Here is a 57,671-nt window from a genome sequence, read left to right on the forward strand (position 1 = left end):
ACGTTCCGCCTGCGGTGTTTTTTCGGTTGCTTGCACATCTGCCATGGCGAACGGTCCCATCACCAAAATTAATGTCCCAGGGCGGAGGGACAGGGTAGCCGCAAAGCACTTGGCCGAACGCGTTTTGACTTGGTCGTCCGTCACACTGTCCAGGGGTTTGTCTATCCGAAGATCGGCCGTCTCCTTGCCAGTGGCAGTGCTGGCGCAGATCCGTCCTGCCCGAAGACAGACGTTCCCCCATGAACCGCGTGACGCCGCATCTCCGGCGTCCACCGCATCCCACCCCGCGAACGTGACGATCGCGATCGCCCCTCTCGGTGGGGCAGGACAGAGGGGAATATAAACCTGATGGAGATATTGTCAACGGGATATAGGAATAAATGTTTGGGTGCTGTATATCGCCCCATACTGTCATTCCGGGGCGGGACCGGCGCCGCAGGCGACGGGACTGAACCTCAGCCACTCCAATTGGAGTGGCGGGGAATCCCAACGTTGGAGTCTCCGTAGAGCCAAACACTCCGGGATTCCGGGTTCGCGCTCTGCCGGCTTCGCCGGCGACGCACGCCCTCAGGCAAACCAATTGGTTTGCCGGGGAATGACGAGCTTGGATCAGGATTCCCCGCCACCCCAAGCGGAGCTGCGCGGAGTTAACGTTCGCACCGGCCATCGCCGCTACGGCACATCTTTGGCTGGCAGGACGGGCACGGGCAGCGGGGCGAATGTGATGGACTGGGAGTCGCCGCGCATGAAAGCGGGGTCCAGCAGGCCACCGCCGGACGGATCGCCGCCCGGTTCGCCGCTGGCGAACAGCGCACCGGGCGGCCCACCAGGTGGCAACTCGCCCTCGCCGGATCCGAATTGCGCGGCACGCCCGCCTTGCGGATGACCCGCGGCGATCTCAGTGCGCGCACGCTCGGCCTTGCGCGCGAGCGCGGTGGAGTAAGGCCGCCGATAGGCCCGCGGCGCCCCGCTCGGGAGATTGTCGTCGTCGAGGGCCTCGACCCACATGTGGATGGCACCGGGCTCGCCCTGGGCGATGTTGGGCTCGACGCTGCGCACCCACAACAACTGGAAGTTCGGCGGCAGCGGATCGTCCGCCGACCAGCCGAGCAGGCCCTGGGTGCGGAAGAACACCAGCACGTAAAACGCCGAAGTCACCGCCACCGCGGCGGCCTTCACCGGCCACGGCAGCCGCGTCCGCACCACCGCCAGCAACAGCAACAGGCCGAGCAGCACGTAGCCGAGCGACAGACCGATAATGCTGGCTTGCAGGCTCATCGCTTCATCCGGCCTTGCGCTCCCTGTACCGCTTGTTCAGCATCTGCACGAGCGATGTCTGGTCGTGATTGACCTCGGTAACATTGCCGGCCTTGTCCATGATGAAGCGCACCGCGGTTGTCTCGGCGCCGCCATGATCGACATTGACGGTGTCGTAGTGCACCACCTGTACTTTCGGATTCAGTTTCTCGACCTTGACCGTCACTGGCACTGGCTGTCCGGTCAACGCCGCGAAATGGTAGATGTTGACGATGTACTCGCCGGCCACGATGCCGCGCAGGCTGACGATCTCCTGCCGGATCGGCGAGAGCACCTTCTGGCCGTTGACCATGATGAAATCGTTGAGCCCGCCGCGGTCATCGCGGTCGAGCACCATGAAGCCGGTCTCGCGCCGCCGGTACCATACAATGTTGCCGAGCGGATCCTGCACGAACATGTCGATGTCGTCCGGGTGCTTGTCGGGCCAACTCACCGTGATCATGAATTCCAGCTTGGGATCGACCTTGCCTTCGTCGTCATGGGTCTTGATCGCCAGCAGCGCGATGAAGAACAGGAAGGCAATCACCTGCAGCGCCTTGAACAGCATGACGCCGAGCGGATCGAACGCCGCCGCAGGAGGCTCGAATTCGAACTCGTCGATCACCTCGCATGCTCCGCTTCACGTTCGAGCAGCGACACGGCGTGGACGTCGATGACGCCGACGGCAAAGGCGAACAGTTTGGCGGTTGCGTCCTCCAGCATGTAATACTGGATGCGGATCAGGATCGAACCGATTAGCCCCGCCAGCGTGGTATACATCGCCACCGCCATGCCCTCGCTCATCAGGTTCATGGAGGCCTTGATGGCGCCCTGATTGCCGGTGTCGAGGCCAGCGATCGGCGCCAGCATCATGATGAAGCCCACTATCGTGCCGATCAGGCCGAGTTTCATCAGCGTGTCGCCGGCAAAGCCGCCGAATCCGTTCGAGCCGCGCAAATTTCCGGCGAGACGACGCAGCAGCAGCGTCTGGTCGAGCTGCCGACCACTTTGCAGTGCGGACTTCACGGCGAGGTCGCGGATATGCGACGCCATCAGGCCTTTCGGTAACGCACCGACGCCGTCGATCGCGACACCGTCGCCAGCCACGACGATGCGTTGGCCGCCCTCCGCGAATAGTTGCGCTGCACCCCGCGCCGCGTCGGCTTCGCGCGACACTGCGATCAGGCGCCACAGGCAATGCAGCGACGCACCGAAATAGAGCAGTACGATCACTGACGATATATAGGTGCGATCGACGGCAAGCATCTGCCGCACCAGGCCATAGTGCCAGAGCAGAACCGCGGCGAACAGACAGAGCCCGGTAAAGATCAACCAGTGCAGTAGCGGCGCGCGATCCGCCGGATCGAGATGATGCCGGCTCACCACATGTCCCTCCTGCTGGTTGTTTCACCGATCACGATCGGCGGTTGGCTTCAATCTGCCGCCTGTACGACTGAGCCTCCAAGGGCATCGCACCCGCGACATACCGGGCAAATTGCCCAAACGATGCAGAACCGCTTGCCAGACCACGGCGCGTGCCGCTTTAATATCAACGTCTCACCGCGGGGAATGCGATCATGCGCCTGCTGATACATCTCGTTCTTCGTCTCGTCGCCGTGGTGCTGCTCTGTCTGGCCTGTACGATCGGATGGATTCTGGTCGATGCGCACCGCACCATCGAGGCCGACACCGCCGCCTCCGCCGACCGCGTCGCGACAACCCTGCAGAACCTGTACTGGCGCGAATTGCTGTGGCGCGACGGCACTTACCGCGATGCACTGCTGCCGCTGCCGGACTGGAAATCCATTGCGACCATGAAGGTGATCGCGCCAGGCGTATGCATTGACTTCCGGCTCGGCAGCGCGCCGCCCTTCGACCTGTGCAGCCAGACCGAAGACATCGGCAGCCCGGCGCCATCATGGTTCGTCAGTCTCTACGGCGCGCTATTCGGGCCACATGCCACGCAGACGCGGCCGCTAACCGTGCGGCAGCGCGATGCCGGCACCGTGCAAGCCCGTGTCGACCCCGCCACCGCCGTGCGTCAGGCATGGCGGCAGGTGACCGTGATGGTCAGCATCGCCGCGGCGATGGCGCTGGGCATCAGTCTGCTCGCGATCCTCCTGATCGGCCATGCGCTGATGCCGGCCCGGAGCATCGTACGCGGCCTGCGCCGCCTCGAACATGGTGACCACCGCCATCGCCTGCCCGCTTTCGGCGCCACCGAATTCAGCCATATCGCCCGCGCCGTCAACGATCTCGCCGGCCGTCTCGCGGCCACCACCGCCGAACGCGTGGCGCTGACCAAGCGACTGTTTCAAGTACAGGAAGAAGAACGCCGCGCACTGGCGCGCGATCTGCACGACGAGTTCGGCCAGTGCCTCACCGCCACCGCGGCGCTCGCCGCCGCCATCGAGACCGGCGCCACGCCGTCCCGTCCGGATCTCGCCGACGATGCTCGCGCCATCGCCCGCATTACCGGCCAGATGATGACGACACTGCGCAGCGCGCTGGCGCGGCTGCGCTCGCAGGATCTCGAGGAACTGGGATTGCAGGCCAGCCTTGCGCAACTGGTGGCGCAGTGGAATGCGAGCACAACGCGGCGCGCGGTGTTTCATCTCGACGTAACCGGCGATCTCACCGCCGTCCCCGCAGAAGCCGCCGTCAACATCTACCGCATCGCGCAGGAGTGCCTCACCAACGCCGCACGCCACGGCCGGCCGCAGCACGTTCATCTCCGCGTCAGCCATGGGGAAGAGGTCCGCGACGCCATCGCCGTCAGTGTCGAGGATGACGGCGGCGGCGACGCCGCACAGGCCCACACCGCCTCCGGTCACGGCATTCTCGGCATCCGCGAACGCATCGCAGCGCTTGGCGGCAGCCTGTCGATCGGCCCGGCGGCACACGGTATCCGCGTGGCCGCGGTGATTCCGCTGCTGCCACGACAGGCGGCGGCATGACCGCCGTCAGCATCCTGCTGGTCGACGACCATCCGGTGGTGCGCGAAGGCTATCGCCGGCTACTGGAGCGGCAGGCCGGTTTTCGCGTCAGCGCCGAGGCCGAGGATGCCGCTGCGGCCTATCGTGCCTATCAGGCAGAGCGCCCGGACGTGGTGGTCATGGATCTGTCGCTGCCCGGCCCCGGCGGGCTGGAAGCGATCCGGCATATCCGGCAATGGGATCGCACCGCGCGCCTGCTGGTATTCACCATGCATGCGAGCGCCGCGTTCGCGCTGAAAGCGTTCGAGGCGGGCGCCTGCGGCTACATCACAAAGAGCAGCGCGCCGCACGAACTGGTGCGCGCCATCGCCACCGTCGCCCGCGGCGGACGCGCATTGAGCGAAGACATCGCGCGCGAAATCGCCAGCGAGCGGCTCGGCAACGAACGGTCGCTGGTGGAAGATCTCGGGCCGCGCGAAACGGAAATCCTGCGGCTGGTGGCGTCAGGCTGGACCACGGAGCAGATCGCGACGTCGCTCAATCTGAGCACCAAGACCGTGCAGAATTATCACTACCAGATCAAATCGAAGATCGGCGCGCGCACCGACGCGCACCTGGTTTGGCTTGCCACCGCCGCCGGCCTGGTCGCGCCGGACAACGCGGCCTAGCGTGTGATGTACAGAGCGCGACGACCCACGCAGTGCTTGCGCTGATCTCGCCGCCGGCAAGCGGGGCAAGGTGCCTCCTCAGCCGTTATCGACGAGGTCTTCTTCCAGGATCGCCATCTGGAACTGGAACGAGCGATCATCGTCTTCGTCATCGACGAACAGCACGCCGATAAATTCTTCGCCGATATAGACTTCGGCGGAGTCGTCCTTCTTCGGGCGCGGCACCACGCGGAGCTTCTGGTTGCCGAACACGCGCTTGAGATAGGCGTCGAGCTTTCTGACTTCCTGAACGTCCACAGGTGTCTCCAATGCAGTTGATGTCTGTTGAGCTGATGGAGAGAAGCTTTAATGCGAGATGGCGTCCACGGCTAGGCCGTTTCTCGAAAAATCACGCCATCCCACAAGTGAACGAAAACGCGTGCAATATCAGCGCTTGCAAATCGCAAGCCCAGAAGTCTCAGCCCCTGAAAATCAGAGCCCGATCGCGTTCAGCATCTGGTTCATGGTGCGCGACGGCTCCGAACAGCCGGCTTCGCCAACGATCTTCGCCGGTACGCCCGCCACGGTGACGTTGTGCGGCACAGGCTTGACGACAACGGAGCCCGCGGCAATCCGCGCGCAATGGCCGACCTCGATATTGCCGAGAATCTTGGCGCCGGCGCCGATCAGCACGCCGTGGCGAATCTTCGGATGGCGGTCCTCGTTTTCCTTGCCGGTGCCCCCGAGCGTCACGCCGTGCAGGATCGACACGTCGTCTTCGATCACAGCGGTTTCGCCGACGACAAAGCCGGTCGCGTGATCGAGAAAGATTCCGCGGCCGATCTTGGCGGCAGGATTGATGTCGGTCTGGAAGGCGGCCGACGAGCGGCTCTGCAGATACCACGCAAAGTCCTTGCGGCCCTTTTTGTGGAGCCAATGCGCAAGACGATGCGCCTGGATGGCGTGGAAGCCCTTGAAGTACAGCAGCGGATCGATGAAGCGCGTGGTGGCGGGATCGCGGTCGAACACGGCGACGAGGTCGGCGCGGAACGCATTGCCAAGATCCGGCTCGTCGCGCAGCGCTTCGTCGAAGGTCTGGCGGATCAGGTCGCCGGACAGCGCTGCGTGATCGAGACGTTCGGCAACGCGGTGCACCACCGAATCTTCCAGACGGTTGTGATGCAGCACGGTCGAATAGATGAAGGATGCGAGTTCAGGCTCGCGATGGACGATGTCTTCCGCCTCGGAACGGATGCGATCCCAGATCGGATCCAGCGTTGCGAGTTTTGAATTCTGCGGATTGATGCTCTGCACGGCCATGGCGGACTCGCAATTTCCTGAATAGTGCATCGGTTATAGCACAAGACGCGTCGCTGTCGTGACACGGCTCCTGCCATCGTGAACGGTGGCTTACCCGGCAATCCTCCGCTAACACATTGAAAGCGCAGACATTCCCGGGACGACCCCACCCCGCCCACAAACCGGGCGTGCATCAGAAGTGGGCGCTCGTGTGATCAAAACAAGGTGCGCCCCTCGCCAATTGTCATCACGGGCGGCGGGACAGGAAATCCAGCACGCCTTCCTTGTAGACGCGATCGCCGACCGCCCGCATGTGATCGCGGTTGGGGATATCCAGCACTTCAGAGCCGGCGATGACCTTCTGCAACTCCTGCGCGGAACCGCTGATCTCGTCCGTCGTTCCCACCGCGATCAGCAGTGGCACCTTGATGGCGGCGGCTTCCTCATTCGTCATCAGCCGGCGCGAGCCGCGCAGACAGGCTGCGAGCGCGCGGCGGTCCGAACGGGTCTGATCGGCGAAAGCGCGGAAGGTGCGGCCGACGGGATCGGTGACGTCGTCGAGCGAGTCCGCCTCGAGCGCGAGGGCAACGTTCTCGCCGGGACCGCCGCCCTTGATGAGGCCGATGCCGAGACCGCCGAAGATCGCGCTGCGGATCAATTCGGGATGGCTATAGGCGATATAGGCAGTGATGCGCGCGCCCATCGAATAACCCATCATGTCGGTGCGGGAAATGCCGAGATGCGCGAGCAGCGCGCGCACGTCGGCGGCCATCGCGCCGATGCTGTATTGTTCGGAATCGTAGAGCTTGCTGGAATCGCCATGGCCGCGATTGTCGAGCGCGATGACGCGGCGATTGTGCTTCTTCAATTCCGACACCCAGGTCGGGTAGACCCAGTTGACGTTCTTGCTCGATGCAAAGCCATGCACGAGAACGATCGGATCGCCCTCGCCTTCATCGAGATAAGCAATTTCGACAGCGCCGTTGTGAAAGCTCGGCATCCAGAATTCCGTTACGATTGAGAGATGGGGTGATTGAGAGAATGAATGGTGGTGATGGGAAGCGCTCAGTTTACCCGTGGACGAGCACCGGCGCCAGTGAGTGAGCCGGCGCGGGATGGCGGAGAGCCATGTCCCTGAGTAATGCGTCCTTGCGTGAGATGTCCTGCAGCAGAGCGTCCTGCCGTACCGCAAGCTCGCGGCGCGCACGCCTCGCCTTGGAGCGCTGCAGCCACGACCAGGTGATGCGTTCCGTGGTTGCCTTGATCGACACGACAAATCCGAGCAGCGCGAACAGCGCCCAGAACACCCACATCGAGAGATTGAATGCGCCCGCCGCCAGCAGCAGCGCACCACGGCCGAACATCTTCATGATCGCGCGTGTCTGGCCGCCCTTGGCCGTCGCCAGCCGCGCTGCGCGCGTGACGTCTTTCGGGCTCTGGGCGATACGCAGCGTATCGAGCGCGCCGCGCGTGCCGGCCTTCTCGCCGACACGACCGACATCCCCGGCGAGACGCACGATGCCGCCGGCCTTCTCGGTGCGGAACGCCGCCTTCACCGCAGTGATGGTTTGCCCCGGCCGCAGGATCGACGCATCGGCCACCGCGGCGCGCAGCATCGGACCATCCACCACGCCGCGCGCCGAGCGTGCCGCCCAGGTGGTAAGCCCCTCGCCGATCCGCCCGACCTTGCGCGCATCCTTCACCAGTGTGAGGCCCGCGCGCACCGGCGCGACGCCGCCAACGCTGACATAGGTCGCTGCGGTCACGGCAAGACCGGCCGCGGCAAGGCCGAGGATCAGGTGATCGGTATCCTCACCCAACGCCATGTGCTTGCCCTCGCGCACCACGTCGCGGATATCGCCGAACACAAAGAGATCGCCGGCGACGGTACCCGACAGGCTGCCGACATCATCGGCCGTGCCGGTGACAAAGCCAGTCGCAAAGCGGCTGGCGAAATGGGAGGCGGAATTCTCGTCCGCAACCGCCTCGGTCACGCGCCTGGCGAGATCGTCCGGCAGTTGGATATTCTTCGCAGCGGCGACATCGGCAAAGCTCTTGGCGAGGTCGGCATCCCGGGCCGCGAGTGCCTCCTCGATATTGCGGGCGAGCACCGCGGGATCGTTCCGCAATGCAGAGCTGAGTTGCGCATCGGCCAGAGCGACGGGGTCATCCTGCGCGGCGAGCACGGCGCCGGCGTCGCGCGCATGCGGCAGCAACAGCAGGCCGGCGGTCGCGCAGACCGCTACCCCCGTCAAAGCTGTGTCGAGCCGGAACCACATGGCGGAAAACCCTATCCTTGCACCTCTTTAGAAATGGTGCGTCACATCGTGGACACAACTGCCCCGACGAAAGAAGGGCTATTCGGAGACACCCGAATTGTGTCGAATTTGTACGAATGAATGACCCCTGCACGGTCTAGGAATCATGGTTCCGGACCAGTATGGTGCGCCGCACTGAATGGCGCGCCGGCTCATACGCCCGCGGCTGTTGCGAGCAAAGGTAGAGAAGATGTCCGACCACGTGGTTCCGCACTTTCACAATGACGCCGGCGTTCCGATCATCGAGATCGGCTCGCAGGAATTCATGTGCGTGGGTGCCAATCCGCCGTTCGATCATCCGCATGTCTTCCTCGACCTCGGCAACGATAACGAGATCATCTGCCCGTATTGCTCGACCCTCTATCGCTTTGCCGCCGATCTAGGCGCCGGCCAGTCACGTCCGCCGGAATGCGTGGTGAAAGACAAGGTTGCCTGATTTCCGGCCGTGACGGCGCCGCGCACCATCGTCATCGCTGGTGCGGGCATCGGTGGACTGACGGCCGCGCTGGCGCTGGCCGCCCGGGGCTTTCGCGTCCTCATCTGTGAGAAGACCGGACGGCTTGAAGAAGCCGGCGCCGGACTGCAGCTCTCGCCCAATGCGACCCGCATACTGATCGGCCTTGGCCTGCAACCACGCCTTGCGCCCCATGTCACGACGCCGGCCAGTGTGAGCATCATGACCGCGCGCAGCGGCGGCGAAGTGATCCGCCTGCCACTCGGCAGCGCCCGCGATGACGCACCCTACTGGCTGGTGCATCGCGCCGATCTGCAATCGGCGTTGCTTGGTGCGGTCACCGCGCATTCCGACATCGAACTGCGCCTTGGCTGTCCCGTGGACAACCTCCGCGCCACGCCCGCCGGTATCATCGTCAACGGCGAGTCGGTGCTGGCCTTGATCGGCGCCGATGGCGCGTGGTCTTTCGTGCGACGGCAACTGTTTCCCGAAACGCAGCCGCACTTCTCCGGTCTCATCGCCTGGCGTGGGACGCTGGAAACGAGCCGGCTGAAAAGCGACTTGGTCCCCCATGGCGTCCAGCTCTGGATGGGGCCGAAGGCCCATCTCGTTGTCTATCCGGTGTCATCGGGCGAGCGGATCAACATGGTCGCGATCATGCCCGGCGCCGCGATGCAGCCGGGCGGCAGCGATGCTGGCGACGCCAGCGAGATCCGCCGACATTTTGCAGCGTCGCGCTGGCCCGCCAATGCACGCGCCATGATCGAGAGCGTCGATAACTGGCGGCGCTGGCCGCTGTTCACACTGCCGGACGGCGGCATGTGGCACGAGGGATCCGTGGCGCTGCTCGGCGATGCAGCCCATGCGATGCTGCCTTTCGCCGCGCAGGGCGCAGGCATGGCCATCGAGGATGCGGCGGTCCTGGCGCAATGCCTTGGCCCGGTCGGCGACGATGCCGCAGCGATCGCGCCCGCATTGGCGCGCTACGCCGCGCTACGCCAGCCACGCGTCACCCGCGTCCAGCGCACCGCCCGGCAATCAGGCCAGATCTATCACCTGCGCGGCCCGATGGCGCTGGCGCGTGATCTCACGATGCGCGCGCTCGGCACCGAGCGCCTGCAGGTGCGGCAGGACTGGATCTATAACTGGAAGCTTTGAGCCGGACCGTTCAGGAGCGCGCGCCGGATCGTCTCGCCGCGGCAGGCGCTGGCTTGACAGGAGCGGCCGGCGCACTCGCCACACACTTGCTCTTCTGCCAGTTCTCTTCTGCCAGCTTGGCCTGCGCCCGCGTGGAGATGTAGTCGTTGCGATAGGCGAGTTCGCTGACCACCGCGCCGCCCGTGCCGGTCTGCGCCTTGTCGATCAGCCCCTGCAATTCGGCCGTCCGCGTCGCAAGCGTCTTGCGCTCGATCTCAAGCTGCGGACAGTCATAGAGGTCATATTTCGCAGGATCGACAAAGGCGCCCGACACCATGCCATCGCCCATGCTGGCGCAGCCGCCGAGATAGCCGGCTAGGACAAACAGCGACACTATCGCAACAGCACGCGTCGGCAGGCGGGAACGGGAAGGACAAACGATCATCGGGACTTTCTAGCCGGGCAGGATTGAAGTTGCGTAAAGCAGCCGCCGGTGGCCGGATTGAGGCTAAAGTTCCCCTGAAGGCTGGTGCGGACGGCGGGAATCGAACCCGCACGACGTTGCCATCGAGGGATTTTAAGTCCTCTGAGCCAGTCACATCTAACTGATTTTACTAAGAAAAAATAATCAGAAATTTAGCACGAGCTATTATTGGTGCTAAAAACTGGCGGATTTCTCAGCCTCTTTGACCCTCTTGTGCTAAATGTCGGACAATTGCTGAAACGGCCAGCACAACCCTTGACCGAGCACCCATCTGGGCCGCATTGGCGTTAGCGTCGGATGGACGCAACTGCCGAAGCTATTGCCTGATTCCAGCGACTCTGCCGAGCTCTCCCTAATAGATCGTTTATCCCTGATACGACGAGGCATGCCTGTCCAATCCTGGGGCAAAGCAGCACTCGCCTTCGTATTGGAGGTTATCGACGGACTTCCCAATTTTGGAACTGACCTACGGTTAAGCTTATGCTACCTTTGGGTGTAGAGGGGGATAACGTCGCGAATGGGTATTCTTTCAGATCAAGGAATTACGGAAGTACGTCACTACGCTCCGTTGCACTACCTTCCCTTCATTGCTCGTTCTCAGTCCTTGATGTGCAAGCCCTCTCTTGCTGCCGCAGGGTTTGCGCCGACGCATTACCGATCGATGTCTCACGGCCAGGACGTAACCCGCGGTTTTGGTGGTTACGCTCACCTGACGCTGGATCAGGAGCCTCGCATTCTCAAAGCCAAGCTGGCGGCCGGTTTTCCTCACGTTGCTATCAGTGTGCCTGTGGCTGCCATCGACAAGGTCCAAACCAGCATTTGCCGGTTTAACGTTGCTATGACCCGCAAGCTCAAACGAAATGGGAAGCCCGGTCATACTGAGAATGATCGAAACGGGAAGTACTTTGCTGGTCACGAAATCCCGATTGGCCGATCTCCAGCAGAGAAGTCGGCCATACTGACCCACCCGTTGAACGCACGAACAATGATCGAGGTCCTGGTGCATGGCGATCTACCTCTGCCAGATAACACCAAGATCATTTGCTACTCCAACGAGGATGCCGTCGCGGCTCAAAACATTCTGGCGCAACTAAACTGCCCCTGGCAGGTGGAGGTTCAAAAACCGCCTGCGCATTATCCGCGTAGTCCAGTCCACGGTAAGTCCGTAACGGACTTCGTGACCCAGGCCTTGGCCGACCAAACATGGCGAGGAAATGGACTGGAGTTTGATCGGCTAAAATGAAACGTCTGCTGCTCCTGAGCGGTCCTATCGCTGTCGGCAAATCTGCTGTGGCGAAGCAACTTGTTCAGGAGCACAAGTTCGAGAAAATGGGTTCAGGACAGTATCTGACAGCTCTGGCTAACAAACAGGGTACTGGCACAAGCCGGGCAGACCTTCAGCTGCTAGGTGACAGGCTCGACGAACAAACGGATTATCGCTGGCTGGTTGACGAGATCGCCAAAGTGAGAATAGCAGCAACGCCGGAGCAGGAATCCTGGCTGTTTGATAGTGTTCGGAAGCGCAAGCAAGTTTTTAATTTCAAAGAAATTTATGGGCGCCTGGCACTCCACGTGCATTTCAATGCGCCCGAAGAAGTACTTGAGCAACGCTACCAAGCACGCCTTGCTAACGGCGGAGAGTATGCGGGTAACACCCCGTACAACGTTGCCAAGAGTCATCTCAACGAAATTGAATCCCGCAGCCTGATTGATGTGGCGGATGTCGTTGTAGATCTCGGCCAAAAAAGCCCGGAGAAGGCTGCCGCTGAAATTTTAAAACAATGGGATAATGGGGGGGAAAGATGCGCCAGGTAGTCCTGATTAGCGGGCATATTTGTACCGGTAAAACGGCCTTAGCGGAACAGCTTCAGGCGGAGTTCGGCTATCACGTAGTACGCACGAGCGAGCTTATTAGAGCTGAAGCCAAAGAACGCAAAAAGAAGGCCGACCGTCGCTCCTTGCAAGCGTTAGGAGATCAGCTCGACTCTGAAACCAAGCATAAGTGGTTGTTCAAGACCGTTGCAAAGGAAGCGAAAGGGTTGCCCACGGGGCTCCCCATCGTTGTGGATAATGTGCGTACATGGGACCAGCTCGAATGTTTCCGTCATCAGCATGAGTTCGATGTCGTCCATGTCCACCTCTACGTTCTTGACCGGACGGTCCTGGAAAAACGGTTCAATGTACGGCAAGCGAAGCGAGCGGGTAAAAAGACCGAGACTTACTCAGAGGCAGATCACATCAAAAATGAAAAGGACATCGGCAAGTTCAAGCTGGATGCCGATGTTAGGATCAATACGGTCCGTACAGATGCTAGAGATACTTTGGTTAGGGTGGCTGCCCGCCTGGGGCTCTACGGCCCATCAACGACCCGATGTGTGGATGTCGTCATTGGTGGAGGGTATGGCAGTGAGGGCAAAGGGCACGTCGCAGCATACCTTGCCAGAAACTATGACGTGCTCGTCCGCGTAGGAGGCCCTAATGCTGGTCATACTGTATCAAGTGAATCTGGGGTCTACACGTACCACCAACTGCCGTCAGGCGCTCGCGATACCAACGCCAAGCTCCTGCTCGGACCGGGTATGACGATCAAAGTTGATGATCTCCTCAAGGAAATTAAAGAGTGCAAGGTTACCCCGGATCGACTCTACATCGACCCGCAAGCGATGATTATCGAAGATGAGGACCTCGACACCGAGAAGATACTGAAAGATAAGATCGCGTCTACCGGACGAGGAAGCGGAGCGGCAGCAGCTCGCCGTATCAATGGGCGGAAACCCGGAGCGATCCGCCTTGCTAAAGATATCAAGGAATTAACACGCTATGTTGGCGAACAGGAGCCATATCGGGGCTCTATTGTGGCCAACCTTGAGAAAGCATACCGGGACGGGTCGTCGATCCTTCTTGAAGGCACACAAGGCAGCGGCCTTAGCCTCTATCATGGTCCTCATCCGTATGTGACTTCGCGAGACACAAACGTAGCGGGCTGCTTGGCCGAGGCAGGGATTTCGCCAGCACGGGTACGACGGATTTTAATGGTGGTCCGACCGACACCAATCAGGGTTGGTAACCCTGATAAAAAGGGCGAGACCTCGGGCCCCCTAAAACACGAAGTGACCTTTGCAGATGTAGCCAACGAGGCCGGTCTTGACCCCGTGGAGGTAACGAAACAGGAAATTACCTCGACGACCAAACGGCCACGGCGGGTTGGTTGGTTTGAGTGGGATCAGTATCGGAAGGCCTGCGTACTGAATGCGCCTACCGATATTGTTCTTACCTTTGCGGATTATATTGATGCGAAGAACCAGGATGCGCGCCGGTTTGAGCAACTCTCGCAGAACACCATCAAGTTTATCGAGGAACTCGAGAGGGTATCTCAGGCGCCAGTGTCGCTGATCAACACCCGCTTTACCCGGGATGAAGAGAGAACTGTGGACTTACGAAGCATCATTGATCGGCGGAATTGGGCAACTCAGCGTAAACACTCATAAGTTCGGAAGCGGACCGCGATGGCGCTACTCTTATCGGAGATTCTTCCCCTCACGCCTTCCGCCGCCTTTCAGATGCGTTTGCGATCTTCTTTAAGAGAAGTGTTTTTGCATGAAGTCGGCCGTCCATTGCATCATGCTCTCAACATCAGCGGAACTAAATGTGTCCCACTTCCCATGAGCGGCATCGTTCCTGATGCCAGCTAGAGCAGTGATTTTCTTCTGGGTGAGAACATTGTAAATGCTGGCCTTAGCTAAGGCTGAGTTCATGCCGTCGAGCTTTGGCTTGTCAGAGAGAGCGATTGAATGTTTCGCGCAGAGCTTTCTCAAGCCATCTTCCAGTACGGAACCCACAACCACCGCCGCGGGAGCAAAGTAGCCAGCCGCTAGCAGGGCCTTCCCTTGCTCAAGAAAGTCATCAAACAACTCGGCTGCGACTATGCTCCTGATCTCGAAGAGTGCGCCGGCTTGAACGTCTTCGTGAGCAGCCTTGAGGATCCCATATGCTTGCTGCGCATTGGGCCACTTGGGGTAATCCGCGTACTGTCTTTGCATTGCTTTGTAGTGCTCGCTACTTTCGCTAAGAACTCTAACCAGCAAGTTCAGCGAACTCGCGAACCATTGGTTGGCAAGCTGAACATCTACAAAATCGGAGGTGATATGGCCTGGCGAAGGACTGCGTCGAGTAGCGAGCACTTGGTCGCCCAGTTTCAGCATTTCTTCGAAGCGCTTCAGAATTCGTTCTTCTACCAAAGCTGAAACCCCCAATATGAATAATTTGATGCGGGCGCCCGGACTCGAACCGAGACAGGCATATGCCCTACGGATTTTCGTACTAAAACACGTGCTGGAAATCGAGTCTTTCCAACGTTTTTGTCCGACAAGGTGTGCTGATGGTCGGACAATGTTTGCCGCGTATGCAGCCGGCTTGACCAGGCACCCAGCTGGGCGGCAGGAGCGCTATCGACCAACGGAAGGACGAGCGCCCGCAATGCGAACTGATTATAAAGCGAGTCGCTTAACAGAACCTGTCTTGTTGACGGTGTACGGACTTGGACTCAGACTACCAATGCCGCTGAGGCGTATGGCATTTGGGTGCCCGCCGCCCCCGGCTTATTCTCGATACGATTAAGTTTAACCAAGTTAACAGGAGTATTCAGCGATGGATCTCGACCAACAGTTTCGAGAGTTTCTTGTTGAGGCTGAGCGAATGTTCGGCGCTCCGAATAGGTCATTTGTGCTCGACAGCATCCGCTATGTTGATTACGAATTTACACCCAACAGAATCATGTTTGCCTTGGATGATCATATTGAGATTCAACTCTCGAAATCGGCGAAAAGGGATCATGATAAAACTTTGGCGCAGCTCTCTCACGAAACAGTGCATACCCTCTGGCCCGTTAAAGTCCACGAGACGCACATCATTGAAGAAGGTGCCGCGACCTACTTCAGTATGGTCGTTCCCAAGTATATCGACGCTACTTATCTTGACCGAACCAGAGCTGGCTTAGTTGGTGAATACGCTGCCTACGCAAGGGCAGAAAACGATGTCCGAACTCTCTTGTCCATCAATCCTGACGCGATACGGGCGGCCCGGCGTGGCCGGAGCTTCTGCGAGATTACGGCTGAAGAACTTTTGGCAGTCGCACCGAGTCTCGATCCCGAGACCGCACGACGAATGATTACGGTGTTCTCCCTGTAAAGCGCAGGATCGAGGAGCTTACGCTCTGGCGTACCGAAATTTGTTTTTCACATTCTGGGCATGGTATTGGCCTTTCGAACTCGCCGCCTTCATTGCTTCGAATACTGTCTCTGGAACGTCAAAGTATTCGTAGCGTTCGCCCTTTTTGAATTCAACGGTCAGAACCTGCGTCTCTTTCGTATACGCGAAACGCGCTATGTTTGAAGAATCGGGAGTTTCGATCCAGTTCATTTGTCTGCCTTCCCCTTGTTTGGCTCAGCAATTTTAGCAGCTTTCGCCACATGTTCATAGTGAGCGCTCTGTTTCCGCCACTGCTTCATCACAATCCCATAGTCTTCCACATGTCGAGGAACAGACCAGCCACCTTCTCCCTCATAGCCATCCTCATAATCTCCGCGAACAACAACCCGCGGATCTCCGCTATCGGGGCGACGATTTTGATCTGGCGGATCTATAAGGGTTCTCATCGGCAAACTCACGGCTTCACCAACAATTATAGCTTCTCCCGTTCGGAGCACGGGCAACATATCAAATAGCCCCTTCAGATTATCTGCGGCAGCGCCTGTAACTTGGCCTCGATCAATCTCATTAGCTAAACGCATCGCGAAAATTGTGCCGCACTGTGAGAGAATAGTCGGATCAATTTCCGAAGGACGCTGGCTGACAATCATAACGCCAATGCCGTACTTCCTGCCTTCTTTAGCAATTCTCCTGACCGCACTGGCTGCAGGCCCGGCGTGCTCCTTGCCCAAATAAGTGTGAGCTTCTTCCAAAACAAAAATGAGGGGCCGCTCACGCGCGCCTTCAGGTAAATTTCTCGCCCAAAACATGGCATCGTACAGAATTCGGAGCAGAGCTCCGACCAAGTCATTTAGGACCGTTGGCGGTACACCGGACAGGTCCAAGATTGAGATTGGCTTTGGAGAGCCAACCCAATCAGCGATCATGGCGTCTAAATCCTGACCAACCTTCCCATCGATACCTGGTCGCCACTCCCCCGGATTGAATAGAAACTCGAGCTGCGGATCCCGCAACTTGGAAGCCAGAACCGCAAGCTGCTTGCGCATATTGATAGGATCGTTGCCGAGCTGCACTCTTTCTTCCGCCGGGCCTGTCGTTTTGACGTTCCTGTATTGTGGCGGAATAACAGACATGGCGTTTCCACGCTGAATTGGTTGGCCATCGGCACCAAGCACATAAGCTGGCTCGACTTCTCCAGCTGCGGCACCAGGACTTGGAATGATTGTGCGATGCTGCCTCTGGTGGAGTTCGAACCACAGCTTATGGATGCAGAATGGTACCGGTGTATCGACAGTGACCCGGTCAGACTCAACTCCCTCAGGGTGCTGAGCTGCCAACGCCTCTCGTTTAAGTGCGATCACACTGTCTGCAACGACGGCGTAATTCTCCTCGCCGAGACCTCCGAAGGCCAGTTTGACAAGTTCATCAAAACTCAAGGCCCAGAAAGGGATAAAAAGAGGCTTCTCTTCTTTTGCCTGGTCGGCAGAAATACGGAAGACGGTGGCTCGATCAGACAGTGCTTTGCCATACTCTCCATGGATATCAAGAACAACAATTCTTGCGGAAGGATAAGGCTTTGGATCAGAGAGAGCCGCTAGCAAACCAGCTACCGTAGTTGATTTTCCAGCTCCAGTTGTACCGACAACTGCGGAATGCCTTGTAACGAGCTTGTTGATATTCACTAGTGCGGGGATAGATTCGGCACTGGCTAAATGTCCAACCGATACAAAGTCGATCGGATCGCCGGGGCCATAAATCTCTCTTAGATCGTCTTCGGTTACAATATGAACAGGATCGTTGATCGTGGGATGTTGCGACACCCCGCGTTCAAACTTGCCGTCTCGACCCCTTTCGCCGACCAACTGAACCTTAAGCCACTGATTTCCCCAAGGATGAGCATCGCCATCTGCCTTGGGGGCAGCTCCTGCGCCGACCTGCGATACAATACCGAACAGTGACGTGTAGCCGAGCGGTATCCGGACAAAACTTCCCACTTGCCCGATTCTGTATGATTCACCTTTGTAAAAGCTCAGGCCAGTAGCAGTCTCGCTTGTAAGCGAAACGCTCACTGCTGTCCCCGCGACATCCTGAACCGTCCCAATTCTTGTAGGATCAGGGCGCATCGGGAATATCCTGCTCTATGTCACGAGTGGAAAGCTGGTGCGCCAGGAACTGTCCAAATGCATCAAAATCACCCAACAGCCATTTACACTGGTCTGCATCAGCCTTCGAACGGCCCGCCAGCGCACTGTTGCAAATTGCAATTGGAAAGGCAGGGTTATTCGATTTGATAGTGCTATCCCAACTTCTATTAATCGTTCCGATGACACTGCCGTCTGCGGCTAGCACTGTAAGATTCGCGTGACGCTTAGCCAATTCAATTGCCTTTGGGGCATCCGCACGATCGTTCCAGATCATAGCGATGCATGATGCGTTCGGATTTCCAGACAAGCCTTGCCCAATATAGGCGTTGATATGCTCATCTGCGAAAGAGTATCCGCACGTCAGGAGAACGCATTGATCCGACCTTAGAAATACTCTCAGTCTATCAAGCATGGCGAAGTACGGCATCTGCCGACTTTGATCGTATTTCAGGTGCGAAGGGTAGATCAGCAACTGCTCGCCCTCGATTACATCCCGGCTCCGCCGAATCTTATTCTTTGACGTCATCCACCAATTGATTGAGCCATGAAGCTTCCAAAGCCGCGCCCAACGCGCTGGCAAATCATCCACAGCCATCGATTCAAGATCAAGAAACGCGTTGTCGGAGCCAACAAAGCCATCGAAGTACGCAACGCGCTGTGCTTCCAAAGCTTGCTCAAGGAGGAGATCATAATTGGTCGTGAAGATTTCGACAGGTTTGTCCCGTGCAATCGCCTGAATCCAGCTTGCGAGAATGTGGTAGGGCGTGTCATTCGTCGCAAGACTCTTTCCGACCACGCTCTTAATTTTCAAACAGATGGCAGCGTCCACCTTTTTAAGATCGTCTGTGGAGAAACCATCTATGCCACCTGTGCCAGAGAGCGATATCAGCGTCCTAATGTGGCTTAAGACATCTTCAACAGTGGGGAGAGCTACGCCGCGAGCGACTATCCGGGACCAAATGGTTTCTGCCGCGGATTTTAGCTCTGGGTTGGCCGCCAGATCATCTTTTACAATCTTAGTAAGCCCCGCTATTTCCGGAATAAGTGGTTTCTTGCCAGACTCGTCGGCTACGGCGAGCGGGCACCCCGCACCAATGAAGAATCCAACTCGCATCTTTCCGGGCGCCAATCTCTGAAGGAGATCTGTGACCCGGCGGTGGGGGCTATGAAGCGGACCAATGACGGGCGGCGCTACAGATGGTGCCGAAGCTGCCGGAGCAGGCGCTTCCGTGGGCTTTGCCATCGCTTACTCCTTTTCTTCAGTTGTTGGTGAGTTCAGCAACTGCATGTCCAACCCGTCTATTTCTTGAAAGGTTTGACCCGCTATGCCTTGGAGGTCTCCGTACATGCCAACTGTCGACTCAATCACTCCCCGTATTTGGGCATCACGCTTCGCCCACAAGCGCGTCATTGTCTTCCTTTCACGATCCAGATCAGCCTGCATGTCTGAGAATTTTTCGACAATTGCTTCTACGCGGTGCCGGAAACGAGGCCCTGTCAAATACTCATAAACGAGCTCCATTTTCGTCTGTTGTCCTTCGCGCGACTGGCGGGCAGCTGCTAATGATATAAGTGATTGGCGGAGAGCAATTGCCACCGGGATGGCACTACGAGTTTCTGCCACCCAGACGCCATCGATTAAGTCGAAGCCAATAACGTCCTTCGGGAGGGCTTGTGAAATGAGAAGAGCGATTTCGGCCTTCGCTGTGCGTTGGTCGTCTCTCAGTTTTACAAGCCAGGCATCACTCCAGTTCTTGGTTCTCTTTGTTTCCCAGAGAATAGTTCCACATTCACCAAGAGGGCCTACAATTCGGTGCAAGACATCTCCGCCAAATTCACCTTTGGGTACGGGCTGGATGATGTCTCCCGGAAATTTAGCACGGAGAGTTGCCTCTAGCTCGAGTTCTTGAGCCTCGCCTTGAAGTTGTTGAGATCCCTGTTCGGACCTCCGTTTCAATTCCTCGATTTGGCGCTGCATTGAGGCGATTTGCTCCTCACGCTCCGCGACTTTCAACTTCAGGCCTTCTTCAGCTTCTTGTTTCGCTTTATCTCTAACCTGAATGAGAGACTCCTGAACCCGTTTCTCTACGGTCAGCTCTACCTCGCGTTTGGCATCATCCAGTTCGCGCTGTTTGCGCAACAGATCTGCCTGAGCTTTTTGGGCTTCGGCCAATTTGCTATTTCGCTCCTCTAAGAGTTGCTGGAGCTCAGTAACTTCTTTCGCTTTCTGCTCAAAATCAGTGGCGATAAGCAATTTCGCTTTTTTTGCCTCTTCAGCCGAAATGCGCTCTCGCTCACCTTTAAGCCTCGCCGAAATCTCATCGTTTATTGAGCTTTTTGCTTCCTCAATACTATGCAGTTGCTCTTGAACTGATGACTCACGCTTGGCAACCTCAAGTTCTTTCTGAGAAAGTTTTTTCTCGTAGATTGCCTTGGTCGCGTCAAGAAGCGGCGCTGCCAGCGACTCCGTAAGCTTTATCTCGGTCTTGCAGTTCGGGCATATAATCGTGGGCTCAGTCATTTGGTGGCATCCGATCGCTTCGTTCAAGTCACGGTTCACTAAGTCGTCGTATTTTACTTGCCGTCTTTGAAAAACAATGGTGTGGGAGGCCGGCCTCGAACCGGCATGGGGAATCCCCAACGGATTTTCGTGCCACTTCGGCTTTCGCCGTCGCCATCGGCGTTCGTGGTCTGGACTATCCCTTCACCGTAGCATGGCTGCTTTAGGTGCTGCCCGTCTAGTCTCTACACCTTCTCCTGCACAGGAGCTTGGCTCGGGATTGCCAGCGAAGGTTTCCCCGAATTTGAGCAGTTCTGCATCCGGCGTTTCCACCGGAGCACTCAACTTGGTCTAAGTCCGTTGCGTCTACCAATTTCGCCACACCCGCATGGGACGGCCTGGGTTTGTAAGTCACGGGGCACGTTTTGACCACGGATTTTATTCTGGTTGCAGCCATGCCTAGCGGCACTTCATTTGTACCACGTCACTTCTTCCCGCGAACACAGCGATGAGCGGCCGCCTTTTGTCGGACATCCCCAGTCTTGGGCAAACGGTGCCTAGTCGTCCCGACGAAGAAAGGCGGCCGCCTGGGCGGCCTTCGACGCGGCGGTGAAGATGGCCCGCTTATCGGCCTTGAGGACGTTCAGCCAATGGGTGACATACTGCGCGTGTTCAGCACGCGGCTCGGTCGCGATGCCGAGTTCTGCGCAGAGGTACCCGGCACCCAGCTCGGCGACAAGTTCTTCCATCCCATAGGCCTCGCTAACCGAAGCGGCCGGACATGTCCCGGTCACAGCGATGTGCCAGCGCGGTCCATGGGTCTTATGCCGATATCGGCATAACGGTCATTACGCCGTAAGTCGGATTATGCCGCATGGCTGAGTTTGACGGGTGATAGGCCGATGTCCGGCCATGCGGCAGTTCGGCATGATCAGAGCGCTTCGAGGAAAGCCTAATTTGGTGGAAAGCGGAAGGACGGCTGTTTGAAAGCGACCAGCAAAAGTGGTCACTAAGACGACTGGTGTCGTGACAGGGGCGCGAGAAGACGAAAGTTAAGGCAACGGCTGGACCAGAGCTTCGTCAGTCACTTGAACGCACTCAGATCGCAAGCGCCTCGATGCCGCAACGCAGCCTCTAGCGCATGGTTGGCCAAAGAGTGCGCGGCGTTAGCATTCCATATGAAGCTCGCGTCTATGTTCAACTGCTTTGGATCGGAAGCCGTGATGCAGGCGTCTTCGAGGTAGATGACCCCTGAGAGGTACTTGGTCACGTCGCCAGCCGACATCGCAGATTTGAACTTTTTGTTGAACTTAGTCGCGGGCTCGCCCGAGCTGAGATAATCGTTGAAGAAGTGCTCTCCAAGCTTCTTGAAAAATGTTCGCTTACTGTCGTCGAAGGGAAAGACTTTCTCTCCCGACCAAGGGAAGATCACAAAAGTGATAAGGCTGGGCTCGTTTCGGGAAAACTTCTTCGCGTGCCCAAACAGCAGAGGATGATGGTTCTTCGCGTGTTCGTGTGGAGAGTAAACGCCCTCCCCGAAGTAAACGCCAGCGTTCCACGCAAAGGCGTAGGACAGTCCCGGAATGACCGCGCTCCGGAACGTGTCAGGCCGCGCCGCCGTATCAACGCCGTCGATGAGTTCTTTGAGGAGCGCTTTGCGGTTAGCTGAATACTGCTCGAAGTCGTCATCGAGATCGTAGGAAGGGACAATTAGCAAGCGCTTGATCCCTTTTGCCGCGCGATAGTCGCTAAAGATGCCATTTAAAATCTCGCCCGTCTTGTCCGACAGCAGCTTGGTGTCCATAGAGATTCCCAGATCTAGGAAGCTCATGTCGTGGTTCGCGTATTGCATCCCCATCTCGGACGCGAGCGTACTGGCAGCGCACACGGTTCGATCTAGCAAAATTTTGCCTGGCCCGGTCTCTGGTGCGGCCAGAAAGTAGTCTAGCGCGCACAGTTCTGCGTAAGCGCCGTCCCAGCCAGCGTCCACGATCCGATTCACTGTAGCCAGAACCTCTTTGCCCAGCATCGTATCCGCTTGGATGGCGACACTCAGTCGACGCAGCCTCTCCTCGAAGTTACTCTTGAATTGGAGGAAGTCTGTCGGATGTGCTAGCGCGCCGATCACGCTGTTCGATCGCGCGTCGATCACATCGAATGTTGCCGATCCTGCTCCGAAGATGCGATGAAGCAGCGATGCGTATACAGCCCTAGGCGTCATGAACACTTCCTTGGCAACTCGCGCTCGTGTCGATGGCTTGGACAATTGGACCAAATCACCGGGGTTTAGAACTAGTATCCTTGGGGGGCGGGCGCAACAAGGAGTTGTGACTTGACTATAGCGACATCAGCCATTTTTAGAAGCTGACTTGTGGTGCGAAGCCGCCATGACCTGCTCTGGTTCGAACGTCTGCTTTCGATCACACGCAAGCGCCGCCGCTTAGACCGAGATGGGGTCGGAAGCTGTCGAAATGCGCTCCCACGTTCGGATGTGACCTACAAGAGAAGATGCCCCCGAAAGGGCATCTTCATTATGATTTTTCCGGTTCCTTACGCTCGCGAATCACGAGGGGACCGCTGATAGGCATCGCAGTGAGATCGATATTGTATCCCTTGCCGTCCTGATGCGGCCAGACCGCACCGATCTTGGTCCAGAACGCGCTCTCTCCTTCGCCGGTAACGACGAAGGCTTCGTGGGTGGGCTTCTTAGGCTTAGCAGCCATTGGCATTCTCCGTTGACGGTGCCGCAAGCGACATGACTGGCCGGAGATAAAAACGTTTCCTGTGCCGGTCGATGCCGGCAAGCGGTTAAAGCCACTTTATCAAAGCCGCAAAACGACGCCCATCATGAGCAACGAGAATCTGCGCGAGGTGTTGCGGCTGAACTACCAAATGTAAGACAATGTTTTCATTTGCGAGCTGAATTGGAAGATCAAAGGATGCCCGTCAAGGGCGATTCCAGCACGTGTAACCAAGATGTTCCAGCGCGTCCCTAAGCGATGTCGCGCTCAAGCCATAGCGAAAACCAGCCACACACATTCAAATAAGCCCACGTTTTCGGGCTTTAGAAAAATAAACGAGCTTTATAACGACCCAAATAATTGCTACCTTAACGAGCATTTCAATCGAAATTCCCGAATTCATGAGGACAATCATGCAAACCGGTCAATCAACTGACAGCAATGAACGCGGGCTGATACCTGTAGCAGCGAAGCGCCTCATTATTACGGTTCATGGCATCAGGACATTCGGTAACTGGCAGGAGCGCCTTGAACAAATACTGAGCCCCGAGCCAGAAAACGACGACATATTCTTCGTGCATTACAAGTATGGGTATTTCTCTGTCCTCGCTTTCCTGATTCCACCTTTACGTTGGTTAGTCGTCCGAAATTTTCGGCAAGAACTTGTCCATTGGTCAAAACAGAAAACCTGGGACCGCATCGACGTCGTTGGACATAGTTTTGGAACGCACTTGATCGGTTGGGGCCTTGCCAGTCTTCCGTCTTTCCTGAAGCCGGCGATACATACCATTATTTTGTCGGGCTCAGTTCTTAAGATAAATTTTCCGTGGCGTGACCTCACCGGGCCTAACCTCAGGCGAGTCGTAAACGATTGCGGGTCGAAAGACTCCGTATTGCTAATCAACCAGTTGCTTGTCTTATTTACTGGAATGGCCGGGCGCGTCGGATTCAGCGGTGCTACTCATGGAGGCTTTCGCAATCGCTTTTTTGTATTCGGTCACAGTGGCTATTTCGTCGACGATGGCGGCAAACCGATCGACGATTGGATGCGTCAATACTGGCTGCCAGTACTGACCGGCGATGGCGCTGTTGCGGCCTTAGACTTACGCCCGGCACTCACTCCGCTCGACGGATTCATACATACCATCGCGAACAACTCAGAGCCTATAAAACTGTTCGTCTATGTGACCCCCGTCGCTCTGGCTTTCTTTTGGATATTGGGCCTCTACACAGAGGCTGATATACAAAGAAAAGATGCAATCGAGAAGCGCGACATCGCACTTGGAAATGCAAATCGAAGCCGGGCTAACCTCGCTGTATCCATCGGCAATCAACTGCTCGAATCAGAGCCTTCCGTTGCGATGGCTCTCGGTCTGCATTCGCTTGAGTTGTCGTCAAATAATTCGGCCCGATCCTTAGTCAACCGTGCGATCCGAAATGTTCCTGTTTTCGATACTTGGAATTATTCACCCGCCAGCAGAAACGTTGCGGATTCACAGCGTGGATCTACCAACGTCAATCCGCCCGTCAAGCAAGCAAAATTCATAGGCCGCAGCGAGGTTGCCGCAATACTTGACAAGGATGGCGGCCTCCATTTTTGGAATGTTGGAATCGCTGCTGGGACCGATAACACGGTGTTACTGACGGGCTTGGAGGCGATCGCGGTTGCCTCTGATCGTGACCGGTTGGCCACCCTCGGCCGTGATGGCGCCGTCAAACTTTTCGAACTTACGAACTCAAATGAGCTCCGTGAAGTCGCGGATCTTGGACGAAATTTCACTTCATTTTCCCTGTCCAAGAGCGGCAGCGCGCTACTTGGATTTGGTAGCGAGCCGCACATCGTTGTTTTTCGAGAAGGACAAAAACAAACTCTTGCGGTTGATGGTCGAAAAATTGTTGCAGGTCATGTCAGCCTCGACGGGAGCCGAGTTTTTCTCCTTGAGAAAGGTGGTGATCTCACATCTTGGGAAATGAACTCCGGAACGGAGGTATCGAGGGTTCGCACCGACGCTCTTCGTCCAAGAAGACCCGGCTTTGGATTGCTTGAAGTAATAGAACTTCAATTAAAGGCAACAAAAGAACTCGAAACTGCGCAGCGGGATAGCCAAACGCCTGCGACCAAAATCAAAGAACTTCAAATCGCCCTATCGACCGCCAACCAGAAGCGCAGGGAGTTCGAGACAGATATTCTCGGATTGCCGGTGCCAAGCCTGAGCCTTTCCGGTGAGATGACCAAGCTCATAATGAATTCCGACAAGCTCACCACGAACAAACAACCCCCACTTGCGCGCGTCCTGCCGGGGCCAGATTCCAACGCCGCAATCATTATCACCGACGATGGCTATCTGAATGAGGTCGAAGTTTGGGACTTAGCCTCCAGCCAAGCAGTGTTAAGTCTCAGAGGTCTATTCTCCAAAATCGACGTTCGCAACGACGGTCGTTCACTAGCCATTGTAACACCCACACAGACGGCTCTTTTTGAACTTGCTCGAAGCGACAAATTGCAGGTAACACCCAGTGAAGACTGGTCGCCGGAGCGTGGACCTGAACGATTGGGTGAGCCTGTAGGTGTCTGGCATTCACCTCTAGGAAACTACATCGCTACAGCTCATTCGCCTGCTCTCGAACAACAAGGGGCCAAAGCCTCTTCAGCGTCGTTGTGGTATGCGCGCGAAGTAGATTCTCGGGACGGAGATATCCATCGTGGCCAACGTTTGCTGCCAACGCCCGCCCGAATAGTTGATTTTGATTTTTCTGCTCGGGGAGACCGGGTCCTTAGTGCCGACATGACCGGCCAAGTTAGGACGTGGAAAATTGCGGCGGAGGAAACTTTGTTCGGCAAGAATGGTGGGCAAATGGTCGCCCAGTTCATATTCGGTGGTTTACGGTACACGCCTGAAGAGGGTTCGCGGTACCTAACCTCTCGCTTTAGGACGGACGACGATCTCAAGAACGCCGCGCGAGGCGTTTCCCGGGAATCTCTTACTTCTGAACAGATCGAACGCTGGGAGCTTGCGCCAATCACAAGCGTCGACAATCTGAAAACACCGAGCGTCGAGCCTCCAAGTTATAAATGGAACGTTGCCGTCGGATTCGACGAGGACTCTGGGTCATACGATCCGACATTTATTCCGGAATTGCGGCAGCTAATGAGCGATATCATCCGGAAAAATCCTGACGATGCTGAATTTGGACGCCGCTATGCAACAATTGTATCTACGAACCCGCTCTTACTTTCCGGATTTCAAATCCGGTGGGCAAAAAAAATACTTCAAGACCGCATTGCGGTCCGGTATGAAGACGCTGTCCTAGTTCTTGCGATAAGTGGTGATCGTTTCGCAGCTGACATCCTGACTTCTAGCTCAGAGGCTAAAGCAGTTCGCCCGGAGGTTTGGGCTTGGGCTAACGCGATTTTGACGCGCCAAGGCAGGGATACGCGGTGGGCCAGCGCCTCGGACCCTCGGAGCGTTCAGTTTCAAACTTTTTTCACGTTGCCGCAATCGGCGATCCCATTCGTTAAAATCGAAGAATTGAAACTGGATCGGTCGCCCGAAGCGCTCGTGCGAGCTGCGGCCAAGTATTCTGGGGGGTCGGAAGTATCGTCGACGCTTGCACCGATAGCCTTTGCATTGGCGGTCAGTGGCAAGCCCCGTAGCAGAATTATTGAGACGGTAGGCGAACTGGCTCGCGACAGTGCGGACCTCCATCGTGCCGAGGCTTTCGCATTTGAAGCCGTCAACACAAATCCATCTAGCGTGATAGCTTGGAATCTCTTGGGCAACACGAAGGCGGATAGTGGTAGGTATCCAGACGCTATAGCGGCATTTGAGAAGTGCCTGGAGTTGGGGCGTGTAGATGGATGGCCCGAGTTTAACATGGCCGTTTCATATCAAAAATTGGAAAGACTTGATTTGGCAGAGGCGATGTACCGCCGGGCACTCACTCACCTCGATACATTGAGGCTTAAGGAGGACCAGGGCACGTTCTTAAATGGTCTGGCTTGGTTCCTTTTGACCAAGCGCAGTTCCAACGCTAGCGTATTGAACGAAGCATATCAGCTGAGCAGAAAATCAAACGAACTCTCGAATTTTAATGAGTACAATTTCCTGGATACCCATGCACTGGCCGCTTTTAAGCTTGGCCGGCTTCAAGAAGCCGTCACAACGCAAACTAAGGCTGTTAACCTCCTGAAGGAGGACTCCAAAGAGCGAGGAGAATTGGCACAGCGGCTGCGCGAGTATGAAACGCGCCTTGCTGATGCAAAAACCCAACGTTGATGGGGTTTTGGTAGATCAGGCTGGTCATCCCTTGGATCTAACGAAACTAAAGCCCAAGGCCATGCTCACCGCCATGATTGTGAGCTTCAACGGCGACGAATCGCCGCTTCGAAAGCTAATCGGCGAACTTATCGCTCGTTGATGGCTGGTGCGGGTGGCCGGAATCGAACCGGCACAGGCCTAATCTGGACTATGCGTCGAAGCGGGAGCGACTCCAGACAGTCCTACAAATTCCTTTTGCTAGATTTCTAATTTTCTAGGGGTAAGGGTCAATTATGATCGAGGGCATTACCGTTTCTCTGCAAAAGATCGGGCTACGGACGGCCGCTGTCGTTGCTTTCGTACTCTGCGGCTCCCCCGAGACGTCGGCAGAACTGGCGAAAAGAAGTGGCTACGCAATCGGACCGGAGCAGTGTGGTAGCGGCGCGCTGTCGTTTCCCAGACTGAAGATCGACATGAAGGAAGGATTCTGTGCCGGGATTGTCGCTAGTCAGGACGATGGTCTCGAATTTCCGCGCTCGATCATCCAAATTCCAGGCCATGAGCTGTTCGTGATCTCGGATATGGGCGGGTGGGGCCGCAAGGACGGACGATTGCTGGTGCTGGACCCGCACGCAGCCGAAGGAAAGCGGATCCGGGAGGTTCTCACCGATCAGGAGTATCCCTTTGGTCTGGCGATCGGTCTAGACAAGAAAGTCTATGCGTCGACCGCCGAGACCATCTTTCGCTTTGACCCGCTGTCAGCAAATCCACGAGCCACCGTGGAATTGATTATCAAGGATCTGCCTGGCCGCAACGTCGCACTTCCCGACGGAACTAAGGTGATGGAGAGCAGCCATTCGCTGAAGCAGTTCGTATTTGATAAGACCGGCCGGATATTTATCAACGTCGGTTCGCATAGCGATAATTGCCTCGTGCCGGCGCCTATCACCAAGCCTTGCTCGGCAGGCGAAGGGGCGTCACCGTGGGCATCGATTTGGATGTTCACGCCGCCAGCCAGTGGCATTTTCCCGGCCCTCAAACCTAACAATCCTAACCCACCCCGCGAGATCTATGCGCGCGGGTTTCGCAACTCGATGGCGCTCGCCATTCATCCGCGGTTTCCGGAGCCCCGTTTTGCGTTTCTGCAGGGGGAGAATGCCAGGGACCTGCAGGATGTGTTCAAGCCGAACGAAGAGCTCAACGCAGTTGAAAAAGGCAAGCACTACGGCTGGCCGTACTGTTATGACAACGCCACCGCAAGCCCGGAGTTCAAACTCGTCTTGCAGTCGGGTCCCTATAAGAACCTTTGCAATGACGCGACAACCTACAAACCACCGCACTCGCTTTTACCGCCGCATGGTGCGCCACTCGGCATGCTCTATTATCACGGAAACAAATTCCCGGAGTTGGAGGGCAAGCTGATCGTTGGCCTCCATGGCTATCGCCCGACGGGCAGCCGATTGCTGGTCTACGACGTGGATGACCACGGTTTCCCCAAGGTGAGCCCGCCACCGGTCCGCTATAAGGTGAGTTGTGGGGCCGAGCCGACACGCGCTTTCCAGACCGACAAGGGGGAAGTTGCCGCTGCGCCATTTGAGGAATTGATCTCAGGATGGTTCCGGGTGAACGGGGCCCGGCCGCAAGGCGCGCCCGTCGGCCTAACTGTCGCGGTGGACGGTGCCATTTGGCTGGTGGAAGACAAGAACAAATCCGTTATCCGGATCGATCGAAGCACAGCGAAGCGCCCGGAACCCCAGCCGTGTGACGTGCGCACCCAGGCCCAGATTGATGAATTGGTCCGGTTCGTCGCGAACGACGCGCAAAACAAGACGCGCCTGACGGCTATTCGTACCGGCTTGGTCGAAAAGCATTGCGTCGGCTGCCATTCCGATTTCGGCGTGAAGAAAGGCCAGTCCGACGCCGAGAAAGACGACGCTGTCCTTCGCTTTATGTTGTCTCAGGATGGTTGGATCTATCCCGGAGATCCCGATTCAGGCAGGCTGCGCACCCGGCTGAGGGGCTTTGGGTCCGAGAAGCTGATGCCGCCTGGGGGAGAAAGCCTTCCGAAGACTGAGCCTGGCTATGCGCGAGTGCTTGACCTTGCAGACTACCTTGCCGGAAAAATGGTTCCCGGCATAAGAATGCGGGTGAAGCCTGGCCGGGTAAGCCGGGAGTTTTTCAGCAAGTCCAACACGGTATGCGGCGAGATTCCGACAGTGAAGGTCGTCGTGGTGACACAAAGGCAGGCCGTAGATAAACCCGGTTATAGCCGTTTCTACAAACCGGCCGACCAATTCCTCAACGGGGAGTGCACGGACGCAGATGGCTATTACATCAAGCAGGAGTTTCTGGTGCCTTTGTAGTTTGCTTTTGATCGCTGCCACGACAACCGCTGCGAGGGCTGAGCCAAAGCTGTTCGAAAGCCGTCAGGTGACGCCAGCGGGTGAGTATACGTTCGGCATCGAGGGACCCGCCGCGGACGTTGATGGCAATCTTTTCGTCGTCAACCTGGGAAAGCCCGGTGCAATCGGGAAGCTGGTGGTTGGAAGCGCGCAGTCCGAGAAATTCATCAGCCTTCCTGACGGAAGTGTCGGCAACGCTATCCGATTCGATCGCGATGGAACGATGTTCATCGTCGACTACAAGAAGCACAATGTCTTTGCGATCAGGAAAGGCGGCCTTGAGCCGGAGGTCCACTTTCACTCCGATCTCATGAACCAGCCCAATGATCTAACGATAGCCCGCGATGGCACCATCTATGCGAGCGACCCGAACTGGAAGGGCCGCACTGGTCAGATCTGGCGGATTTCAAAAGGGGCGGATGGGCAGGTGCAGGGCCAGGTGATGACCGCTCCACGCGCCATGGGTACCACGAATGGTATCGATTTAAGCCCTGACGGCAAGACACTTTACGTCGGTGAATCGCTCACCGGCCAACTATGGGCTTACCGTATAAGTGGAAACGAACTGGCCTCAGCCCGGCTCCTCAAGACCTTTGAACCCGACACGATTGACGGTCTGCGCACCGATGTCGATGGAAAACTGCTGATCGCGCGAATCCAAAAGGGAGCGATCACCGTCATGACGCCGGACGGACAACTGCTGCGAGACATCGTCCTACAAGGGAAAGACCCAACCAATCTTGCGTTTGGTGGCACGAACGGCCGGACGGTTTTCGTGAGCCAGCGGCAGGGTGGATACATTGAGTCTTTCCAGACCGATAAGGAAGGCCGTGAATATTGTATGCAGAACGGTAGGTGTTGACGAGCATCGGAAGATGCAAACGAAATTCATTCGTGCTGGTGGCTGGTGCCGGCGGCCGGAATCGAACCGGCACAGGCCTCGCGGCCCAACGGATTTTCGTACCACTTCGGCTTTCGCCGCCGCGTTTTAATGCGTTTGTGGTCTGGACTATCTCTTCACCTAGCGACTCGCTTTAGGTGCCGCCCGTCTAGTCTCTACACCTTCCCCTCGATGCGCAGCATACAGCCCCAACACTAGGCGCCACGCTCTTGCCCTGCGAAGCGCTGGTCCTTGGAGGGCATGATGCCACCTGCGCACTAAGCGCCCTTCCCGCTCAAAAAGACCGAAGCTTCTGCTGCCTTAGACGCGGCTGTAAAGATCGCCCGCTTGTCGGCCTTCAAGACAGTCAGCCAGTGCGCCAGATATTGCGCATGGTCAGGACGCGGCTCAACCGAGACCCCAAGCTCCGCGCAAAGGAACGCCGCACCAAGTTCAGCAACGAGCTCTTCCATTGCATAGGCATCACTGCCAAATCGGCCGGACAGATCCCGGTTACAGCGATGCGCAGGCGCGGTCCAGTGGGTCAACTCGTGCAGTAGGGTTGAGTAGTAAGCTTCAGCGGCTGTCGACGTGGCCGATCCGGTGAAGGACGCCCGCTTAGGCATATGGATTTCGTCCAGCTTCGGGATAAAGCAGGCGCGGCTTCCACCGTGAACGATGGTGGCGCCGGTACGGGCAATGAAGCTGTCCACGCTATCAAGTTCTTCAACGGCAGCTTCAACTGTCGCGTTATCAAAGCCCTCAACCTGATCGGCATTGAAGACCGGGGTCGCCCGGGCGAACAGACGGCGCTTGGAATCATTTTCCGCATCACCGTCGGCCTTGACCTCGATTTCCTTGTAGAAAACAACGTAAGAAGCCTTCTGGCCCTTGCGGACGGTAGCGCCTTTGTCGGCCCATTGCCGGTAAGTGCCCCACAAATGGGAGCTGTAACCATTCACCTGGGCATCAACCCATAGGCCAAGGACGTTGACCCCGCGATACTTGTTGCCAGACGCGATGTTGACAGGATGGCGACCACCACTGCCGCGATGCCAAGGCATTTGCCACTCGCCTGCCCCGGCCTCAATGGCCAAAACGATGCGGTCCGTAAGGTGCTGGTGAATGTCGAAACGATCTTTGCTCATGTATCTCTCCTTCGCTGGCGGCCATTGGGCCTTGCCGGCGACCGAAAGGACGGAGAGAGACGGGAGCTGCACCCGCAGGGCGCGCCTGCGCGAGGGCATGACCCTTGCAGTGAGCGGATGTCTGCGTCAGGTCAGCCGGTATGCAAGGCTAATGGCGGTCGAGGAGAGCTGAGCTATAGGGCATCCCGATACGGTGACGAAGGCCCGGTGAAGCCGTAAACCGCTCGATGTCTAGTAATCGGGAAAGCACGGAATTATCTTCTCACAGAATAACCGACTGGTGAGACGATCATGGATGAAAAGCGATCGGCGTCACGGCAGCGTGTATTGAAGAAAGGGTCGATCGAATTTGGCGGCGGCGCTGTGGATTGCACAGTTCGCAATTTCTCGGAAAGTGGCGCAGCTCTCGACGTCGCGAGCCCTGTAGGTATCCCCAATGAAGCGGTACTGTACATTCCAGCCGACCACCACAGGTACCCGTGCATTGTCGTCTGGAGGAAAGAAAAGCGTATCGGTGTGAAATTTCTAAAGTATCTGCAGCCCAATCATGACTAGTTCATCAATCAAGACTGTCCGCAAGTCCACGCATGTGATGCTAGCTAATAGGGACGCCTCCTAAGAGGCAGCCCCCATTATTGTTTACAGATAGTTAGAGCCGCCCTTCCGCGAGCAGTTCACGGGTGCGTTTCAAGGTCGATAACAGAGCGGCCTTATAGCCCTTTTCTTCGCTGTCGAACTGAGCCTGCTCAGCTTGCTCCTCCGGGCCATTGGGCTTCTTGCCGCGCAGGCCGGTGTAGCAATAGAAGCGAAGCTGCAGTTCGCCTGCGTCATCTTCGAACAGCTCGTTGATGATCGCGCCCTCGCGCGGGCCAGTCGTCTGGAAGAAGGTGACCTTGCGCTGCGGTTCGAGGGTGATGATCTCGCGCAGGTCGGAGCCGGCAATGGTCGCTTCGCGCACGAAGTGCGTTGCGCTTTCCTCGACGACGTCGCAGCGCGTGCAAAGTCCCGGCGGGAGGAACTGACGCGCATCACGCGCCTTCAGTTCAAGGCCCTTCCAGGCCTGCTCACGGGTAAGCTTAGTCTCACCGGCCGGATTCACCGGCACGGTTGCTGTGGAATAGATCATGATAGTTCTCCTTGGATTGTTAGATGACGTCGCGGCGGGTTACGCCGTGATCTGAGCGATGTGGTCGCGGTACGAGCGGAGCGGACGGCCCAGCAGCTTGGTCAGCCGCGCGACGTCGCCAGTGTCAGGGACCATGCCTTCGGTCAGAAACCGCTCGGCCATCAGGCGCATGTCGAAGGCCATCCAGCTCGGCATAAACTGGCGCAAGTTCTGCTCGAACCCCGCGGTGTCATTGCCGGGGAAGGTGATCGTACGCCCAAGGACATCCGACCAGATCGCCGCGGCGTCTGCGCCGGTGAGCGTGTCGGGCCCAACCACATTGATGTAATCGAGCGGAAGGGACGTGGACGATTGCTCACGGCGGATCAGTTCGATCGCGGCGACCTCACCGACGTCGCGTGCATCAATCATGGCGAGGCCCTTGTCGCCGATCGGCATCGGGTAGATGCCGTAGCCGGTGACCACGTCCTTGATGGTGATCTCGTTGTCCATGTAGTAGGCGGGGCGTAGGATGGTGGCGCCGAGCTTCATATGTTCGATCATGCGCTCGACGCCAAACTTGCCTGCGAAGTGCGGGACATTCACGTAGCGGTCGCTGTGGATGACGGACAGGTACACGAACCGCTCGATGCCGGCTTCGCGGGCGACGTTCAGCGCAATCAGCGCCTGAGTGTATTCGTCGGCCACGACACCGTTGAGCAGGAACAGCGTGGATACGCCCTTCATGGCTGACCGGAGGGAATCGACGTCAAGCAGGTCGCCTTGAACGACTTCCACACCGCCTGGAAAGTTAGCCTTAGAGGGATCGCGGACGAGGGCGCGCACCGAGGCGCCACGCTTTGCGAGCTGTTCGACGACATTGCGGCCGATGTTGCCGGTCGCGCCTGTTACGAGGATGGTCATGGGATATTCTCCTATTGGTTGATCACCCCCTGAATATGAGTGGTTCACAAATGGTCCAATAGACGGCATAAAGAGACAGACAGTCTCACTGATGGAACAGATGGATCTACTTGCTCTCGCCGATTTCAACCTGGTCGCCCGCCATGGCGGGTTTGGCCGTGCGGCACGCGCGACGGGGCACCCAAAAGCAACCCTGTCGCGGCGGGTGGCAGAATTGGAGAGCATCCTCGGCTTGCGCCTGTTTGAGCGCGGCGGGCGGGAGTTGAAGCTTACTCAGGAGGGGCGATCACTTTACGAGCGGACAGGGACCCTGCTTACCGAGCTCGACGAAACGGTAGCCGCGATCGCTTCGGGCGGCGACAAGCCGCGCGGCAAATTGCGGGTTAGTGCTCCCCTGCTCTTTTCTCAGATCGCCATGGGCAAGCTGGCCGCCGGGTTCGCGCTTAAATATCCAGAGGTACGGCTGGAGATCACGACCGAAGACCGCCCCGTCGACATGGTGGAAGAAGGTTACGACCTGGTCATCCGCATCAATCCAGATCCGGATGAAAGCCTCGTCGGACGAGCCTTTCTGCGCGATCGGCTGGTGGTCGTTGCAAGTTCAAGTTTGGCTCGACCTGCCGACTCACCTGTCCCGGCTGTCGTGCGTGGTGCGGGCGACCAGATCACATCCTGGGATGTAACAACACCAACAGGAAAATCGCGCATCACGGTCGATCCGGTCCTTTCTCTTTCATCGCTGGTCATGGTGCGCGACGCGGTCCGCGCGGGCGTCGGCGCAGCGCGCCTTCCGATATCACTCGTAAGTCATGATCTGGCTGCTGGCACGTTAGTGCATTGGGGCGACGTAGGCGGACCAGACATCGCCCTGTGGGCTCTTTATCCCTCTCGGCGGCTGCTGAGCGCGCGTGTTTCAGCTTTTCTGGACTATCTGAAAGGAGCTTTCCCAACGGGAACGCCGGAAGAACTTGCCGCATTCATGAAATGATAAATGGACTTTCTGCGCGCGAGGCCGCGAGTTCGTCCAAGGGCATAGCCTGCCCCCAGCAACGATGAGAGGTCTTCCACATACTATTTCGCGCGCTTTCCAACCCGCTTGACCGAAGGAGATGTCCTAATAACCGCCATCGACACGGCCACGGCGGTGATGGTTAGACAAATTATTGCGATCACCAAGACAGCAACCCATATGGACTGAGAACCTTGCGCCACGACGGTTAGCTCGAATTTTTCCATCGCTAGTCCTCAAACTCTTCTCGGCTACGGACCGCCCGCTCGATCTCTTGCTGCGCACCTTTGTGCAGCTCGCTGTAGAGTTCATAAGCCGGTGAAAATTTCGAGAGACTGGCGAGAATCTCCTCACAGCTCGCCTTCATTTCAACATCTCGCGGGAAGGGCTCGCCAGCGACACCTCCCCGTACGCCTCCGTGGGCTGATGCATACAAAGCGCTCTCAAGTGACTTATACACTTTCTCGCTCATACGCTTCGCCTTCGTCAGAAGATCTATCGCCAGGTGCTTGTGCGTAAAGACAAACGAGGCAGGGGCTTCCTCTAAGATGTTTGCTAGCAACCCAAATTCAGCCTCGTCGGCACTGTTCGACCACTGAACAATGAAACTAATGACTTCGTCGTCAAAGCCGAACGCAGCCTCAAATAACTCACGGGAGCGATAACGGAAGAGCATGTCCTCCTTACCGTCATATTGGACTGAGGTCATCCATTTGGTATACTTGGCTAACAGCGCCCCGTACTCTGCGCTTTCTTTGAAGCGCAGGGGTATATGCACGTATGGACCGTGATTTATTGGTCGATATCCCCAAGCATCCTCCGCAATCGCGCGCGCAATGCGATCAAGGAAGAAATCAAAGGTTCGATGAGGGTGGACCAATGACGCCTCTGCAAGGAAGGTCTCGATCCAATGGCCCTCCAGCTCACGTAAGGCCATCAGCTTTTGTAGAAACACGCCCACGTCGGCTTCCGAGAGTCGCGAGAACGGAAGCTCCACACCGAAGCTAAACATCGTGAGCAGATCATCTGCCAGCCAGGCCGATTCGCCCAGGTTGACCTGGAGAGCGAGACGCAGCGCCTCATCTGGCTGAAAACGCGATAGCGATCGCACAGCATAGATGCCCGAAGACACGACACCAACGCCGTACCCCGTAGGTTCGGCGGCTATCAGCGTCTCTATGGCGGACCTTTCGGCGTCACCATATTCCACCTGCGCAAAGTCCAGCCTGGAAAGGGCCCCTCCTACCGCAGCCTTGAGGCCGTCTGAGTTTGATGAGAGGTAGGCTTTAGCGCTGCGACGCGCGGCGACAACATCGTGCCCCCATAAGATACGCAGAGCTTCCGATGCAAAGCGCGCCGTGAGGGAATCGGGGTTTTGCAACGCATCTTCTATAGTAACGGTGACCAGCGATGGCGACCGAAGCAACACGGCACCATAAAGCACATGTGGCGATGCACGCCCAGCAATGGTACTCGACTGGATGTGCGAAAGATGACCTTCGATATAATTGCGTAGTTGTGCGCTATCCGGGTAAGCGTCGAGCAACTCTGCAGCGACAGAATTTAGATGCTTGTCTAGAAGAGCTTGATAATTCTTCGCGTCAATGCGGCGCAACTCCGTCCCGTAACCATCCGTCAGCGTAGCCAGCACCTTGTAGTCAAGCGACGAGTCCAAAGCAGCCCGAACGCCCTTGGCGTATTTTGCCGTTTCAGACTTGCTGTAGTTCGCGTGCCAAGAGACAGCTTTCGCAATTCCGACCAATACAAGGGGGTCATAGGCACGCGACCGGATAGCCTTTTCAAGAGACTCCAACGTCTCGCAAAAAACCTTTGTCCACTTAGCACGAGCGTCATCAGCCACCGACGCGCCGAATAGGCCCATTGGATAGCGCAAGGCATCTGCAATAGCGTCAGCAGCGCGGGTGGCCACGCGGATGTTCGGATTTTCCATGAGCTCAAGTATGAGATCGACCACTCGCCCACGCATTCCCTTCACGGCGTCCGCGTGAACAGTGAACGGGTTAAAGCTCATCGTATAAGCTTGAGAGGTCGTGGTATGCCCCTCGGTCTTGAAGATCGGGGTAAGAATGTCCAACGGCGTATGACGACAATTCCAGCAGCCCGGCTCAACAGCTAGAGCGAGTCCAAACTCCAGAATGGCCTGATTGTAAGCAAAGGGCTTATTTGGCTGAACTTCGCACAGCTCCGCCAGAACGCGGATGGCGTGCTCTGGGTGCTGGTTGGTTTGCCTCTCATCGTCCTTCCCGAGTTCCCACAGCGCCGCTGCTGCCCTCGGAAGATGTTCGAGATTGTAGGCGGCATATCTGAAAATCTGTGGGAGTTGCTTCAGAAACTTCCCTTGCCGGATGAGGCCTTCGCCAAACTCAATCGCTTTGAGCGGCTGATAGAATGCAACAGCCTTCACTGCACCAATATGCGGGTCACTGTATTCAGACCGGGGCTTAAGTTTTGCCCAGATACCGTCAAGCAACCGGCTGTTACTCGCGTTCCCGTTTGAAAGCCGCCAATCAAGCTTTCCAAGATTAAGGAGGAGGTTTTCAACCAATCCATCGCTGGCACTGTCGAATGCCGCTTCCGCATACCCCGTTGACTGATGACCCAGACCAACGCAGTTGGCTTCGATGATGTAGTCCGCGAGCACATCAGGTGAAAGGCGGTACCGTGAACCCCGCTTAAACAATACACCGCTATCAATCAGCAGCTTCAGCAACCGGCTTGCGTCATGAGGCTGAAGACCTTCCAGGTTTTGGATCGCTGCAAATAGCGACTTGTCATCCAGGTAAAAGGGCTGAAAGAGCGCTAGAACTTTCAAAAGCCGCTTCAAAGGCTCGGCGTCCGCCTTCTGCCCCAACTCGCCGGCAATCACGTCCTCAAAACGACCGAACAGCGTAATGCGAAAATCTTCTTCGTTTTTAGCGAGATCAAGATGCTTCTTCTCTCTCGCGACTATCTGGGCACCCACGACGGTGGCCAAGGGACAATCGTAAGTAAGGCGTGCGATATCTTTGGCGACGTGAAGTGGCCCGGCTTCTTTTTTCAGCACCTGAAGGGCCAACTGCTCAGCTTCATCTTTTGTCAAAGCTGGAAGCACGACCTCTCCAATCGACTCCAGCAGAGAAAAGTTGCTAGCCTGGGCTTTGAGATGGCTCAAGCCGTAAGGGCGCAGAGCAAGCACTAGCCGAACACCCTTAGTGACGGCCGTATATTGAAACAGAAGCGAAAGGTCCGTGCGATCATGTGCGTCATCAACAACGAGGAGCGCTGGCCTGTGCCCTAGCTCTTCGAGACTCTTTTTGGTGATCTCAGCTGTGCGGCTCAGAAATAAAACAATCTGCCGCTTGCCGGAGGCCCCATAACGAGCAATCCCCTCCTTTAGAACTCGCGTTTTTCCAGATCCGCCAGATCCCGTAAGAAAAATCACACGGGATTTATCGTTCGTAAGATGACCGGTAAGCTCTGCTAAGGAGCCTTCACGCCCAACGAGATTCCACACATGGTTGAATAGCCCGTCGGCATTTTCAAAAGCCGCGAAGAAATCCTGGGCCGTCTCCCATACACTCTCTTCGGTTATGCCCAGCAATTCAAAGCGTCGGCCGCTAAAGAAGATATCAACCAAACTGAGCTGATCGACCTTTGCTAGGCCGCGAAGCTTCAACGACAGATCATCCCGATCCCAGATGTCCCATCCCTTGTAAGAGGCGATGGCTTCCCGGGCTTGCGGACTGGCCACGCGACTCAGAACGATGATCTTCCTGACCGCGTTCACGGTGTGCTTTGAAACGGCCGCATGAACCTTCTGCGGCCCAAACTCCTCTGTTCGCTTGCACTGGAACGAGTACACCGCCCCATCCGACATGGTGGCCAGAATATCGGTGCCATCTTGCGTATGACCGCGACCACCCATCTGGTGAACCGCCGCTTCGGGGTACAGGCGCTGCAACAACGCCGCTGTGAATCTTTCGAAGCTCTCCGGAGATAATGCATCTATGGGGAACGGTTGATCGAAGCTGGCGACAACCGTTTCATCCGTAAAGCCCGCCGCAGCCCGAAGATCGCCGAGGTTAGCAGAGAGTTTACTCGCAATGAGCGGCAGCTGTTTCTCTCGCGGACGCGATGTGCCCGCTTCCCAGCGGCTGACTGTCTGCTGTTTGACGTCCAGCAAGGTCGCCAAATCATCCTGCCGATCAATCTTTTGAGCACGGCGCAGCGTGGTAAGGAGGCTTCCGAACGCGGAATATGGGGCCAGGGGCTTCTTCATGTCGCACACAGTAAATGTGTATGAGTTTTTGGTCAATGGCTTTGACTTGCGCACCCGCAGCTTCAAGGCGGATAGCCCGTCCAGCGCCAAAAAACTACGAAAAGCGATGAGAATTCAGCCCGCAAGCCTTCCCGCACGCCGCCTTACAGGCTTAAATTCCTTGACCATCCCATCCAAGCGCTCTATATAATGTGCATCGCTCTTGAAGCGGTTATGTATTGAAAGGGGCCGTTAGAGCGGCCCCTTTTTCGTGTCGCTACCTGAGCCGGACACTGATTGCGAGAAAAACCTGCAATCGGTGCCACCAGACAGCGAGCGTGCCGCTGAGTTGCATAGCATCGCTCCTTTTTTGGTTATGTATTTGACGGCGCTACGCCTCGCGGCCCGTCTTTTTAACACGACCAAATGAGCCGACATCCTCGACTGATGATTTCTTGAGCGCTCGCAGTTGTCATACATCTCAAAACAAGCTTTGGCGGGCAGACGGCTTCCGGCACCCGTTAGTGTGTAATCTTCAGCAGATCCCTTGCCGTTTCGTAGAGTTCATTCGCCCTTTTGTCGTCACTCAGAAAGCCATCGAAGAAAGTTGAATAAGTCACCATCATCGCATCGACCATCTGGTTACGGATGTTCTCGGGCGAAGCGCCTGCAGCACCGCCCTCTTTGATGCAACGGAGGGCAATCACATAGCCCACCACCGCATAGCGGAAAATGAAAGAGTTTGGCAGGTCTTCATAGCGAGGAAGCTTCTTGAAATAAGGATGAGCGGCAAAGAGCGCCGCTGCCAAACCGAGGATTTCTCGCGTTATCTTGTCCAGCAGTTCGGGTGTGACCGGCTCACCTTTTCTAAGGATCTTTAGTTCAGCCTCCGTATACTTTTTTGCATGCTCGGCCAGGTTGGCTACAAATGTCTCCTGCCCCTGAGCTATCTGGACAAGATCAGCCTCGGCGTTGTCGCTCTTCTCTGAGAGCTGCGCTCGAAGTACGGCATCCCCATCCTTCGCCTTCGATACCTTTTCGCAGAAAGGCTTGAACGCAGCCGACTGCTTCTTGTCGATGAGACGTCTCTGCAACCCACGCCCACGCCTTCGCGGCCGAAGCCCGCAGATCGCATGTGTCGTCTTCAACAGCAGTACCTGATTAGGGTGCTCGGAGAGAATCTGAACCTGCTGAGAAATCGACTCTGGATCACGTCCCCTCAACGTTTCCATGATGGCAAAATCCGGAATAACGGCGGAGTTGGCCGGATCTGAAAGATACTCGCGTAGCTCGGGCGATTTCATGTAGTTCGTATCGATGACCTTGCGCATTTCGCCCCCTGACATGCACGCGTTGCCTGGCATTCAACTAGTCACAAGAATCCAGTCAAGCGGTCCGGACCGGCACCGAAACAATCATCTGGCTCGCCGACGTAAAAAAAGACCTTCCCGTCGGAATGCGGCTCACAACCGACTCAATCCGGTAAGCCCGGTTCTTCTCAATAAACGCCGCCACCCAGCCATGCTGGTCCCGATAGAACACGCAGTCCTCGGCACTCCTTACAATCAGCCGGTTCACCTGCATGACCTCGGACCGGCTAACCGGGCGCCCCTCACAAGAAAACCGGGGAAACGTCAAATCCACCGGCGCCCGCGATAACCGCACATCAGGACGAATGCGAACGGCAAGATCCGGCGCCAGCGGCACAATCCAGTTCACAAGCCCAGGACGCCCGCTCGCCTCGAGTGCAACAGGATAGTCGCTCGTGAAGAACGGGCTATCTGTCGTATTGTGCATCACCTCCCAGGGAGAATTACCGAATATCGAAACCCGCTGCAGAATCGAGTTGATCCCAAGTGCCTGCGGATACTTCTCGTCAATCTCCAACTGTACCGTGCCATCCGCCAGCAACTCGGTGAGCGACTTGCCACCCAACTCGGGCGGCGCAGCAGGCAAATCCCCTCGCCCCTCCAGCAGCGCCGCCGTGTTCTCGAGCGCACCGCGTAACGGCGCCGCATGAATCCGCATCGCAGCAGGCGCACAACTGGTCACATAAGCCACAAACCCCGCAATCGCATACACCGCCTGCGGGTCGGGCTTACCCTCCCGGAGCCGCGAAACAGCCAAGTTGTATGCAGGCTCCACATCTCTCAGGAAATCCTCAATCGTGCGCGGATCATCAAGAAACCGATTGGTGCTCCCCTCGGCTATCCGGCAAATATCCTGCGCGCGCGGCGTAAACGCCTTCAACGTAGATTTGCGCATCGCATACAATCTTTCTCCCAACGCCGGAGAGTAGAAGTTTTTCAGGTGAACCTGAGACACATAGTGATCGAGCGCCATGGCTCGATGATAGCCGCGTCAGCACTGCTGGGTCAAAGCCGCATAGCGCCCGTAAGGCTTTGCCTTGATGCGAAAGAGCTTCGCACGCACCGTGAGACGGTGATGCCTGCGCGGCATCACGTGTGATGCAAACAAGAGGACTACCGCCATTGGGTCAGCAGCTATAGCCTGGCAAAGAAAGCGGGAGAGAATTTTATGCAAAAGCCAATAGCCGATCCCAAGGTCGCCAATATGGCACCGGTAGCTGACCAGCTTACTGCTTATGATGAGCAGCATTTTATCACCTACCTGAGGCTGCTTAATGCAGACGCTGACGGGGCGGACTGGAAGGAAGTCGCAAAGATGGTGCTTCAGATTGATCCCGGTCTTGAGCCTGACCGGGCACACCGGGCATGGGAAACCTATCTAACGCGCGCTCAATGGTTAGCCGAGCATGGCTATCGCCATCTTCTTCGCGGTGGCGCGCCGAACTGACCGACATGGTCTCAGATATCGCGGGGGAATTCTTCCTCCAGATAGCCGCCTTTAGGCCGCCGCTCCCTGCGCTGTTCACTAGCTTTGAGGCCGCTGTGTATTACGTGAAGAAGCGACAACGCCCCGTGATGTGCAGCGACAAAATCAAAGGTCGTTTCTGATTCCAGATAGTGGGTTTGCACCGTATTGAGGATGGCGGAGAATGTCTCCAGGACAGCCTTCACCTGCTGCCTGCTTCCGTTTTCCAGGGGGGTTGCCGGTTGATCGAGTGCAAGGCCGAGGTCACGATGGGCGATACGTCGATTCCGCCAGTCCCGGCAGAAGCTCGCTTGTTTCAAGGCATCCTCGATGAGCTTCTCCACTTTTGCCTTGGTGGCAGCGTCATCGATAAGGTTCGGCAAATTCCGGACCGTAAGGTTCGACTTGCCTTTTTGCCCCAGAGAATTTGGTGGGTCGGTCAGACGGGCGATATGAAGTAGAGTCGCCTCCCAAAGCCCGTCTTGAACAAGACGAAAAAAGCTTGAAGCGGCCTGATTGAGTAAGGTTATTCGCTCGGGCTTCTTCCCAAACAGCTCCACATACTCCGACCAATCCGAGTGAAGACGAACTATCTCTTGCCAAAGCGCGGAGTACTGCTCTCCTAGTGGATCTCCCATCTTCTCAATATTGTGCTTCTTTGCCTCCTCCGCTGTCCGGGTTACCATTTCCTTCTGCCCTCAACATCTCGGTTATTGTCTACTGCTAGCTCCGGGCCGATATAGAGCGGATCTCGCGACGGCGATGATCTCTCCAGTTGACCAACCATCCGCTTGAATCAATTGGCCCAGTTAGCAACGCTATGCGCACTCGGCGGTCAAATCCGCTTGCCTGGCTTCGAATTGACCCTAGCCTTTGCCGCTAGACGCCTTACGACCGCGCGAAGTCGGCCGCTCTGGCACGCTCCCTCCGTAGATTTGCCACCAGGCTGTAAGCGCTTCCATCGTCGGACCGAGCCCCCGTGCCTTGCGCGTAATCTCGTACTCAACCCGTGGCGGCACTTCTGCGAACACGGTACGATCCACCAGGCCGTCGGCCTCCAACTCGCGCAACTGCGCCGTCAGCATGTGCTGGGTGATACCGGGGATCGCCTTACGCAACTCGCCGAAACGGTAAACCCGTTGATTGAGCAGCCACATGATCTCCAGCTTCCATTTGCCGGAGAGCAACGCGAAAGCGCGCCGCATTTCTTCATGCATGTTGATGCCGTCTTTAGCCATTGGTCTGGTTTTCCATACTAACTACAAGTTATTCATCCTACTTGTCGATATCGATCTTAGCTGACATTTTTAATTTACGCATCAATTGCGCAAAGACGAACACGGGCTTCTTCCAATCGATCGTGTTGATGAAGAAGAGCCACGCTGCCTTGGCAGCAAGAATGGATAAGTCATGACTGAAATTTATATCTACTGGGCGAGCACGGCATTGTTGTGCCTGCTCTACATATCGTCGGCCTTCATGTACGTCGCGAAGGGCACCTGGACTCGACAGGCCCTCGCCGACCTTGGGTACCCTGGGTACCTCGTACCATTCATGGCCGCGATGAAAATCCTCGGCCCGGCCATGATCCTCTTGCGGTTTAACGTGGCGCTCAGCGACCTCGCTTACGCGGGCATCTTCTACCACCTTTTGCTGTCAGGCCTGGCGCACCTCGGGGTTCGAAAGTCGCTGGGTACCGTTCCGGCAGCCGTCGGCCTTGTGCTGCTCGCACTCTCTTTTGCTACGCAGAATTTTGCTCATGCGGTGCCGTCACCCTACGCGCTCACGGCGTTTCACTAAAATTGCGATCTATCAACACAGAACATGGAGATGAATATGGGACGCCTTGAAGGAAAAGTCGCCGTAGTCACCGGTGCAGGTCGCGGAATCGGCCGCGCCGTTGCGAAACTCTTCGCAGCCGAAGGTGCCAAGGTCGTGGTGCTGTCGATCACGCCCACAAACGTGGACACGGTCGTGGCAGACATTGCTGCGAAGGACGGCACTGTTCTCGGCCTGGTTTGCGACGTCGGCGATGCGAAGCAGATCGAAGAGGCCATCGCGAAAGTGGTTGCGGTATTTGGCGGCATCGACATTCTGGTCAATAACGCGTTCGATCCAAGTGTATATTCCTCATCGCTCATCGACCTTTCGGTCGAGAAGCTGCAACGCAACTTCGATATGGGGCCGGTCGCTTATCTGCGGTTGATGCAAGCCTGCTATCCCCATCTCAAGGCAAGTGGCGAAGGGCGCATCATCAATTTCGGCTCGATGGCTGGCGTACTGGGCATGGCTGGCTGCGGACCCTACAACATGGCCAAGGAAGCAGTGCGCGCGTTGACGCGTACGGCCGCGCGCGAATGGGGCCCGGACAACATCACCGTAAACAATATGCTCCCGGTCGCGGACACTTGGGGCGCGGCACATGCCAATGCCCCGCCGCCGCTCAGCGCCCTTGGACGGTTCGGCTCGCCAGAGGACGATATAGCACCTGTAGTCCTGTTCCTTGCGAGCAAGGATGCACAGTTCCTCACGGGCTACAGCCTTGCAGCGGATGGCGGCATGATCATCGACAGCGGGCGCTGATCATCATGGTCTTTCTTCCCATCACCTCACTGTTCGTGGCGGCCTTCTCCGTGGCCCTGATTGTTCTGTCCGTTCCTGTCACCATGCGCCGCCTTAAGGTCGGAGAAATGGTCGGGGACAGCGTGGACGAAATCCTGCGCCAGCGCATTCGGGCGCAGGGCAACTTTATCGAGTACGTTCCGCTTGGCGTTATCGGAATGGGATTGGTTGAGGCCCACGCGGCTCCGGTCTGGATGGTTCTGATAGTCGGAGGCGCGCTTGCCAGTGGCCGAGTACTCCATGCCATCGGCATGTTGCATGCTTCCGGGCCAATGCGCGGCTTTGGAATGATCTTGACCTATCTGGCTATCCTATTGGTAGCGGCCCGTCTTGGCGTTGATGCATGGTTCTGGATTTGAACGCGGACTTATCTTTCAGCAAGTTGTCAGTTCTTCATGACGATCTCGGCATCTGCTTCTGCGGCGATAGGAGCTTTCAGGACGGTCGTTGCTTTTGACATTTATGGCTCGTCGTTCATCAGAAGACAACGAAGTGCTAGATCCAGGCTTCGAACGTGGCGGCGGGTCGAGTTACCGTCCGATACTGGCAGCTTCCGCCGCGGCGCGTTGCATACTTGACGACATCTCGCCGGTCACGGTGCTTTGCTCTTCAACCGCAGCCGCGGTGGCGGTAACATACTCGCTGACATTCTGAATTTCTTGCTTGATTGCTTCAAGCGCGGTGACGACGTCACTGGATATGCCGTTCAAACTGTCAATCTCGCGAGTAATCTTGTCAGTGGCTTGCTTGGCCTGATTGGCAAGATTTTTAACCTCGGAAGCGACAACCGCAAAACCGCGCCCTGCCTCGCCAGCGCGCGCGGATTCGATCGTGGCATTCAAGGCAAGGAGGTTGATCTGCCCTGTGATGTTTCCAATCAATTCGACGATACCGCTCATAGCCTGCGCTGCCGAACTGAGGCGTTGTGCCTGCCCATCGGCGGATTCAACCTTGCTCACCGCCGACATCGCAGTATTCCTCGACTTGACCATCGCCTCGGAGATTTCTCGTACGGAAGCGTTTAGTTCCTCGGCACCTGCTGCAACCGACTCCATCATCGAACGAACCCGCTCGCTCTTCATGCGGGCGATTACCTGAGCCGTTGTATCGGTGGCGTATTTGACGACTTTGAACGGCCTACCGTTGAGGTCCAGGATGGGATTGTAGGACGCCTGAATCCAGACTTCCTTGCCGCCCTTGCCGATCCGCTTATACTCGGCAGCCTGGTATTCTCCACGGTTCAGACTTGCCCAAAACTCGCGATAGCCAGCACTGTCGCGCTCCGAAGGATCGACGAAGAGGCTATGATGGCTGCCCTTGATTTCTCCCAGCGAATATCCCAGCGCTTGCAGGAAGTTCTCGTTCGCCGTCAAGACGATGCCATCCATACCGAATTCGATCACAGCCTGTGATTTTCCAATCGCAGCAATCTGTCCGGCAAGGTCCACGGTCTGGAGCTTCTGCTCGGTCACGTTGGTGGCGAATTTCACCACCTTGAATGGCTTACCTCTTTCGTCGAGGACCGGGTTGTAGGAGGCGAGAATCCAAACCTCCTTGCCGCCCTTGCCGATCCGCTTGTACTCAGCGGCCTGGTATTCGCCACGGTTCAACTGCGCCCAAAATTCTCGATATTCCACACTATCGCGCATCGCTGGCTCGACAAACATGCTGTGCTGCTTGCCCTGGATTTCGGTCAAGGCATAACCAAGCGCGTCGAGAAAGTTTTTATTCGCAGTGACAATCGTCCCGTCAAGATCAAATTCGATCACGGCTTGAGCGCGCTCGATTGCCGCGATCTTGCTGCTTTCCTCCATACTCTGGATTTTTTTCGCGGTAATGTCGGTCGCGAACTTGACGACCTTAATTGGCTTTCCACTACGATCTATGATCGGATTGTAGGACGCCTCAATCCAGATCTCCCTACCGCCCTTGCCGACCCGCTTGTACTCGGCGGACTGAAACTCGCCGCGGTTGAGGCTCGCCCAGAACGCTCGGTATGCCGAGCTATCGCGGATTTCCAGCTCGACGAACATGCTGTGATGCTTGCCCTGGATTTCGGCAAGCGTGTATCCAAGCACAGTAAGGAAATTCTGATTGGCTGTGATGACCCCACCGCTCATATCGAATTCGACAACCGCTAGCGATCTGTTGATCGCCGCCAACTGGGCAGATGCGCTATCGGACTCGGAATGTTGTCGCCAGAACGCCATTTTGTGCGGTCCCTTGCTTGCAATGTAGCGCTTTGAATGCGAGCTGCGGGGCGCACCAGCGATCCTATGCAATCGCTTTCAACGAAAATGCGCTCGCGCTTCACAGGCTTGAAATTTAGAATCCATTGCGGTCGCACCCAGTTTATGATTACCGCGCGGGCGCATGGGTTCCTCTGAACTCGACTACATAAATACGCGACTAGGTATAAAGAGACGCGTTTAAGATTCGGTTAGTCCCTACAATGCCCGGCGAGTTCTCGGAGTGACATGCTAATTTCTGCTGCGGTGGTCCAATGGGTATCATTGTAATCCACAACGTTACTACCAGCATCAGAGAACCAACATCGCAGGCTGATCGCCATCAGCAGCCTTAACTTGTCATGGGGCAGAAAATCAAAAACAGGCGAGATCCGCATAGCATCGCGGCATTTGGATATCGGAAACGTAGAGTCTCCTATCGCCCTACGATGGAAAAATTAGTACACGAACGGGAACCCGCGCCGACATTGCAACATTTGGATGACACCTATGCTTGAGCGTTTCCCCGGTTTTCATACGAAAAATCCGGAGGTCAATCGTGAAATACTTTTTGCCAACTTCAACGTTAGTCATTTTGATTGTCAATTTCGAGAACGACCATTTGTCGCCAAAGCAAATTGGGTTGATACCAAGTATGTCCGGATCACGAGTGCATTTTGCAGCACGTCAACTGACATAACGTATGATGCAGCCCCGGTGGTCCGGCAATTTCTGCAAGCCCGTCCCAAAACACACATAACGTTCAACCACAGAGCTCGATTGGATGAGCTCTCGGCGTCGAATGCCTCAGTCGTAATACCTGCAGGCTCTTCGTTTCGGGGAATCGCGTCAGGCGAGCACGGGGTTGTCGCCCTGCGAATCGAGATTGCTGCACTGAAGACCGTTGTGAGCGCGATGCTCGGAGAGGATGTTCCGGCCGAGCAACTTCATGCCGAGCCATGGACAAACGATCGTTTCGGAAACAGCATGAGAGCTACCGCCGCCCAATTTATTTCTGATCTGGACACCGTGATGGAAGGCGATTCGTTTGCTGCTGAGATTTTTGGCCAGGCGCTTCTCGTCCGGCTGCTAATGAGTTGCTCGGTACAATTTAGTCCGAGGCTTAAAGGCCACGTATCATCTCCTTCGTTGAACCAGCTGCGTCGGGTTGAGAGCTATCTTGCTGCAAACTGGCAGAAGGACATCGACATTAAGGATATAGCTGACGAGTTCGGAATGAGCGTCAGAAGTATCTTCCGCTACTTCAGATCACTTCGGGGCATGACTCCTAATGAGTTCATGCGACAGCTCAGACTGGAGAGAGCGCGGAGTATGTTGGAGGTGGCTGAAGACTCCGACACAGTCATGATGATTGCAATTCGCTGCGGTTTTCAAAGCATGGGACATTTTGCACGCGCGTATCGTACTGCGTATGGCGAGCTACCCTCACAGACCTTGTTAAGGAGGAAATCCAGAACACCTAACGGAGGTTCATAGGGTTCTGCGTCGACGCAGAAGCAGACGGTTCATCCGCGTGCTGTGCTGCAGCTAATGTTCACCCCCCGTAAGGCTGGACTACTATTTCGTGGAGGATGCCAACGTTAAATTCATCCCGAACAATCCCCCGGGTGAGAAATAGGAGACCTTTACAATTTACACTGATGCGCCGGGGGGGGGTGACCGCGCGGATTTCCACAGGCGGTTTCACTCGGATACTATTGCATTCCTTCGCAAGCAAGGGACGGCGTCTCGGCGCGAGTTCGGGCCGCCCGCCTTCAACGTGCGCTATCGATGATCATGCCGCCGTCCAGGGTATCCGCCTCAGGTCAGCCGGCGTGCAAGGTTGATGGATGCTAATCAGGGCCGGGCAAACAGGGCCCGATCTCGCACCAAAAGCCGCGCGGCGCCAAGGTGAGATATGATGTTATTTTGGATCTGACGCGCCGCCGATTTCGTTGAGGAGTGCCATTTCAAGCAGTTTCACGGTCATAGGATTGCCGACCAATCGGGCGATCGGTATGAGGGCCATCAGTCCATCGACGAGTTCGTCGTGATCCTTTGGCGGTTCCTGATTGGATTCTTCCGCCACTTAAGCGCTCTTCTGCATCATCGGAACACAAGGGTCTTCCAAGACCAGGTGAGTCACACCCGTGCGGGCGCGTATCCGCTTGAGGGCTGAATGACTCGTGTCGAACATGACCGCGATCGTGGCATCGCCGTCGATCTGATGAACAGAACCCAAGGGGTTCAGTTGATACCCCATCTTCTGGACGAGCGGCATGCGAAGCGCCCGGACAACCGCGGTCACATTGACGATATCGCGGGCAATGCAGAACTCCTGCACTCCGATAAGAAGCTCATGATAGGTTTCGCCGCCGCGTCTTCCCGGCTTGATGGCTAACCGGGTCATCTCGATGACCTGGTCCGAGCTCGGCACGGGCCCATCAACCAGATAGGCGAACTGTTCGCTAAGCATGTGTGGCAGCACCGTCGGATAAAGCCTGAGGCAACCAACGACTTCATGCTGGTCGTCGAGAGAAGCGAGGTAGATGGCATGGTCGTCGTCGTACTGGTCCTGTTCGTAGACGCCGTCTTTCTCAAATTCTTGCCATCCCCGTTCCTTTACGAAACAGACGTGTCTTAGCTTGAAGACTTGATCGAGCGTAGGGGCGAACATTGCGCTGTTCGATTGGTCGATGACCCTGATCATGCCGCCTCCTGCCGTGAACCCACGGCGGAGTGTCACGACAGGAGGCGGTCACAGAATCGCTCAGGAGAGGGATTGACTAGGGATGGATCTCGCCGCGCCGGATCGATTCGACGACGGCCTGGGTCTTGGAACAGACACCCAGCTTTGAAAGCACCGAGGAAATGTGTGACTTAACGGTCTGCTCAGAGATATGGAGGATCTCGCCGGTGTCCCAGGCCGATTTTCCGACGGCGGCCCATCTCATCACTTCGCGCTCCCGGGGCGTCAACGTGAATGTCCGGAATTCAGACCTGAGTTTGAGGTTCGTCCTGTAGAGGTAGAGGGCCATCATTTCGACAGCCCGGCGACCTTCCTTGCTCTCATCGACTGCGTGACCGGCAAGAGATACGGTCGCCTGATAACCGCTGGTGCCCTGGATCGGGACGCACAAGCCGCTCCTCAGGCCGTGCTCGACCGCGGAAATTTCAAGAACCCGACGGCCTCTCTGATCGATGACCGGTGCGTCATGCCATCCAAAGGCATCGAAGCTCTTCCGGGCATAGTTCGCGACAGGATCAACTAGGATCAAGTTCTCGCGGTGATACTGTAACCGCCAAGCGCGCGGCCAATGATCCAGGATGAACATCTTGTCGAAGGCGGTCGGCTGGATACGCGAAGAAACGACCATAAAGGAGTCGTAGCCGAATTGCCGGACGGCCGCCGCAAAGGTATCGCGCAGGGACACCTCAGTTTTGGCTTTGTCCAGAAGTTCGAACGCAGAAAATATAGCGTCGAAACGTCCCACGTGAGCCTGTGCCTAATCAGACGGAATACAGTAATTGATCGGCTCATTGTAGCGGATCGGCTTGAACATTGTGTCTCGGCCATGCTCATATCCACTTCTTTTAGGTCCATCTGGCGGAGCCCAAATGCAACCAAGGCATGCCAATGAAGTCGATGTCCATATTGGGAAGCGCCTCAGGATGCGCCGCCTGATGATGAACATGAGCCAGGAAGCGCTCGCAAATGAAATCGGGCTCACGTTCCAGCAGGTGCAGAAATATGAGAAAGGCGCAAATCGGATCAGTGCCGGTCGCATGCAGCAGATCGCCGCTATCCTGAAAGTACCGGTTACCTTTCTGTATGATGGACTTCAACATAAGGGTGGCGCTGCTTCCGAAGTTGGGATGAACGTTATCGAGCAGTTCCTGTCCACCAAGGACGGGCTGGCTCTCATTACAGCGTTTTCGCAAGTCGAGGACAGGAAGCTCCGCCAGAGTATCGTGGATTTGGTGAAGACCATCGTGGCAGAGCACAAGCCAAAGAAAAAGCGCAGCTGACTTAACACAGGCTCAAACGTACCATGGCGATACGGAAGGTATGATAGCTTCTCAGTGTTACGTTGAGTTTAGCAAAACCAAGAACAGCGCCTATGCCGAATTTTCAGAAGCTGCGCTGCTAAGTGACGGCGCGAACACGTATTGTATAACAACGAGGCAGGTCTTCGGTGCTGTAGAACCGACCGAAAACACCTGCATGTCCCTCTTTCGTCCTCAATAGAAAGGCCGTCGAAGGTGGCGCCGGGTTTGCGCCTTCGCCAGGCCCTCAAGCGAACCGGGCAGAGGCCGGCGGCTGCTCCCGAGACCGGTTAACCCAAGCAGCCACAGGAGCATCAGCGTAGCGCCGACGAAGGCGGAACGCGGGACCGACTGCCTCCGGCGAGAGACTCGGCAGTAAATCGGCTCAAACGATGCCAGGTGTTATCGCCTCCGGTCAGGTCGTCGGAGCTCGCGAATACAGCGAACGCGAATTACTACAAGTTGCAGTCTAATAGAAGGTGTCGCAGTATGATTGCGCACGAAAGCGGCTTGTGTCGTCGAGCGCATCTTGTCCGGTTCCAGGTGCGCTTGATCTGAGCACGGAAGGGGCAGCTAGAATGTCCACGTTCATCATTTTATCTTGGGGTAAATAGCCATGGACCAACCTCGACCGGTAATCATCACGGTCCATGGAATCCGCACGTTTGGTCAATGGCAGAACCGATTACGAACCCTAATAAAGAAAGAAAACTCAAACGCTGAGGTTCTGACCTATCGGTATGGGTACTTCAGTGTCGTCGCATTTATTATTCCGATATTCAGATGGTTCGCCATCATATCGTTTCGCCGGCGGTTTCGTCAGTTAATTGCGTCCCATCCTGACGCACCGATATCGATCGTCGCACATTCCTTCGGAACGCATATCGTTTCACATGCTCTCAAGAGCATGCGAACTGATGATCTGCCTATCATCCCCGCCCTTATCTTGGCGGGCAGCGTCCTTCGATCCAATTTTGATTTCGGATCACTGTTGGCATCGAAAAAGTTGAAACGTATCGTCAACGATTGCGGAACCAACGACAATGTCCTTTTACTCAGTCAGCTTTTAGTACTCTTTACAGGCATGGCCGGCAGGGTCGGATTTTACGGCTTATCTGGCGATCAGTTCATCAACCGGTTTTTCCGCGGCGGCCACAGCCACTATTTCGAGCCTACAGGGGCCACTGATATCGACTCCTTCATGCGTCTCAGATGGGTCCCCATTCTCGCGCATGGCTGTCCTCCCGAAGAATACGATGAATTCGAGAGTCGTGGGCCGCTGCAAGGCGTCGCCTACGCGATCATGCGGATTGCCGATCCTATCAAGATCATAGCGTACGCACTTATCGTCTGGGTCATTGCATTCTATAGCTATATTGAACCTAGACGCGAGGCAAAGTTAGAATTGAGTAGGCGGGAATACCAAGCTGCTGCAACCCAACTGACTTCTGAACACTTTCTTCCTACAGCAGTTACAACGCTGGCTCGCTTAGTCGATTCAAAAGCATTTTCGTCCGAAGACGAAAAGAGAAACTCCATCGACGCGGCGCGCTTTGGCCTACAAAGATTGGCAAGCCGGGATCAGGTGCTCTCCGAAGTCGAAACAGGACAACTCGTCCGGTCGGGCACCGGGATCTATTTGAAGGGCGCCAACGTTACGCGGACTAGACTAACGACCCCTCTCGTACAACTTCTGTATCCGGCACATCAGGCGACGATCGTTGTCTCGCAAGGTAAGGCCGATCGTGAAGACCAAAGCAGCAAGGCGGAGATTTTTATCTTTGATACAAATTCAGGCGCCGTAATCGCTCGTCGGGAACTTGATCTGAATGGCGGAAGACTAAGCGTTGATTTCGAGGGCTATGCCCTAACCGGCCAGCCTGGGAAGCTGCTTCTCAGGCTCGTCCAAGAGGAGATCGAGGGTGATGACGACGACGTGCTCCTCGCGGCCATCGATCTTGATGCCAAATCCATCTCCATCTTCAGCGGCGAAGACTTTGGGGTACACCGCAACTGCATCGAGGCAGCTTGGACGAACGACGAAGACAGGAAAACGATCAGGCTGTTCAGATTGGCGGACCTGTTCACCGGTAACTTGGAGACGCGCAACGTCGATTGGGACGACAGTGTCAATTCGCAGTACTCATTGGAAAATCTCAAGAACTGCGGCAACGCGCTTACTCCTCTGGGAATTTCTGCACTACACTTTCCGCAAGTCATAGACGAATCAAGATTGATCAGGAGTACACCAGAACCAGCTCAGATCGAGGCCAACGACGACGTTTCCTGTTCGGTTGATGAACGAACTCGCGGTGCCAGTGTTATCAGTGAAGTATCAAGACTGGACTTCTCGCGATTGGCATGGGCGCGCGGCGAGGAGAGCGGACGATCTGTTGAACAATTGAAGGAGGACTTTGAAGGCGTCTCCTGTCTCATTCGTCTCGAAGGACCGCGTACATCAAGTTATGTTCTCACAGGCACCGCGCTCGGTCTTTGGATCGGCGGATGGAATATTTGCGAATTGAGCAATGAGAAATGGATCGAGAACTGTAGGCTCTATTCGTTTGCATCCGAGGGCGGCGGCACACTCTGGCACGCGAGCGGTCAACGGTTTCTCATAATTGGTGACGCGATCACAGAGACTAACTCGGATGGTTTCAGAGTAGTCGATTTGGCCTACGGCACCTCTGGCCGGCCCGATGTCTCACCGGACGGACGTGTCCGTTCCGCTGTTGTTGACGATCAACGTGGCCTGCTCGCAATTGCAGCGGAGGTCGTTGGCTGGCAAGGCGCTTCAGAGGTTTTTGTCTACGATTTACGCGGCGGTCGTGTTGAGCTCGTTTCCCGTCGCAGATTTGAACCACCTAGGGCACCGCGACCGGAGGCTCCAAGCGCAGATCCATCCAAAAATCCAATACCGGCACTTAGTAAAGTCGGAAAGGATATAATATTTCGCATCCCCCAAGCTATTCTCGGGCTTGAGCTGGCCGATCCGCCCGGATGGCTAAGCAAGCTGACGCGATATTGGGCTATCACCCCGCGCGGCAGCGAAGGCATTTCCATTCGGTGGGTTTTGCCTTTTCCCGGACCGGGCGTGCCCAGCATCGCAATCAACACCAGCGGCGGCCTGGTCGCTGGATTTAACGGAAGTAATCTTCGCCTGGTCTTGGCGTCTGACGGCACCGCGGTAAGCCCGGTTATCGACACCTCTCTTTTAGGTCAGGGGTGTGTCGGCGACATCGTTGACGTTTCGGTTGGCAACGACGACAGCGTCGATGCCCGGCTTGGAGACTGTCGGATCAAGCGCCAGCCCCCCATCTCACGCAACGAACTATCTCGGCAAGCGTCCAAGCTCGACTCCTATTTGAAACAGCTCGACTGAGAAGGCTCCGCGGAATCAGAAGGAGTAGCCAATTCCGTCTTCACACGTTCGTCTCGCGACGTTTTAGCTCAGCCGGTCTGCCCCTTCTCCAAAAGGCCCGACACCGGGGCTATAGCGCATTTTACCCCTCTTTTGAGCTAGCTTCGAGCGTAACAGCCACACTTGATGCACGCTCGGCAGCTTCTCGGCTACTACGCCTATTTATCTATCAATCGAGAGATCGTTGTCCGGCTCACTTTAAAGGCCAAGGCAATGGACATAGGTGACTCACCTTGTTGCAACCGCGTGAGTGCTTCCAACCGTTCGACCGGACCAAGCTTTGGCTTGCGACCAAACTTTACCCCCTGAGCCAACGCTCGCTCCCTTCCGGCCGTGGTGCGTCGGATAATGTCTTCACGGGTCTTACGCGCAATGTAACCTACCAAGGCCACTATAACCTCTCCGAGATCGTTCGTGGTATCGGCCCACGGTTCGGCAAGAGATTTGTACGTGGCTCCCCGTGATGTGATCTGCTGAAGCACTTGCAATGTTTTGTAGGGCCCACCACGGGTTAGGCGGTCAAGGGCCGCAAAAATCACGATGTCACCGGACTGCACATCGTGGAGGAGCCGCCTGAGTACCGGTCTCTGATCATTCACCCCGCTCTGCTTCTCCGAGTAGATTCTAGCGCATCCGGCAGCGCGCAGCTGCAGCTCTTGAATGTCGAGCACCTGCCCCTGCGTGCTCACACGCGCGTATCCCAAGATCGCCATCAGGAGCCTCCTCTGAGACGATACTCCGTCCCTCCAGATATCCTGATTTTTGCAAGTCCGAGATCCCGCAATTGTCGTAATTTGTAGACTTCGGTAATTCTCGATTCGTTTCCGGGGGTTAGGCCATCCATTCAATATTGCTTCTCTTTGAGTATTGATTTGGATTCTGCGCTTAACGCCTAGAAGCGTAAATCAGGAGTTTCGCTAGAACTACGGGTAGATGCGCACTCCTTAGACATCTATCGCAACGTCGCGCATCGCTGGTGGTCGTATTATGCCCGAGCGAATTGCCCCTGATCTCGATGAGCGCGGCAGCCTCATTACGCCAATTATCGTCGCACTATTTGTCATCGCCGGCGGCGGCCTCTGGTTTTATTCAGACGAGCTCAAGGCCAAGCTCCAACCGGCTCGACCCGTCACCGCGTTTCAGAACCAGCATGCCGGCGTCTATGAGCGCTTAGGCGTCGCATCACTGCCAGTGGATTTCGAGAGGACGAACACCAACGCCACCCGCCTGTTGGACCAGCTACGGCGTGAACCTTGTGATGGCGAGGCTATCCTTCCCCTCGTCAAGCTGATGAGCCAAGGCGGATATCCAAGGGAAGCTGCCACCAGCGCACTGAAGTTTGGCGAACGCTGTGGCCAGAAAGCTGACCTGCTTGAACATGCCTATCATTCACTGGTACGCGTCCGCGATCTCTCGGGCGCCGTCAACGCCGCATCCGAACTCATCAAGATCGATCAGGCGCGGGGCCGGTATCGCTACCTTCGCGGCTTTGCCCATGAAGAGCTGAAGAACTTCAAAGCCGCGCTATCGGACTATGTCAGCACGCTTCAGCTGTTCACCAGCCTTTCGAATGTAGCAGTCAGCGAATTCTACCGGGTCTCAAGGATGTACGCGGCCCTTGGCCGACCTTGCGACGCGATTACTCCACTTGAGATCTACCTTTCCTACGACGTGGCGAAGCGCCAGACCACGCAACTGTCCCAGCTCATCAAGGAATACGCCAATAGCGGCGACTGCCGGGCCACTTATGCCTCGGGCAGCGACAAGATTCTCATCCCGCCAAGCAACATCATCTCAGTCACCATCAACGGCGCCCAAGGGCGGATGATCGTCGATACCGGCGCCTCGATGGTGGCGCTGAGCCCCAGCTTCGCCTCGCGCGCCCGCGTCATGCCGGACGAAAGCAACCTTATGACCTTCCAGGTGGTGGGCGGAACGGTCCAGTCGGCACCGGGCAATGCCCAACTCATGGAAGTGGGCAACACGAGGGCAGCCAACGTTCCGGTTGCGATCTCCATAGGCAACGCTTCGGCCTACGGGCCAGGTATCGACGGCCTGCTGGGTATGACGTTCTTGGCCCGTTTCAACGTCACCCTGTCAGGCGGCGCGCTGGAATTGAAGCCTCGCGACCTCAACTGAATTCACCTCCCCAACCACAGAGAGCAAAATGAGCAAAGTCACTGCGCGCCTAAAATCGACTAAATCCCACCGGCTACCGTACGCATTGGCGGCAATTGGCCTTTCCACTCTGCTCGCCGGATGCATCGGGGGCCCGTCAACTTCCGACGTTCTGATGGCGGTGGGCTATCCCGACATCACTGACGTGAACTGCGTTCAGGCAACCGGCCTACCTGGGCACGTCTGCACGTTCAATCTCCGGGGCTATTCTCAAACACGTCGTCTCGTGAAGAGGGACGATGGCGGCTGGGATGCGCTCTATAAGTGAGGGCCAAGTCTCGCCCGTATCGAAAACGCACTTAAAGGCCCGCTCAATGCGTCTGGCGCCTGTGCCAATACCTCGGCATAGGCGTTGGAAAGCCCCCTGCGTCGGGAGCGGCACGCGTCAAGGGCGGCTTGCCGCTCGTCTCGCCCCTTGACGCGGGCCGCGAGCGGCGCAAAGAAAGGCTAGTAGCTAATTTCAGCAACTGCAACCGCGCAGCGCATGCCAGTTCGGCAAAGGCTTTCTCGACGCATTCAAGCGCGCGAAACGCCGAGTGAGAGTGTCACTCACCTCTCGTACTATAATTTCTGCCAGATATCATACGGAGCAGGAGTTTCGATGGGTACATTAACCGTCAGCGTTCCCGCTCTTGGTCCTGATCCCGCGACTTGTCCTTGGCAGGTGGAGCCTTTGTATTCTTGGCTTCAGGACTCCGTAGCCATTTACTGAACGACCGCTTTTCCTTGGGCTGGTCATTCTGCGCGCCCTGCCGATCGAGGGACAGCGGTCGTGACTCTGCACCCTCCTGCCTCAGCCGCTGACTAAATGAGGGGCGCTTTCCCTTCGCCGATGGTTCTGCGGTTTCATTTTTGATCTCACTATGCCGCGTTTGATAGACTGGATTTCCCAACGGCGGGCGTTCAACTCTATCGGCTTCTACGCGCCTCGCCTCTTTTGGTATTGCTTCCCTGGCAGGCAAATGGAGCCGAGGGTGCTCAGTAGTCTTCTGGGCGCCTTTTGGAAACGGGACGACCTTACCGCTATCAGGTGGCCGATGAATGTCCCGTAAGGCCTGCTGTTCACGATTGACGTTGTCGCGGTCGACCGCCTCCCAAAGATCCTTCTCACTCTCCGGTCTCCCCTGGCGGATCGCCCGGTTAACCTGCGGCCGACTGACACCTCGGTCTATAGACCGATAGTCAACCGTG

Annotated in this window: 52 protein-coding genes (1 of these 52 running past the window's edge); 22 read left to right on the plus strand and 30 right to left on the minus strand. The window is 56.5% G+C overall.

Annotation, left to right across the window (positions count from 1 at the left end; genetic code table 11):
* Positions 1–672: 672 nt before the first annotated feature.
* The 3 genes from BLW80_RS00005 to BLW80_RS00015 are packed head-to-tail and all read right to left on the minus strand — an operon-like array spanning position 673 to position 2,679.
* Positions 673–1,278, minus strand: a complete 606-nt coding sequence (locus BLW80_RS00005) for a hypothetical protein (RefSeq protein WP_093756321.1) — start codon at positions 1,276–1,278, stop codon at positions 673–675.
* A gap of 4 nt (positions 1,279–1,282) precedes the next feature.
* Entirely contained in the window at positions 1,283–1,921 is a 639-nt protein-coding gene (locus tag BLW80_RS00010) for a hypothetical protein (RefSeq protein WP_502688577.1), read from the minus strand.
* The gene (locus BLW80_RS00015; RefSeq protein ID WP_244527876.1) at positions 1,918–2,679 is read right to left on the minus strand and encodes a MotA/TolQ/ExbB proton channel family protein; all 762 of its coding nucleotides are present in this window, start codon (positions 2,677–2,679) and stop codon (positions 1,918–1,920) included. The genes BLW80_RS00010 and BLW80_RS00015 overlap by 4 nt, the downstream gene beginning before the upstream one ends.
* 194 nt (positions 2,680–2,873) lie before the next feature.
* On the opposite strand from BLW80_RS00015, the gene BLW80_RS00020 reads away from it, so the two are divergent.
* Positions 2,874–4,253: a sensor histidine kinase gene (locus tag BLW80_RS00020; RefSeq protein WP_093756323.1), complete on the plus strand. Its 1,380-nt coding sequence runs from the start codon at positions 2,874–2,876 to the stop codon at positions 4,251–4,253.
* Positions 4,250–4,900, plus strand: a complete 651-nt coding sequence (locus BLW80_RS00025; RefSeq protein ID WP_089264924.1) for a response regulator — start codon at positions 4,250–4,252, stop codon at positions 4,898–4,900. Before BLW80_RS00020 ends, BLW80_RS00025 begins: the two co-directional genes overlap by 4 nt.
* A 78-nt stretch (positions 4,901–4,978) precedes the next feature.
* Here BLW80_RS00025 and BLW80_RS00030 read toward each other — a convergent pair whose 3' ends face one another.
* The 4 genes from BLW80_RS00030 to BLW80_RS00045 all read right to left on the minus strand — a co-directional run bounded on the left by BLW80_RS00030 (position 4,979) and on the right by BLW80_RS00045 (position 8,457).
* Entirely contained in the window at positions 4,979–5,197 is a 219-nt protein-coding gene (locus BLW80_RS00030; RefSeq protein WP_068736180.1) for a DUF3126 family protein, read from the minus strand.
* Positions 5,198–5,371: 174 nt separating this feature from the next.
* Complete coding sequence (gene cysE, locus BLW80_RS00035; protein WP_068736178.1) at positions 5,372–6,199, minus strand: serine O-acetyltransferase; 828 nt, start codon at positions 6,197–6,199, stop codon at positions 5,372–5,374.
* A gap of 226 nt (positions 6,200–6,425) precedes the next feature.
* The gene (locus BLW80_RS00040; RefSeq protein WP_093756324.1) at positions 6,426–7,178 is read right to left on the minus strand and encodes an alpha/beta fold hydrolase; all 753 of its coding nucleotides are present in this window, start codon (positions 7,176–7,178) and stop codon (positions 6,426–6,428) included.
* 70 nt (positions 7,179–7,248) lie between these two features.
* Entirely contained in the window at positions 7,249–8,457 is a 1,209-nt protein-coding gene (locus BLW80_RS00045; protein WP_244527878.1) for a hypothetical protein, read from the minus strand.
* 229 nt (positions 8,458–8,686) lie between these two features.
* Between BLW80_RS00045 and BLW80_RS00050 the strand changes: the two genes are divergently transcribed.
* Together BLW80_RS00050 and BLW80_RS00055 are read left to right on the plus strand one after the other, a co-directional pair.
* Positions 8,687–8,932 (plus strand): zinc-finger domain-containing protein, encoded by a 246-nt coding sequence (locus BLW80_RS00050; protein WP_089265655.1) that lies wholly within the window; start codon positions 8,687–8,689, stop codon positions 8,930–8,932.
* Between the two features lie 9 nt (positions 8,933–8,941).
* Positions 8,942–10,108, plus strand: a complete 1,167-nt coding sequence (locus BLW80_RS00055) for an FAD-dependent monooxygenase (RefSeq protein WP_093756325.1) — start codon at positions 8,942–8,944, stop codon at positions 10,106–10,108.
* Between the two features lie 10 nt (positions 10,109–10,118).
* Here BLW80_RS00055 and BLW80_RS00060 read toward each other — a convergent pair whose 3' ends face one another.
* Positions 10,119–10,532 (minus strand): twin-arginine translocation pathway signal, encoded by a 414-nt coding sequence (locus BLW80_RS00060; protein ID WP_093756326.1) that lies wholly within the window; start codon positions 10,530–10,532, stop codon positions 10,119–10,121.
* Between the two features lie 556 nt (positions 10,533–11,088).
* Between BLW80_RS00060 and BLW80_RS00065 the strand changes: the two genes are divergently transcribed.
* From BLW80_RS00065 to BLW80_RS00075, 3 genes are read left to right on the plus strand one after another with little or no spacing between them, the layout of a single operon-like run.
* Entirely contained in the window at positions 11,089–11,814 is a 726-nt protein-coding gene (locus tag BLW80_RS00065) for a hypothetical protein (protein WP_139285760.1), read from the plus strand.
* The gene (locus BLW80_RS00070) at positions 11,811–12,386 is read left to right on the plus strand and encodes an AAA family ATPase (RefSeq protein ID WP_093756328.1); all 576 of its coding nucleotides are present in this window, start codon (positions 11,811–11,813) and stop codon (positions 12,384–12,386) included. Before BLW80_RS00065 ends, BLW80_RS00070 begins: the two co-directional genes overlap by 4 nt.
* A complete protein-coding gene (locus BLW80_RS00075) occupies positions 12,374–14,059 on the plus strand; it encodes an adenylosuccinate synthetase (RefSeq protein ID WP_093756329.1) in 1,686 nt (561 codons plus the stop codon). The genes BLW80_RS00070 and BLW80_RS00075 overlap by 13 nt, the downstream gene beginning before the upstream one ends.
* Positions 14,060–14,149: 90 nt before the next feature.
* Here the strand turns inward: BLW80_RS00075 and BLW80_RS00080 are convergent, their stop codons facing one another.
* Positions 14,150–14,809: a hypothetical protein gene (locus tag BLW80_RS00080; protein ID WP_210185285.1), complete on the minus strand. Its 660-nt coding sequence runs from the start codon at positions 14,807–14,809 to the stop codon at positions 14,150–14,152.
* 409 nt (positions 14,810–15,218) lie between these two features.
* Here BLW80_RS00080 and BLW80_RS00085 point away from each other — a divergent pair, with 409 nt between their 5' ends.
* The gene (locus BLW80_RS00085; protein WP_093756330.1) at positions 15,219–15,758 is read left to right on the plus strand and encodes a hypothetical protein; all 540 of its coding nucleotides are present in this window, start codon (positions 15,219–15,221) and stop codon (positions 15,756–15,758) included.
* Between the two features lie 18 nt (positions 15,759–15,776).
* On the opposite strand, the gene BLW80_RS30665 is transcribed toward BLW80_RS00085, so the two are convergent.
* The 7 genes from BLW80_RS30665 to BLW80_RS00120 all read right to left on the minus strand — a co-directional run bounded on the left by BLW80_RS30665 (position 15,777) and on the right by BLW80_RS00120 (position 23,146).
* Complete coding sequence (locus tag BLW80_RS30665) at positions 15,777–15,989, minus strand: KTSC domain-containing protein (RefSeq protein ID WP_093756331.1); 213 nt, start codon at positions 15,987–15,989, stop codon at positions 15,777–15,779.
* Positions 15,986–17,902, minus strand: coding sequence for an ATP-binding protein (locus BLW80_RS00095; protein WP_093756332.1), 1,917 nt, complete (start codon positions 17,900–17,902; stop codon positions 15,986–15,988). Before BLW80_RS00095 ends, BLW80_RS30665 begins: the two co-directional genes overlap by 4 nt.
* Entirely contained in the window at positions 17,892–19,166 is a 1,275-nt protein-coding gene (locus tag BLW80_RS00100) for an SIR2 family NAD-dependent protein deacylase (protein WP_093756333.1), read from the minus strand. Before BLW80_RS00100 ends, BLW80_RS00095 begins: the two co-directional genes overlap by 11 nt.
* Before the next feature lie 3 nt (positions 19,167–19,169).
* Entirely contained in the window at positions 19,170–20,444 is a 1,275-nt protein-coding gene (locus tag BLW80_RS00105) for a DUF2130 domain-containing protein (protein ID WP_093756334.1), read from the minus strand.
* Between the two features lie 536 nt (positions 20,445–20,980).
* Positions 20,981–21,172 (minus strand): zincin-like metallopeptidase domain-containing protein, encoded by a 192-nt coding sequence (locus BLW80_RS00110; RefSeq protein ID WP_093756335.1) that lies wholly within the window; start codon positions 21,170–21,172, stop codon positions 20,981–20,983.
* A gap of 335 nt (positions 21,173–21,507) precedes the next feature.
* Complete coding sequence (locus tag BLW80_RS30570; protein WP_210185286.1) at positions 21,508–22,644, minus strand: hypothetical protein; 1,137 nt, start codon at positions 22,642–22,644, stop codon at positions 21,508–21,510.
* A gap of 310 nt (positions 22,645–22,954) precedes the next feature.
* Positions 22,955–23,146 (minus strand): hypothetical protein, encoded by a 192-nt coding sequence (locus tag BLW80_RS00120; protein WP_093756336.1) that lies wholly within the window; start codon positions 23,144–23,146, stop codon positions 22,955–22,957.
* 431 nt (positions 23,147–23,577) lie between these two features.
* Between BLW80_RS00120 and BLW80_RS00125 the strand changes: the two genes are divergently transcribed.
* The 4 genes from BLW80_RS00125 (at position 23,578) to BLW80_RS00135 (ending at position 30,687) form a co-directional block, all read left to right on the plus strand.
* Positions 23,578–27,441 carry a tetratricopeptide repeat protein gene (locus BLW80_RS00125; protein WP_170849527.1) on the plus strand — a complete coding sequence of 1,288 codons (3,864 nt, stop codon included), beginning with the start codon at positions 23,578–23,580 and terminating at the stop codon, positions 27,439–27,441.
* Positions 27,416–27,583 (plus strand): hypothetical protein, encoded by a 168-nt coding sequence (locus tag BLW80_RS30135; RefSeq protein ID WP_170849528.1) that lies wholly within the window; start codon positions 27,416–27,418, stop codon positions 27,581–27,583. Before BLW80_RS00125 ends, BLW80_RS30135 begins: the two co-directional genes overlap by 26 nt.
* Positions 27,584–27,716: 133 nt before the next feature.
* Positions 27,717–29,786, plus strand: a complete 2,070-nt coding sequence (locus BLW80_RS00130) for a PQQ-dependent sugar dehydrogenase (RefSeq protein WP_093756338.1) — start codon at positions 27,717–27,719, stop codon at positions 29,784–29,786.
* Positions 29,746–30,687: an SMP-30/gluconolactonase/LRE family protein gene (locus BLW80_RS00135; RefSeq protein WP_093756339.1), complete on the plus strand. Its 942-nt coding sequence runs from the start codon at positions 29,746–29,748 to the stop codon at positions 30,685–30,687. The genes BLW80_RS00130 and BLW80_RS00135 overlap by 41 nt, the downstream gene beginning before the upstream one ends.
* Positions 30,688–30,983: 296 nt before the next feature.
* Here the strand turns inward: BLW80_RS00135 and BLW80_RS00140 are convergent, their stop codons facing one another.
* Positions 30,984–31,853, minus strand: a complete 870-nt coding sequence (locus tag BLW80_RS00140; RefSeq protein ID WP_093757268.1) for an ArdC family protein — start codon at positions 31,851–31,853, stop codon at positions 30,984–30,986.
* Between the two features lie 291 nt (positions 31,854–32,144).
* Here BLW80_RS00140 and BLW80_RS00145 point away from each other — a divergent pair, with 291 nt between their 5' ends.
* Positions 32,145–32,408 (plus strand): PilZ domain-containing protein, encoded by a 264-nt coding sequence (locus BLW80_RS00145; RefSeq protein WP_093756340.1) that lies wholly within the window; start codon positions 32,145–32,147, stop codon positions 32,406–32,408.
* Positions 32,409–32,502: 94 nt separating this feature from the next.
* Here BLW80_RS00145 and BLW80_RS00150 read toward each other — a convergent pair whose 3' ends face one another.
* On the minus strand, positions 32,503–32,979 hold the full coding sequence (locus BLW80_RS00150) for an AtaL-like protein (protein WP_093756341.1): 477 nt from the start codon (positions 32,977–32,979) through the stop codon (positions 32,503–32,505).
* Between the two features lie 39 nt (positions 32,980–33,018).
* The gene (locus BLW80_RS00155; RefSeq protein WP_093756342.1) at positions 33,019–33,882 is read right to left on the minus strand and encodes an SDR family oxidoreductase; all 864 of its coding nucleotides are present in this window, start codon (positions 33,880–33,882) and stop codon (positions 33,019–33,021) included.
* A gap of 100 nt (positions 33,883–33,982) precedes the next feature.
* Between BLW80_RS00155 and BLW80_RS00160 the strand changes: the two genes are divergently transcribed.
* The gene (locus tag BLW80_RS00160; protein WP_093757269.1) at positions 33,983–34,870 is read left to right on the plus strand and encodes a LysR family transcriptional regulator; all 888 of its coding nucleotides are present in this window, start codon (positions 33,983–33,985) and stop codon (positions 34,868–34,870) included.
* A gap of 250 nt (positions 34,871–35,120) precedes the next feature.
* Here BLW80_RS00160 and BLW80_RS00165 read toward each other — a convergent pair whose 3' ends face one another.
* From BLW80_RS00165 to BLW80_RS00175, 3 genes are all read right to left on the minus strand, one after another.
* A complete protein-coding gene (locus BLW80_RS00165) occupies positions 35,121–39,236 on the minus strand; it encodes a P-loop NTPase (RefSeq protein ID WP_139285761.1) in 4,116 nt (1,371 codons plus the stop codon).
* Between the two features lie 434 nt (positions 39,237–39,670).
* Positions 39,671–40,480, minus strand: coding sequence for a hypothetical protein (locus BLW80_RS00170; RefSeq protein ID WP_139285762.1), 810 nt, complete (start codon positions 40,478–40,480; stop codon positions 39,671–39,673).
* A 55-nt stretch (positions 40,481–40,535) separates the two neighbouring features.
* Positions 40,536–41,492, minus strand: a complete 957-nt coding sequence (locus BLW80_RS00175) for a DUF4238 domain-containing protein (RefSeq protein WP_093756345.1) — start codon at positions 41,490–41,492, stop codon at positions 40,536–40,538.
* 195 nt (positions 41,493–41,687) lie between these two features.
* On the opposite strand from BLW80_RS00175, the gene BLW80_RS00180 reads away from it, so the two are divergent.
* A complete protein-coding gene (locus BLW80_RS00180; RefSeq protein WP_093756346.1) occupies positions 41,688–41,966 on the plus strand; it encodes a DNA -binding domain-containing protein in 279 nt (92 codons plus the stop codon).
* Positions 41,967–41,977: 11 nt separating this feature from the next.
* Here BLW80_RS00180 and BLW80_RS00185 read toward each other — a convergent pair whose 3' ends face one another.
* Both BLW80_RS00185 and BLW80_RS00190 read right to left on the minus strand, forming a co-directional pair.
* Positions 41,978–42,670, minus strand: coding sequence for an AbiU2 domain-containing protein (locus tag BLW80_RS00185; RefSeq protein ID WP_093756347.1), 693 nt, complete (start codon positions 42,668–42,670; stop codon positions 41,978–41,980).
* Positions 42,671–42,850: 180 nt separating this feature from the next.
* Positions 42,851–43,222 carry a winged helix-turn-helix transcriptional regulator gene (locus tag BLW80_RS00190; protein ID WP_139285763.1) on the minus strand — a complete coding sequence of 124 codons (372 nt, stop codon included), beginning with the start codon at positions 43,220–43,222 and terminating at the stop codon, positions 42,851–42,853.
* Positions 43,223–43,394: 172 nt separating this feature from the next.
* Here BLW80_RS00190 and BLW80_RS00195 point away from each other — a divergent pair, with 172 nt between their 5' ends.
* From BLW80_RS00195 to BLW80_RS00205, 3 genes are read left to right on the plus strand one after another with little or no spacing between them, the layout of a single operon-like run.
* Positions 43,395–43,784, plus strand: coding sequence for a DoxX family protein (locus BLW80_RS00195; protein WP_093756348.1), 390 nt, complete (start codon positions 43,395–43,397; stop codon positions 43,782–43,784).
* A 36-nt stretch (positions 43,785–43,820) separates the two neighbouring features.
* Positions 43,821–44,567 carry an SDR family NAD(P)-dependent oxidoreductase gene (locus BLW80_RS00200; RefSeq protein ID WP_093757271.1) on the plus strand — a complete coding sequence of 249 codons (747 nt, stop codon included), beginning with the start codon at positions 43,821–43,823 and terminating at the stop codon, positions 44,565–44,567.
* Between the two features lie 5 nt (positions 44,568–44,572).
* The gene (locus tag BLW80_RS00205; protein WP_093756349.1) at positions 44,573–44,965 is read left to right on the plus strand and encodes an MAPEG family protein; all 393 of its coding nucleotides are present in this window, start codon (positions 44,573–44,575) and stop codon (positions 44,963–44,965) included.
* Between the two features lie 171 nt (positions 44,966–45,136).
* On the opposite strand, the gene BLW80_RS00210 is transcribed toward BLW80_RS00205, so the two are convergent.
* Positions 45,137–46,816 carry a methyl-accepting chemotaxis protein gene (locus tag BLW80_RS00210; protein WP_093756350.1) on the minus strand — a complete coding sequence of 560 codons (1,680 nt, stop codon included), beginning with the start codon at positions 46,814–46,816 and terminating at the stop codon, positions 45,137–45,139.
* A 528-nt stretch (positions 46,817–47,344) separates the two neighbouring features.
* Between BLW80_RS00210 and BLW80_RS00215 the strand changes: the two genes are divergently transcribed.
* Positions 47,345–48,331 carry an AraC family transcriptional regulator gene (locus BLW80_RS00215; RefSeq protein ID WP_170849529.1) on the plus strand — a complete coding sequence of 329 codons (987 nt, stop codon included), beginning with the start codon at positions 47,345–47,347 and terminating at the stop codon, positions 48,329–48,331.
* Between the two features lie 427 nt (positions 48,332–48,758).
* Here the strand turns inward: BLW80_RS00215 and BLW80_RS30140 are convergent, their stop codons facing one another.
* From BLW80_RS30140 to BLW80_RS00225, 3 genes are all read right to left on the minus strand, one after another.
* Entirely contained in the window at positions 48,759–48,923 is a 165-nt protein-coding gene (locus BLW80_RS30140) for a hypothetical protein (RefSeq protein ID WP_170849530.1), read from the minus strand.
* Positions 48,924–49,544 carry an acyl-homoserine-lactone synthase gene (locus tag BLW80_RS00220; RefSeq protein WP_093756352.1) on the minus strand — a complete coding sequence of 207 codons (621 nt, stop codon included), beginning with the start codon at positions 49,542–49,544 and terminating at the stop codon, positions 48,924–48,926. It lies immediately after the preceding gene.
* A 76-nt stretch (positions 49,545–49,620) separates the two neighbouring features.
* On the minus strand, positions 49,621–50,328 hold the full coding sequence (locus tag BLW80_RS00225) for a helix-turn-helix transcriptional regulator (RefSeq protein ID WP_093756353.1): 708 nt from the start codon (positions 50,326–50,328) through the stop codon (positions 49,621–49,623).
* A 124-nt stretch (positions 50,329–50,452) separates the two neighbouring features.
* Between BLW80_RS00225 and BLW80_RS00230 the strand changes: the two genes are divergently transcribed.
* On the plus strand, positions 50,453–50,863 hold the full coding sequence (locus BLW80_RS00230; RefSeq protein ID WP_093756354.1) for a helix-turn-helix domain-containing protein: 411 nt from the start codon (positions 50,453–50,455) through the stop codon (positions 50,861–50,863).
* 634 nt (positions 50,864–51,497) lie between these two features.
* Positions 51,498–54,263 carry a lipase family protein gene (locus tag BLW80_RS00235; protein ID WP_093756355.1) on the plus strand — a complete coding sequence of 922 codons (2,766 nt, stop codon included), beginning with the start codon at positions 51,498–51,500 and terminating at the stop codon, positions 54,261–54,263.
* A 197-nt stretch (positions 54,264–54,460) separates the two neighbouring features.
* On the opposite strand, the gene BLW80_RS00240 is transcribed toward BLW80_RS00235, so the two are convergent.
* On the minus strand, positions 54,461–55,015 hold the full coding sequence (locus tag BLW80_RS00240) for a recombinase family protein (RefSeq protein WP_093756356.1): 555 nt from the start codon (positions 55,013–55,015) through the stop codon (positions 54,461–54,463).
* Between the two features lie 274 nt (positions 55,016–55,289).
* Between BLW80_RS00240 and BLW80_RS00245 the strand changes: the two genes are divergently transcribed.
* Positions 55,290–56,441, plus strand: coding sequence for a retropepsin-like aspartic protease (locus tag BLW80_RS00245; RefSeq protein WP_093756357.1), 1,152 nt, complete (start codon positions 55,290–55,292; stop codon positions 56,439–56,441).
* A 656-nt stretch (positions 56,442–57,097) separates the two neighbouring features.
* On the opposite strand, the gene BLW80_RS29755 is transcribed toward BLW80_RS00245, so the two are convergent.
* Positions 57,098–57,671 carry the 3' portion of a MobA/MobL family protein gene (locus BLW80_RS29755; protein ID WP_170849531.1) on the minus strand. 650 nt of this gene lie beyond the right edge of the window, so only the last 574 of its 1,224 coding nucleotides appear in the window; its start codon lies beyond the right edge, outside the window; the stop codon is at positions 57,098–57,100.

Source organism: Tardiphaga sp. OK245, assembly GCF_900108575.1.
GTDB lineage: Bacteria > Pseudomonadota > Alphaproteobacteria > Rhizobiales > Xanthobacteraceae > Tardiphaga > Tardiphaga robiniae.

Excerpts from the sequence above, each read along its gene's own strand:
- BLW80_RS00100 (WP_093756333.1), bottom strand. The coding sequence starts at position 19,166 with ATGGCAAAGCCCACGGAAGCGCCTGCTCCGGCAGCTTCGGCACCATCT.
- BLW80_RS30665 (WP_093756331.1), bottom strand. The coding sequence starts at position 15,989 with ATGAACTGGATCGAAACTCCCGATTCTTCAAACATAGCGCGTTTCGCG.
- BLW80_RS00120 (WP_093756336.1), bottom strand. The coding sequence starts at position 23,146 with ATGGCTGCTAAGCCTAAGAAGCCCACCCACGAAGCCTTCGTCGTTACC.
- BLW80_RS00020 (WP_093756323.1), top strand. The coding sequence starts at position 2,874 with ATGCGCCTGCTGATACATCTCGTTCTTCGTCTCGTCGCCGTGGTGCTG.
- BLW80_RS00045 (WP_244527878.1), bottom strand. The coding sequence starts at position 8,457 with ATGTGGTTCCGGCTCGACACAGCTTTGACGGGGGTAGCGGTCTGCGCG.
- BLW80_RS00145 (WP_093756340.1), top strand. The coding sequence starts at position 32,145 with ATGGATGAAAAGCGATCGGCGTCACGGCAGCGTGTATTGAAGAAAGGG.
- BLW80_RS00240 (WP_093756356.1), bottom strand. The coding sequence starts at position 55,015 with ATGGCGATCTTGGGATACGCGCGTGTGAGCACGCAGGGGCAGGTGCTC.
- BLW80_RS30570 (WP_210185286.1), bottom strand. The coding sequence starts at position 22,644 with ATGACGCCTAGGGCTGTATACGCATCGCTGCTTCATCGCATCTTCGGA.
- BLW80_RS00130 (WP_093756338.1), top strand. The coding sequence starts at position 27,717 with ATGATCGAGGGCATTACCGTTTCTCTGCAAAAGATCGGGCTACGGACG.
- BLW80_RS00085 (WP_093756330.1), top strand. The coding sequence starts at position 15,219 with ATGGATCTCGACCAACAGTTTCGAGAGTTTCTTGTTGAGGCTGAGCGA.
- BLW80_RS00195 (WP_093756348.1), top strand. The coding sequence starts at position 43,395 with ATGACTGAAATTTATATCTACTGGGCGAGCACGGCATTGTTGTGCCTG.
- BLW80_RS00235 (WP_093756355.1), top strand. The coding sequence starts at position 51,498 with ATGGACCAACCTCGACCGGTAATCATCACGGTCCATGGAATCCGCACG.
- BLW80_RS00025 (WP_089264924.1), top strand. The coding sequence starts at position 4,250 with ATGACCGCCGTCAGCATCCTGCTGGTCGACGACCATCCGGTGGTGCGC.
- BLW80_RS00155 (WP_093756342.1), bottom strand. The coding sequence starts at position 33,882 with ATGACCATCCTCGTAACAGGCGCGACCGGCAACATCGGCCGCAATGTC.
- BLW80_RS00105 (WP_093756334.1), bottom strand. The coding sequence starts at position 20,444 with ATGACTGAGCCCACGATTATATGCCCGAACTGCAAGACCGAGATAAAG.
- BLW80_RS00070 (WP_093756328.1), top strand. The coding sequence starts at position 11,811 with ATGAAACGTCTGCTGCTCCTGAGCGGTCCTATCGCTGTCGGCAAATCT.
- BLW80_RS00215 (WP_170849529.1), top strand. The coding sequence starts at position 47,345 with ATGCTTGAGCGTTTCCCCGGTTTTCATACGAAAAATCCGGAGGTCAAT.
- BLW80_RS00175 (WP_093756345.1), bottom strand. The coding sequence starts at position 41,492 with ATGGCGCTCGATCACTATGTGTCTCAGGTTCACCTGAAAAACTTCTAC.
- BLW80_RS00150 (WP_093756341.1), bottom strand. The coding sequence starts at position 32,979 with ATGATCTATTCCACAGCAACCGTGCCGGTGAATCCGGCCGGTGAGACT.
- BLW80_RS00190 (WP_139285763.1), bottom strand. The coding sequence starts at position 43,222 with ATGGCTAAAGACGGCATCAACATGCATGAAGAAATGCGGCGCGCTTTC.
- BLW80_RS00005 (WP_093756321.1), bottom strand. The coding sequence starts at position 1,278 with ATGAGCCTGCAAGCCAGCATTATCGGTCTGTCGCTCGGCTACGTGCTG.
- BLW80_RS00140 (WP_093757268.1), bottom strand. The coding sequence starts at position 31,853 with ATGAGCAAAGATCGTTTCGACATTCACCAGCACCTTACGGACCGCATC.
- BLW80_RS00160 (WP_093757269.1), top strand. The coding sequence starts at position 33,983 with ATGGATCTACTTGCTCTCGCCGATTTCAACCTGGTCGCCCGCCATGGC.
- BLW80_RS00170 (WP_139285762.1), bottom strand. The coding sequence starts at position 40,480 with ATGCGCAAGGTCATCGATACGAACTACATGAAATCGCCCGAGCTACGC.
- BLW80_RS00230 (WP_093756354.1), top strand. The coding sequence starts at position 50,453 with ATGCAACCAAGGCATGCCAATGAAGTCGATGTCCATATTGGGAAGCGC.
- cysE (WP_068736178.1), bottom strand. The coding sequence starts at position 6,199 with ATGGCCGTGCAGAGCATCAATCCGCAGAATTCAAAACTCGCAACGCTG.
- BLW80_RS00065 (WP_139285760.1), top strand. The coding sequence starts at position 11,089 with ATGGGTATTCTTTCAGATCAAGGAATTACGGAAGTACGTCACTACGCT.
- BLW80_RS00185 (WP_093756347.1), bottom strand. The coding sequence starts at position 42,670 with ATGGTAACCCGGACAGCGGAGGAGGCAAAGAAGCACAATATTGAGAAG.
- BLW80_RS00245 (WP_093756357.1), top strand. The coding sequence starts at position 55,290 with ATGCCCGAGCGAATTGCCCCTGATCTCGATGAGCGCGGCAGCCTCATT.
- BLW80_RS00205 (WP_093756349.1), top strand. The coding sequence starts at position 44,573 with ATGGTCTTTCTTCCCATCACCTCACTGTTCGTGGCGGCCTTCTCCGTG.
- BLW80_RS00110 (WP_093756335.1), bottom strand. The coding sequence starts at position 21,172 with ATGGAAGAACTTGTCGCCGAGCTGGGTGCCGGGTACCTCTGCGCAGAA.
- BLW80_RS00040 (WP_093756324.1), bottom strand. The coding sequence starts at position 7,178 with ATGCCGAGCTTTCACAACGGCGCTGTCGAAATTGCTTATCTCGATGAA.
- BLW80_RS00220 (WP_093756352.1), bottom strand. The coding sequence starts at position 49,544 with ATGATCAGGGTCATCGACCAATCGAACAGCGCAATGTTCGCCCCTACG.
- BLW80_RS00060 (WP_093756326.1), bottom strand. The coding sequence starts at position 10,532 with ATGATCGTTTGTCCTTCCCGTTCCCGCCTGCCGACGCGTGCTGTTGCG.
- BLW80_RS00095 (WP_093756332.1), bottom strand. The coding sequence starts at position 17,902 with ATGCGCCCTGATCCTACAAGAATTGGGACGGTTCAGGATGTCGCGGGG.
- BLW80_RS00050 (WP_089265655.1), top strand. The coding sequence starts at position 8,687 with ATGTCCGACCACGTGGTTCCGCACTTTCACAATGACGCCGGCGTTCCG.
- BLW80_RS00135 (WP_093756339.1), top strand. The coding sequence starts at position 29,746 with ATGGCTATTACATCAAGCAGGAGTTTCTGGTGCCTTTGTAGTTTGCTT.
- BLW80_RS00210 (WP_093756350.1), bottom strand. The coding sequence starts at position 46,816 with ATGGCGTTCTGGCGACAACATTCCGAGTCCGATAGCGCATCTGCCCAG.
- BLW80_RS00125 (WP_170849527.1), top strand. The coding sequence starts at position 23,578 with ATGCAAACCGGTCAATCAACTGACAGCAATGAACGCGGGCTGATACCT.
- BLW80_RS00200 (WP_093757271.1), top strand. The coding sequence starts at position 43,821 with ATGGGACGCCTTGAAGGAAAAGTCGCCGTAGTCACCGGTGCAGGTCGC.
- BLW80_RS00075 (WP_093756329.1), top strand. The coding sequence starts at position 12,374 with ATGCGCCAGGTAGTCCTGATTAGCGGGCATATTTGTACCGGTAAAACG.
- BLW80_RS00180 (WP_093756346.1), top strand. The coding sequence starts at position 41,688 with ATGCAAAAGCCAATAGCCGATCCCAAGGTCGCCAATATGGCACCGGTA.